Consider the following 57,671-nt stretch of genomic DNA (forward strand, 5'->3'; position numbering starts at 1 on the left):
GTGTTGAGGATGTTCGACGTGTACTCGTGGTTGTACTGCGACCAGTCGGTGACCGGCCGCAGCGCGGCGCCGGCCTTGAACACGCCCGGCTCGCGGAACAGCGCCATGAACGTCATGAAGCCGCCGTAGCTGCCGCCGTAGATGCCGGCGCGGTCGCGGTCTCCCTGCTTGTTGGCGACGACCCAGTCGAGGCCGTCGAGGTAGTCCTCGAGTTCGGGGTGGCCCATCTGCCGGTAGATCGCCGTGCGCCAGTCGCGGCCGTAGCCCTCGGACGCGCGGAAGTCGAGGTCGAGCACCACGTAGCCCTGCTGCACCAGCAGGTTGTGGAACATCTGCTCGCGGAAATAGTTCGGATAGCGGTCGCTGACGTTCTGCAGGTAGCCGGCGCCGTGCACGAACATCACCACCGGGTAGCGGCGGCCCGGCTCGTACGTCGCCGGCCCGTAGAACTTGCCCCAGATCGTGCCGGCGCCGTGCTTGCTCGGCACCTGCACGTACTCGGGCTCGATCCACGTGCGCGCCTTGAACGCCGCCGTGCGCGTGTCGGTCAGCGTGACCGCGTCGCCGCCGCGCGCATCGACCACCGCGGCCTGCGGCGGCAGGTAGCTGTCGGAGTGGCGGACCAGCACGCGCGCGCCGTCGGGCGACAGGCTGAAGTCCTCGACGCCGTCGAGCGCGGTGACCTCGCGCACGGCGCCGCCGTCGGCGTCGACCGCGCACACTTCGTAGTCGCCCGGCCACGCGCGGTTGCACAGGAAGTAGAAGCCGCGCCCGTCCGGCGCGGGCAACGGGGACGACACCTCCCAGCGGCCCGACGTCAGCGCGCGCGGCGCGCCGGTGGCGCCGGCCAGGTACAGGTGCGCGTAGCCGCTCTGTTCGGACAGCAGCCACAGGCGGCTGTTGCCGGACGCATCCTCGAGCCAGCCGAAGTCGTTGAAGCCCCAGTTGATCCAGGCCGGGTCGGTGAGCCGATGACGCAGCGTCAGCGCCGTGCCGGCGGCCGGCGCGAGCGTCGCGATCCAGCGGTCCTTGTTGTCGACCGCGCGCAGCAGCACCGCGGCGCTGCGGCCGTCGGACGTCCACTGGATCGACGGGCCGCTGCCGCCGGCGTCGGTTTCCAGCCGCACCGGGCGGTTGCCCTTCAGCGGCTCCTGCTTCGCGGCCTTGCGCAGCGCGGCCAGGGGGTCCTCGGCGATGCCGGGCAGGCCGTCGAAGCTCAGCTCGCTGACCTTGGCCGTCGCGTTCTCGACCAGCCACAGCCGGTGCGGCAGCGGCGCGTTGCGGCCGACCCGGGTGCGGACCTCCTCGAACTCCTCGTAGCCCGACTCGGTCACGTACTTGGGCATCTTTCCGGCCTGGCCCTCGTCGCCGGACTTGGGCTCAGTGACGACCAGCAGCCACTTCGCGTCGGGCGACAGCGCGCTGTCGACGATCTTCACCTCGTCGCCGAGGTACGCCGGCAGCGGCGCGCGGGTCGGGTCGGCGCGGCGCCACTCGGCGTCCTGCGCGCGCGCGGCCTCGCGGCGCGCGCGGTCGTCGCGCAGCGTCTCGAGCAGCGCCAGCTGGCGCTCGCGCAGGTCGTCCGCCTTCGGCGGCGCGGCCGGGTCCTTCTCGGCCTTGACCAGCGCCGCCTGGCGCACGCCGTCGCCGGCGCGCCACGCGAACCACTCGTTGCCGGCGCGGAACACCAGCCCGCCGTCGCGGCTCCACTGCGGGCGCGACTCGGTCGCGTCGGTGCGGGTGACCGCGGTCAGCGCGCCGCTGCGCAGGTCGCGCACGAAGATGTCGCCGTTGCGCGCGTACGCCATCCGCGTGCGCGCCGCGTCGTAGACCGGACGCGCGGCGTCGAGCGATGCGCGCGCGGCGCCGTCGACGCGCGTCGACGCGCCGCCGGCGACCGGCACCTCGAACGTGTCGCGGATCGTCGCGCCGTCGCGCTTGCGCGTGTACTGCACGCGCTGGCCGTCCCACGCCCACCACGCGCTCTCGACCGACGAACCGATCCAGTCCGGGTCGGCCATCGCCTGGTCGAGGGTGATCGGCGTCGACGCGGTGGCGCGCGGCGGCGTCGACGCAGCGCCCTGCGCGAAGGCGCCGGATGCGCAAAGCGAACCGGCAAGCACGGCCAGGCCGGCCAGGAAGAAGGGCGGAGCGGGACGGGTGGCGAAGGGCATGCGGACTTCCAGCGGACGAAAACCGGCGCAGCGTAGCAGCCGTCGGGGCGACGCCGGACGGCCCGTCGGTCATGCCTCCGCGGCGCCGCCGCGCGCGTATCTGCAGCCGTTACCACCGCGCTCCGCGCGGCCGCGCGCACGCCGGGCGTGGCGCCGGCCGGCGCGCGGGGCGACACTATGCGGCGCGGCGCTCCCCCCTCGCGCGTCGCGGAGGACGTGGCGTGGATGCACTGCTGCTGTCGCGGATCCAGTTCGGATTCGTCATTTCGTTCCACATCCTGTTCCCGGCGTTCACGATCGGGCTGGCCAGCTGGCTGGCGTTCCTCGAATGGCGCTGGCTGCGCACCCGCGACGCGCTGTGGCGCGACCTGTATTTCTTCTGGCTGAAGATCTTCGCCGTGTCGTTCGGCATGGGCGTGGTCAGCGGCATCGTCATGAGCTTCCAGTTCGGCACCAACTGGTCGGTGCTCAGCGAGAAGGCCGGCAACATCCTCGGCCCGCTGCTGAGCTACGAGGTGCTGACGGCGTTCTTCCTCGAGGCGACGTTCCTCGGCGTGATGCTGTTCGGCTGGAAACGGGTGTCGCCGAAGCTGCATTTCCTCTCGACCTGCATGGTCGCGCTCGGCACGCTGATCTCGACGTTCTGGATCATCTCGGCCAACAGCTGGATGCAGACGCCGCAGGGCTACACGCTCGACGCGGCCGGCGTGTTCTCGCCGGCGGACTGGTCGCAGATCATCTTCAACCCGTCGTTCCCGTACCGGCTGGCGCACATGGTGCTGGCGGCGTTCATCACCACGTGCTTCGTGATCGGCGGCGTCAGCGCGGCCTACCTGCGCCGCGGCGAGCACGTCGAGGCCGGCCGGCGCATGCTGAAGCTGGCGATCGCGTTCGCCGCGATCGCGGTGCCGCTGCAGATCGTGTCCGGCGACCTGCACGGGCTCAACGTCGGCCAGTACCAGCCGACCAAGCTGGCGGCGATGGAGGCGCACTGGCGCAGCCACGGCAAGGGCGAGGGCGTGCCGCTGGTGCTGTTCGCGGTGCCGAACGAGACGGCCGAGCGCAACGACTACGAGATCGCGATCCCGAAGCTCGGCAGCCTGATCCTGACCCACAGCCTCGACGGCGAGATCCAGCCGCTGACCGCGGTGCCGCGCGAGGAGCGGCCGCCGGTCGCGCCGGTGTTCTACGCCTTCCGGGTGATGGTCGGCATCGGCACGGCGATGCTGCTGCTGGTGCTGGCCTCGCTATGGGCGTGGCGGCGCGGCACGCTCGAGCGCAGCCGCTGGCTGCTGCAGGGCTGGCGGTTGATGCTGCCGTCGGGCTTCATCGCGCTGCTGGCCGGCTGGTACGTCGTCGAGATCGGCCGCCAGCCGTACGTGATCTACGGCCTGCTGCGCACCGCCGACGCGGTCAGCGCGGTCGACGCCGGCAGCGTGCTGGCGTCGCTGATCGCGTTCGTGGTGGCCTACGCGGGCGTGTTCGGCGCGGGCACCTGGTATCTGTTCAAGCTGGTGCGCAAGGGCCCGCAGCCGCACGAGCCGGCGCCCGACACCGAGCACGGCGACAAGACGCCGGCGCGCCCGCTGTCGCTGCCGGACGAGCCGGTCGAGGGCGCGCCGGAGAACGCGGCGCGCGCCACCGGAGGTGCGGCATGAGTCCGGAGACCTGGCTGCCGGTCGCGTGGTTCGCGGTGATCGGCTTCGGCGTGCTGATGTACGTGCTGCTCGACGGCTTCGTGCTCGGGCTCGGCATCCTCGCGCCGTTCGCCGAGGACGAGCACCAGCTCGACCACATGATGAACACCGCCGCGCCGATCTGGGACGGCAACGAGACCTGGCTGGTGCTCGGCGGCGCCGGCCTGCTGGCGGCGTTCCCGAAGGCCTACGCGCTGGTGCTGTCGGCGCTGTACCTGCCGGTGCTGCTGATGCTGATCGCGCTGGTGTTCCGCGGCGTGGCGTTCGAGTTCCGCTTCAAGGCGGTGCGCGCGAAACCGTTCTGGGGCGCGGCGTTCGCGCTGGGCTCGATGCTGGCCGCGTTCGCGCAGGGCGTGATCCTCGGCGCGCTCGTCGAGGGCATGCCGCTGCAGGAAGGCAAGTACGTCGGCGGCGCGTTCGGCTGGTTCAGCCCGTTCTCGATGCTGACCGGCGTGGCGGTGCTGTTCGGCTACGCGCTGCTCGGCGCGACCTGGCTGGTGCTCAAGACCGAGGGGCGCATGCAGCTGGTCGCGCGCACCCTGACCCGCCCGCTGGTGCTGGTCGTCGTCGCGTTCATGGGCCTGGTCAGCACCTGGCTGCCGTTCCTCGATTCGCGGCTGATGGCGCGCTGGTTCGACGGCGGCAATTTCTGGTGGCTGGCGCCGGTGCCGCTGCTGGCGCTGGCCAACGCGTTCGCGCTGTGGCGCGCGGTGATGCGCGAGGGCCGCGACGCGACGCCGTTCCTGCTGACGCTGTGCTTCTTCGCGCTCGGCTTCGCCGGGCTGGTGCTCGGCATCTGGCCGTACATCGTGCCGCCGTCGCTGACGATCTGGGAGGCGTCGTCGCCGCCGTCGTCGCAGGGCTTCGTGATGGTCGGGCTGGTCGTGCTGCTGCCGGCGATCCTCGGCTACACCGCGTGGTCGTACCGCGTGTTCAAGGGCAAGATCGCCGCCGACGCCGGTTACCACTGAGACCGGCCAGGGACGGATCGCAGCGGCGCTGGATCGCGGCCTGCGCGGGGCCGCGGCGGGCGGGTATGCTGTGCGCATCATCACGCTGCGCAGCGACCCGCCAGCCCCGCATGCAAGCCTACGTCTACAAGAGCCTGAAAAAGGCCGAGACCTACGTGTACCTGAGCGCACGCGATGCGTTCGCACGCCTGCCCGAACCGCTGCGCACGCAGCTGGGCACGCTGCAGTTCGTCATGGAGCTGGCGCTGACGCCCGAGCGCAGGCTGGCCCGCGAAGACGCCGCGGTAGTGCGCGAGAACCTCGCCGCGCGCGGCTTCCACGTGCAGTTCCCGCCGACGATGGTCGATCCGATGACCGAGGACTGGGGCACCGATGCCTGAGTCGCTGCCCGGGCGCCCGCGCGGCCCGCACGCGACGGGCGCGGGCTCGTCGCGCGTGCCGATGGCCGCGCTGCTCGGCGCGGGCGTCGCGCTGAGCCTGCTCGCCGGCGCCGGCGGCGTCGTCGCGGCGCTGGCGATGACCCTGGCGCAGCCGGCGTTCGCCGTCGGCGTCGCGGCGTGGCGCGGCCGTCCGCTGGTCGCGCGCGACCTGCCCGCACAGGCGCTCGCGCCGCTGCTGGCGTGGGCGCTCGCGTTCGCGATGATCGCCGCGGTCGTGGCGTGGCCGCTGGCGTCGCTGCGCGAAACCGGGTCGCTGTCGGCCGCGCTCGGCCTCAGCGTCGTCGCCGGCGGCGCGCTGCTCGCCCTGTGGCGGCTGTGGCCGCTGTGGCACGGCATCGAACGCGACGGCGGCAGCGTCGGCGACCACTGGCGCGCGGTCGGCGACAGCGACACCGGGACGTGGCGCGGGCTCGGCGTGGCCGCGGTCATCGCCGCGCTGGCGGCGCTGACGCTGGTGCTGGCGTGGCCGGGCCTGGTCTCGCCGACGGTGCGGTGGGTGCTCGCGGCCGCTGCCGCCCTGGGCGGCGCGCCGCTGCACCTGCTGCTGCAGCGCACCGCGCCGGCCGAGCGCAGCGCGCCGGTGCTGTTCGACGACGAGCCCGTCGACGAACCCGTCGCCGCCACGCTCGGCGGCGAGCCGCTCGAGCAGGCGCTGTACGCCGCCGCGCGCAGCGGACGCGTCGACCGCGCGCTCGAACTGCTCGAACTCGGCGCCGACGTACACGCGCCGCCGCCGGCCGACGACCGCGACCAGCGCAGCCTCGCCGTGCTCGCGTCGGTGCTGCCGGACCTGCGCCTGCTGCGGGGGCTGATCGCGCGCGGCATCGACCTCAACGGCTCGCACGCCGGCGTCACCCCGCTGCTGGCCGCGACCCGCGACAGCTGGCACGGCCGGCCGGACGCGGTGATGACGCTGCTGGCCAACGGCGCCGACCCGCGCGCGGTCGACGCCGACGGCAACACCGCGCTGCACCACGCCGCGCGCAGCTCCGACCCCGGCGTGGCCGCGCTTTTGCGCGACGCGGCGGCCGAGCTCGACGCGCTGAACGCCGACGGCCTGTCGCCGCTCGGGGTCGCGTGCGCATCGGGCAACTGGCGGCTGGCGAAGTTCCTGCTCGAGCGCGGCGCCCGACCCGAGCCCGCCGGCGGCCAGCCGGTGCTGCTCGCCGCGGCCGGCAGCGAGGAGGACGACCCCGCCGGCGTGCTGCTGCTGCTCAAGCACAAGGCCAAGGTCGACGCGCGCGACCCGGCCGGGCGCACCGCATTGCACGAGGCCGCGCTGGCCGGCCACGTCGAGATCGCCGCCGCGCTGCTGGCCGCCGGTGCCAACGCCGCCGCGGTCGACCGACTCGGCCGCACGCCGTTGCTCGAGGCCGCGCGCGGCGGGCGGCTCGGCGTGCTCGAACGCTTGCTCGAACACCTGCCGCGCGGCGGCGCCGCCGAGGCCTCAGCGCTCGACGCGCACGGCCGCAACGCGCTGGCGCTGGCGGCGATGGCCGATGCGACGACGCCGGCGCTGCTGCAGCGGCTGCTCGACCTCGGGCTCGACCCCGACCAGCGCGACTTCGACGACAAGCGCGCGATCGACCACGCCGCCGCCGCCGGGCGCTGGTCGCTGGTCGCCGCGCTCGACCGCGCCTACCCGCTGCCGTCGAGCGTGGTCCACGACGCCGGCGAGGCGTTCGAGGCGCCGCTGCCGACGCGCGCGCCGGCCGCGCTGCTGCGCGAGGCGCTGCACGACCGCCGCATCGACGGGCTCGACAACCTCGCCGGCCTGCTGACGCCGGCCGAACTCGGCGCGCTGTTGCACGACGAGCCGCCCGCGCCGTCGCCCGAACAGGTCGACTGGCTGCTGCAGCGCGGCGCCGATCCCGATGTGCGCGACGCGCACGGCGACACCCCGGTGTTCGCGCTGCTGTCGCGCGGACCGGCCGCGCTCGCGGCGCTGCAGGTGCTGCTGCGCCGCGGCGTTTCGCCCGCCGGTGCCGGCGGGCTGGCGCGCTTCCTCGCCGCCTGCGCCGCCGGCGAGCACGCCGCGCGCGGGCTTGAGCACCTCGCATTGGAGCTGCTCGACCGCGGCGCCGATCCGTTCGCGCCGTCGCGCAGCGGCGACCCGCCGCTGGCGCTGACCGTGCGCCTGGGCTGGACCCGCCTGCTGGCGCGGCTGCTGGCGATCGGCGTCGACCTCGACGCGCGCGACAGCCACGGCATGAGCCCGCTGCACCTGGCCGCCGCGCTGGGGCGCGAAGCGATGCTGAAGCAGCTGATCGCGCACGGCGCATCGCCCGACCTGCGCGCCGCCGACGGCCAGACGCCGCTCGGCGTGGCGCTGTCGGCCGGCCGCCGCGACCTCGCCGACTGGCTCGACTGGCGCGGCTGGCCGCTGCCGCGCCGGCCGCTGCACGCGCAGGACGTGCCCGGCGCGGCGATCGTCGGCGACGCCGACGCGGTGCGCCGCCTGCTCGACCTCGGCCTGCCGGTCGACGCGCTCGACAGCCAGGGCTGCACTGCGCTGCTGCGCGCCGCCGGCGGCGGCCATCGCGCCGTCGTCGACCTGCTGCTGGCGCGCGGCGCCGAGCCGCAGCGCGCGGCCAACTCCGGCGCGACGCCTCTGTCGGCCGCGGTCAGCATGCGCCACGTCGACATCGTCGACCGCCTGCTGGCGGCCGGCGCCTCGCTCGAGCAGCGCCTGCCCGGCGACCTCACCGTGCTGATGGTCGCGTGCGCTCTCGGCCTGCCCGACCTGGCCGCGCGCCTGCTCGCCGCCGGCGCCAACGTGCACGCCGCCGACACCCAGGACCGAACCGCGCTGCACTGCGCGGCGATGTACGGCTTCACCGCGCGCGAGCGCGCGCGCTTCGTCGCGCTGCTCGACACGCTGCTGCTGGCCGGCGCCGAGGCCGACCAGCCGGCCGCCGGCGCGACCCCGCTGCTGCTGCTGCTCGGCGCGCGCGCCGAGCCGGGCACTGCGGCCGACGAGGACGTGCTGATCGCCGGCATCGACCAGCTGCTCGACCACGACGCCGCGCTCGATGCCAAGGACCCCCGCGGCTTCGGCCCGCTGCACCTGGCCGCGCTGCACGGGCTGCCCCGCGTCGTGCAGAAGCTGCTGCGCGCCGGCGCCGACCCGGACCTGCGCGATGCGCTTAACCGCAGCCCGCGCGAGATCGCGGTGATGCGCGGCTTCGTCGACATCGCCGCCGAGTTCGCGCCGTCGTCGCCGACCGCCAACGTGTCGATGGCGCGGTTCCTGCGCGACCGCGCCGAGCCGCGCTGAGCTGGCCGTCAGACTCGGCGGTGCCGCACGCGCTTGCCGGCGCGCGGTGCTATGCGAGCGTCAGCCCGGGCCGGACGCAGCTGCGGCCACGCCCGAACGTGCAATCGCCCCGCGCGTGAACGCGAACGGCGGTGCCGTCAGCTCCTGCGTTCGTCCGCGCTGCCGGTGATGCCGCCGAGCACGCCTTCGCCGGCGTCGGCGCTGAACAGCTGCTCCAGCTCCAGGCGCGCGTCGCGCGTGGCCTGCATCAGCGCCGCCTCGTCGTCCTGCACCAGGTACTGCGCCGCCAGCAGCCGGTCGTCGTGCTCGGCGAACCGTTCGGCATGGTCGCGGGCCACGTCCGGCGCGACGCCAAGCTCGCGCAACACGTCTTCGCCCATGCGCAGGCTGGAGTGCAGCATCTCGCGGATCGCCTTCGCGCCCAGGTCCATCAGCTGCCACGCGTGGCGGCGGTCGCGGGCGCGCGCGTAGACGACCGCGTCCGGGTACAGCCGGCGGATCGTGCGCACGGTGTGCAGGCTGTCCTCGATACCGTCGATCGCGATCACGAACACCTTGACGTGCTGCGCGCCGGCCGATCGCAGCAGTTCGGGCTTGGCCGGGTCGCCGTAGTAGATGACGTTGCCGAACCGGCGCACGAAGTCGACCTGCTCGACATCGTGCTCGATCGCGATGAACGGCGTGCGGTGCGCCGCGAGCAGGCGCGCGACCACCTGGCCGAAGCGGCCGAAGCCAGCGATCAGCACCTGCGGGTGGCCGTCGGGCACCGAGTCGAACGCCCGCTTCGGCGCCGCAGCCGGTGCGCCCTTGGTGATGCGGTCGATCGCGATAACCAGCAGCGGCGTCAGCGCCATCGACACGCCGACGACCGCGACCAGCCGGTCGCGCAGCGCCGGGTCGATCAGTCCGGCCTTCAGCGCTTCGCCGAACACCACGAACGCGAATTCGCCGCCGAGCGCGAGCACCGCGCCCAGCCGCAGCGCTTCGTGGCGGTCGAGACCGCCGGGCATGCGGCCGACCGCCCACAGCAGCGCGAACTTGATCGACAGCAGGCCGACCACGAGCGCGGCGATGAGCAGCGGCTCGGCGGCGACGCGCTGCAGGTCGATGCTCATGCCGACCGCCATGAAGAACAGGCCGAGCAGCAGGCCCTTGAACGGCTCGATCTGCGCTTCGAGCTCGTGGCGGAACTCCGAATCGGCCAGCAGCACGCCGGCCAGGAACGCGCCGAGGCCGGCCGACAGCCCGGCGACCTGCATCAGCCACGCGGCGCCGAGCACGGTCAGCAGCGCGGCGCCGGTGAACACCTCGGGCATCTGCGAGCGCGCCACGATGCGGAACAGGTGGCGCAGCAGCAGCCGCCCGCCGAGCACCAGCGCGACGATCGCGCCGACCGCCTTGGCCACCGCCAGCACGCCCAGCTCGCCCTCCGGCGCCGCGGCGCGGCCGAGCAGCGGGATCGCCGCCAGCAGCGGGATCGCCGCGAGGTCCTGGAACAGCAGGATCGCGAAGCCGAGCCGCCCGTGGTCGGCGGTCAGCGCCTTGCGCTCGGCGAGCAGCTGCAGGCCGACCGCGGTCGACGACAGCGCCAGGCCGAGGCCGACCACGACCGCGCTCTTCCAGCCCAGGCCCGCCGCCATCGCCGCGCCGCCGAGCACCAGCCCGGTGACGGCGACCTGCGCGCCGCCGGCGCCGAACACCGGCTTGCGCATGACCTTGAGGCGCGACGGCGACAGCTCCAGCCCGATCACGAACAGCATCATCACCACGCCGATTTCGGACGCCGCCAGCACCGGCTCCGCGTCGCCGACCACGCGCAGGCCGAACGGCCCGAGCACCACGCCGGCGGCCAGGTAGCCCAGCACCGCGCCGAGGCCGAAGCGCCGGAACACCGGCACGGCGATCACCGCGGCCAACAGGAACACCAGGGCGAGATCGAGACCGCTGCCGTGCATGGACACCTCCGAGGCGCCGATTATGCGCCGCCGCCGACGGCGGCTCGCGGCCGTGCCGCGACCGGTCGCTGCGCTATGCTCGGCGGCACAACGGGGAACACAGGGAGGGTGTCATGGGGATCCGTGCATGGACGTGCGCCGCGGCGCTGGCGGTGGGCCTCGTCGCAACGGCGCCGGCAGCGGCGCAGGGCCCGGCGGCGGTCCGCAAGCAGGTCGAGTCGAGCGTACTGGTGACCGGCACGATCGACCTGCGACAGGACGGCACCGTGGCCGGGCATGCGATCGACCACCGCGACCGGCTGCCGAAAGGCGTCGCCGCGATGGTCGACCGCCACGCCGGCAGCTGGCGATTCGAGCCGATCGTCCTCGACCGGCCCGGCCAGGTCGGACGGGCGAAGATGAGCGTGCGCGTGGTCGCGCGCAGGCTCGACGACGGCAACTACCTGGTGCGGCTGGCCGGCGCGAACTTCGGCACGCCGCGCGACGGCGATCCGGCTGAGCGCGTGTCCGCCGCGGCGATGGCGCCGCCGCGCTACCCGCAGGACGCCGCGCGCGCGGGCGTGTCCGGCACGGTGTACACGGCGCTGAAGATCGGTCGCGACGGCCGCGTCGAGGACGCGATCGCCGAGCAGGTCAACCTGCGCTACATCGACAGCGAGAGCGGCATGCAGCGCTGGCGCGACCGCCTGGCTCGGGCCGCGCTGGCCCGGGCACAGGAGTGGACGTTCCGGCCGCCGACACGGGGCGAGGACGCCGACGACGCCTTCTGGTCCGTGCGCGTGCCGGTCGACTTCGAGCTCGCCGGCGACACCGCGAAGCGCGACGAACCCGGTCGCTGGCAGGCGTACGTCCCCGGCCCGCGGCAGGCGATCCCGTGGGCCACCGAACCCGACCACGGCGGCGACGCGCTGGTCGCCGGCGGCGTGTATCCGGTCGGCGGTGGTTTGCGCCTGCTGACCCCGCTCGGCGGCGGCTGAGCGGCAGCTGCCGGCCCTTTTCCCCGATCCGCTCGCGGCGAACACCCGCTGCTCGACCTGACGATCTCTGGAGAATTTCTATGGCACTGGACGTTTCCCTCGCCTGCGGAGCGTGCGCGGCAGTGCGATTGCGACATCCTCGGCGGGACGGCCGCGAAGCCAGGATCGGTGGGATGGCGACCCGCGCATGGATCTGTGCCGTGGCGATCGCCGTGACGGTGGGGGCGAGCCTCGTCGCGATCGCGCCGGCAGCCGCCCAAAGCGCGGCTACAGTGCGCAAGCAGGCAGAAGCGAGTCTGCTGGTGACCGGCACGATCGACCTGCGTGCCGACGGCACCGTCGTGCACCACGCCCTCGATGAGACGGCTGCGCTGACGCCGGCGCTGCGCGACATGATCGCCACTGCCGCTGCCGGATGGCGTTTCGAGCCGGTGACGCTGGACCCGGGCTCGCAGATCGGTCGGGCGCGCATGAGCCTGCGGCTGGTGGCCACCAAGCAGGGCGAGGACCAGGTCGCGGTGCGGATCGACAGCGCGAGCTTCGGCCGCCGGAGCGTGGGCGCCGATCGTCCCTGGAACGAGTTGGACGAGGCCGAACGCGCGCGCTGGAAGCGCGACATGGCACCGCCGCGCTATCCGCAGGCGGCGTTGCGCGCCGGCGCCGGCGCGACGGTGTACCTGGTCTTGAAAGTCGCACCGGATGGCGCCGTCCAGGACGCCGTCGCCGAACAGACGAACCTGCGCTTCGTGGCCAGCGAACCGGTGATGGCCAGATGGAGGCGGCAGTTCGAGCAGGCCAGCGTGGCCGCGGCCCGCGAGTGGAGGCTCGCGCCGCCGGACGCGGAAGAACTCAGGGAAGGCGCGTTCGCCTCGGTGCGCGTGCCGGTGAGCTACTTCCCACCCGGTGCAACCGATGTGTTGGGGCGGGGCGGCTGGGAGGTCTACGTCCCCGGCCCGCGCACGATCGCACCGTGGCTGCTCGGGGAGCCCGCCGGCAACGATGCGCTGGTTGCCGGCGAGACGTATGCCGTCGGCACCGGGCTGAAGCTGCTGACCCCGCTGCAGCCGCAGGGCTGACCGGGAATTCGCGTCGGCCGGTCCCGCCGGCCTGCCGCGCCGCAAAAACAAACGCCCCGCAGTGCGGGGCGTTTGCGTTGCAGCGGTCGACCGGACTCAGCGCTTCATCGAGCTGAAGAACTCGTCGTTCGACTTGGTGGTCTTCATCTTGTCGAGCAGGAACTCCATCGCGCCGATCTCGTCCATGCCGTGCAGCAAAAAGCCCTTGTTTTTTAAGGGTCTATAGCCCGCCATGATCCGGGTGGGGGTCAAGGTCGGGGGTCAAGAATCGCGCTCGTCACCTCCCCAGTCAACCCGTTCCCATGGGCTTCGGGACGGGGGAATGTCACCGGCTCCCGCCGGTCCCGCGTCCGCTTTCGTCGGCTTGTGTCGGCTCTTGCAATCAATTGCACGGTTGGTTCCCGCCGCCCCCAGCGTTGGGTGTTGTGAAATTGCAATCAATTGCAAATCCTCGCCGCTGTCACTCGTCGAGAGACCATTAGGAGCCGCCGCAGCTGGCGCCGCGCCGATATGATCCAGGTCAGGGGAAGGAGTAAAACGGCATGGGGATGGATGGCTTGACGTTGGGCGAAGTGGCCGGGCGGATTTCTCGCTACTTCGCGGATTTTCTGCAATCGGACTTCAAGAAGTCGCAGGCGCCGCGGCGGCGCCTTGTCCTGACCACCGAGTCTGGGTTTCGGGCCGGCATGCGCGCCTCACCCTATCCGAGTCTGGACCGCGACCTGTGGGCGCTGCTCGGCCGCCCCAGCGGCGAGGAGTTGACGCTGCAAGTGACGCCACGCAAGTACATGCGCCCGATCAGCGCGGTCCTGCGCAAGGTGATCGAGGAGCAGGTCCGGGCCATCCCCGATACCGCAATTACAACTGTCCGCCACCATCTCGTCGAGAAGGCGCGGGCTACGTACCCCAAAGCGGTGAACAACCCTGAGGCGTGGGTCGAGTCGACTCAGGCCGAGTTGGCCGCCGAGATCGGCACCCAGATCATCCGGCCGTTGATCGCCCACCTCGACGGCCCGCTGCGCCAGCAGGCGTACTGGATCATGGACTCCTTATATGCGGCTGAGATCGACCTGATCGCCCGCGTTGGCGGCGATTTGGACCGGGTCCTGCCCGAAGTGTTGGCGAAGCTGCTCGCCACTGAGGACGTGACTCCGCTGGCCCAGGCCAGCGAGCATTTCCTTACCGCGGATGGGACGCGCGAGGCCCTGCTCGGCTTCTTTGAGAATTTCGTCGCTGCCGATGCCTTTCTCGAGTTCCGCGATCTAGAGACCTACGTCACCACCGCGGACGACCTACAGCTGTATCTCTACGTCGGCTCGCTCAAGTTCCGCGGCGTCACTTTTCCGCTGTTTTACTTGCCAGTGCAGGTCGATCGCTCGACGGACGGCAGTGTCTACACCCTGCGCCTAGTGAATCACCTGTTTGCTAACCGCCGGGCGATCGATTTCGTCCTGCAGGAGCTGTCGGCCGGTCTGCAGCGCGAGTGGGTTAGTCCAATCACGGAGCGCATTACCTACCTGACCCCGGAGCAGTCGGTTTTTGAAGTGGCGCGCACCCTGTTCCGCCGGGTGGCCAACGCGGTCGACTTGGGAGGGCAGATCGACCTGTCCTCGACGGCGCCGGACGCCGCGACTGCCAGCGTGTCGCTGTCCAGTGCCCTCTATCTGGCCGCGTTCGAGAGCTCGGACGAAGCACTGATCAACGACTACGAGGAAATCATCGACCAGGCCCTCCGGGGAGGCTCCGCAGTGGTGGACCTGTTCAAGGGCATCGTCGGCGGTGTGCTGATGGAGAACCCCAAGTCCATCGCAGCCCAAGTTGAGCGCGATTGGGACGCGCTTCCCCTGGTCGACCGGATGGTGTTCGACTCGCCCATTCCCCTCAATGAGGAGCAGCGCAAGGTGCTGCTGGCTGTGCGCAATCCCGAGGGCATGATCGTGGTCGTGTCGGGCCCGCCGGGCACCGGCAAGAGCCACACGATCACCGCAATCGCGGCGGACTGCGCGTTCAACAAGCGCTCCTGCCTCATCCTGTCGGATAAGACCGAGGCGCTGGACGTGGTCTACGAAAAGCTATCGGAGGCCATGTCGCGGGTGCGGCATGACCGCGACTTCCCGAACCCGCTCTTACGTTTAGGCCGCGAAGCTACCAACTTTAAGCGCCTGACATCCAGCCAAGCGGTCACCCAGATCAGCTCCTACGCCAAGGCCATGAAGGCGAACCAGCAGAAGCTGGAGGACGAGCGGCAGGAAACAACGGCGAGTCTGAAGGCTCAGATCGCCAAGACGGTGGAGACCTTGGGGTCGGTGTCGCTCGCTGGTGTCCAGGCCATGCACCAGGACGAAGTCGCGATCGCTGCGCTGGCGCCGGCTGTGCTGGCCCCACTGGTGGCCGTGACGGACGCCAAATACTTGCCTGAGCTGGATCAGATCGCCCCGCAGCTTGACGGACTACAGGACTACTTCGTCGGCGTATTTGAGGAAGGCGATTTCACCCCGGCATCGCTGTGGGACCGGGTCCGCCGGGACGAAATGCTGCAGGACTTCGCGCTGACCACCGACACGGCGCATTGGGCACTGTTCGAGCGGTTGGATGCAGCGCAGGTGCGGTCGCTCGGCGCCACCCTCATGGCCTACGCGCAACTGAAGATGCCCGTCTTCGGCTACCTATTCAGGGGTGGCCGGGTTCGCGAGCTCGAGCGCCAGCTCAACCAGCTGCCGGCGACGCAGCCGCTGCTGCTGAAGACCCATGCCGAGACGCTGGGTCGCATCGTGCCGGACGCCAACAAGTTGAGGATCAAGCTGGAGGAAGTCGGGCTCCAGGCCGTGTTCCCCGAGTGTTACCGGCTCCTGTCGCGGCGTACAACGATCCCGGAGGCCGCCGCCGGCGCCGCTAAGACAATCGCTTTGCTCCGTCGGATCAATCCGACCATCTTGGACGCGCTGCTCGAGCAACCCAAGGATGACGCGCGCCTGTGGCCAATGTCTGTGCGGTTCCTGGCTAGCTGGCTGCGGACCCGGCAGGCCTTCGTCGAAGCGCCGGAGATCGACTATGTCGGCACGAAGACGCAGCTCGAGCGCCTGAACACTTCTGTGATGAACGCGCACGTCGACGGGCGCCTCATTCATTTCATGGACAATTATCGGTCCGATGCCAAGGCGTTGGCCGGTGTCATCACACACCGCCAGAAGTTCCCCGAGGAAAAGTTCGGTCAGGTGCGCGAGAGCTTTCCGGTGATCATCGCCAGCATCCGGGAATTCGGCGAGTTCATGCCGCTCGCACCGGACCTCTTCGACGTGGTGGTTATCGACGAAGCCTCGCAGGTCTCGGTGGCCCAGGCGCTGCCGGCGTTGCTGCGCGCCAAGAAGATCGTGGTGCTGGGCGACGAAAAGCAGTTCTCGAACGTCAAGTCATCGAACGCCAGCATCGAGCTGAACGAGAAATACCGGTCTGACCTAGTCCACTATTTCCGCAACCACGTCACCCAGCAGGCCGATGTGCTGCAACGGCTGGCGATGTTCGACGTCAAGCGCTCGATTCTGGAATTCTGCACGGCCGCAGCGTCGTACACAGTCATGTTGCGCAAGCACTTCCGCTCGTATGCCGAGCTCATCGGCTACTCGTCGCGGACCTTTTACAACGGCCAACTTCAGGCGATCAAAATCCGTTCGGTTCCGCTCGATGATGTGATCCGCTTCAACCAGGTTGAGGTCGGCCGACACAAGGTTACCCGCGTCACAAACGAGGCCGAAGGTCAGTTCATCCTCGAGCGCCTGCTGGAACTGCTCGAAGACGAAGACCCGCCCACAGTTGGCATCATTACCCCGTTTCGGGATCAGCAGGTCTATCTCACTAAACTGCTGCATGGGCACGCCAAGGGCTGCGAGTTCGAAAATCGGCTGCGCCTCAAGGTCATGACGTTCGACTCCTGTCAGGGCGAAGAACGCAACATCATCTTCTACTCAATGGTGGCCACGCCCGGCAACGACGCGCTGAACTACATCTTCCCCGTCGCGATCGACAACGCCCAGGAGGCGGTGGAGGAAAAGCTCAAGGTTCAGCGCCTCAATGTTGGCTTCAGCCGTGCGCAGGAGATGGTCTGGTTCGTGCATTCAATGCCACTGGACCAATACCGAGGCACGATCAGCCAAGCCCTGGCCTACTATGCCAACGTGCTGGCCCGCAAGCAGGCCAGCGCCGAGCAGACCGACCAGTCGAGCCCAATGGAAGCGCGCGTCCTCGAGTGGCTTTACAGCACCCCTTTCTACCAATCCAACGAAGAGCGCATCGAGGTAATTCCGCAGTTCCCGGTGGGGGAGTACCTGCGGCAGCTGGACCCCACCTATCAGCATCCGGCCTGGCGCTTGGACTTTCTGCTGACCTATCAGGGTGACAAGGGGCCGGTCCAGATCGTTATCGAGTACGACGGCTTCCAGCACCACTTCCAAAGGGGCAAGGCGGTTCACGTCGGCAATCACGAGCGCTACCTGGTCGAAGCCGACGTGGAGCGTCAGCTGACGCTGGAGAGCTATGGTTATCGGTTCCTCCGCATCAACCGGTTCAACCTCGGCACCGATCCGGTCGCGACCATGTCTGACCGCCTTTTCCGTCTGGTCGAGATGGCCGGTGGCGCGCCAGTGTCCGCCGCAGTGCTCGAGCTGCAAGCGCAGGCGGCGGGCTTGGCGAGCAAGGACCTCAAGCCCTGCACGCGCTGCGGCGAGATCCTGGAGCAGGCACAGTTCTTCGATCCGGCCCTTAAAGGTGGCGCTGGTGGTCACGGTCGCATCTGCATGCCGTGCAAGGCCACTAGCCAGCCGGAGCCGACGCTGACGCGTAGAGGTCGCCGCCCCGGCCGCTGGCGCTGACAAAGCAAATCGTGAGCTCATTCAGGTGATTGGCATGGCCCAACTAGCACGGCTTTAAATTAGGGGGCGCAGCATGGGGTTCTATCTTCGCAAGAGCATCAGCGTCGGTCCGTTCCGCTTCAATCTTTCCCAACATGGCGTCGGCGTGTCGGCGGGCATTAAAGGACTCCGCATCGGAACTAGCCCTCGCGGCAACTACGTCCACATGGGGCGCGGTGGCTTGTACTACCGAGCGACGCTGCCCGCCACGCCTCGGGTACGTCAGCCGCGCCCGGCTGTGCCCGGCTCGATGGATCCGCCCATTCCCGCCGGCACTCATGCGGCGCTCGAGGATATCGAGTCGGCGGATGCGTCCACCATTGTGGATTCCTCCTCGCGCGAGTTGCTGGAGGAGATGAATGCCAAGCAGCAAAAGGCTCGTCTATGGCCGACCACCGCTATCGGAACCGGTGCGCTGACGGTCCTGGGATTGTTGGGCTCCTGGCCGATAGGCGTTACCGGTGCGGCCCTGGGCCTCGGCCTCGCGCTGACGTATGCCGCCTCCATGCGGGATGCGCTGGCGAAAACGGTGGTCCTGTTCTATCACTTCGACTCCGAGATGGAGCGCGCCTATGCTCAGCTCCATGCGTCAGCCGAGAAGATGGCGAAGGTCGCGGCCGTTTGGCACATCGAAGCACAAGGCGCCGTCCACGATCCCAAGTACCACGCAGGCGCAAGTAGCCTCGTCCGTCGCAAGGCGACAACCGTGGCACGCGCATCGCCCCCGTACGTCAAGACAAATATTGAGACCGTCGCCGTGGCGGTTGGTCGCCAGACGCTACATTTCTTCCCAGACAGAGTCTTGGTGTACGACGCAAGCAGCGTGGGGGCAGTCGGCTATCGCGAACTCCGACTGGCAGTCCAATCCGCGCGCTTCATTGAGGACGGTACACCGCCTCACGATGCGACCGTGGTCGATCGGACATGGCGCTACGTCAACAAGTCGGGCGGGCCCGATCGACGCTTTAGCAACAACACCGAGTTGCCCATCTGCCTGTACGACGAAGTCGCGCTGTCCAGCACGTCCGGACTCAATGAGGTAGTGCAATTGTCACGGAATGGCGTCGCCGCTGACTTCGTCAGTGCGGTTGCCGCACTCGCCCGGGTCATGCCCGTCGAGCCTCGAAATTCCTAGGCCTCAGATCGGAGTCCGCCTTGGCGTCCGAAGAGATCCTGCGGTTTCACCAACTTCCCGTGAAGCAGCGTGTCCACGCTGCTTTGTAAGGTGGCTTCACCAGTGGCCTCACGTCGGTCCAGCGCACTAGCGCTGCAATCATCGGGCATTCGGTCGTGTTTGCGATTCTGTGGTCTACGCAGGAGTTACCACCCCCTGAACTTGCAATCAATTGCAAATTGGCCCTCCCCAAGTAGCAGGCCGCCGCAGTCCGCCGACCGCGTTGCCTGGACGGGACGCAACCGCTCGGATCCCGGATCCTCAGGGGAGGCCGAAGACGGACAGCTCAGCCGGGTTGAAGAGCACAGGATCTCGGCCCAACGCCACCTGCGAAGGCACGATCTGGCGGGCGAACACGCGAGCGAACGCTTCGAACTCGAACACTTGGTTGGGCTTGTTGTTCAATAACAGTAAGCGGGTCATTGTGACGTCACCCGCGTCGGATCCTTGTGCGAGCGCTTGCTCCCAATGCGAGCTGACCGCCTCCCGCATTGCGACGCTGTCACAGTAACCCCGCGATACAACGGACGCGCCGTTGGCGAACTCGACGTACAGCGGCGCCTTAAAGACCAACCCGGCCGCTTGTTCGTCCCATCGTGCGGCGCCGTCGACTTTCGCGTAGTACAGCTCGGCCAGCGTCCCGAGTGCGTACGCAAGGTCCTCGTCGCTCACGGGCAAGCAGCGCAGTCCGTTCCAGAGCGTCCGGCTTGCTTCTGACAGCGTCGCCATCAGGGCAGCGTGCGGCGACCCCGAAAAGCGCCAGTCGATGGCGCGGCCCCGTAGCCCGGATTCCTTGCGAAGCATAGAGGCGATCGCTACAGACACCTGCTTGCCTACTGTTGGCGTATTAGGGCCTGCACGCAAGTGGAGCGAAATCTGCGGTCCGACAGTGGTGTCGAATCGCTCGATCGCGTGCTGGGTCCACCGCGCGAGCAGTTCCTGCGGCCATTTCGCAGGCTGCTGCCCAGCGACAGGGGTGGTGTCTTCGGCTTCTTCCGTAACGGTAATCCATGCAACCGGGCTATCACGTAGTAGCTCGCGCGCGTGCATCAACCCCTCGCGTCGGCGCCGCACGGAAAGATACTCGTCGAGTCGACGCTCTAGCGGACTCTTGTGCGCCGGATAGATCTGGTCCCGCTGCGGATATGCCGGATATCCGGTCCACGGAAAGACGATGCGGTCCAGATCGTAAATCGTGTACCAGGGGTGGTTCGCGTAGATGAAGCAGCCATGCTGTGCCTGCAGCCGCCAGAGGTTCGACACGTCGATAGAAACCGCCTCCAGCTGGAGTTCGGGCTGGATCTCCTTCCAGTCCTCGTAGAACCTAAGGAGGTCTTGGGTCTGCAGGCAGTAGATCACCGATTCCGTGCCGGGCTGTGGGGCATCAAGCGCGTCGGCAGAGAAGAAGCCCGCGATGCTCGGCTCCGTCGTGAAATCGATGTACTGGGTCGGCGTGCCATGGTGCTGGAGGATGGCGCACGCCGCATCCTCCCCTCCGACCTGAGTGACATAAGCGAGCTCGGGCACGGTCGCGGCCCAGTCGATGAACGCCCCCAAATCGGCTATATACGAATCCTGGGTGATGGACCCCTCCCTCAACCTACGCTCGAGCGTCGACGCGGGAGGCCAGCATTGCACCTGTCCGCGGAACCAGTCGTACTCGCCTCGCGCCTTTAGATCGGCGGCGAGCTCGATGGCAGCCTCCACATTCTCAACTCGCATTACACGCATATATCGGTTGCCCTAGAAATGAGGAAATGAGGCACTCGTTCATCTCCGGCCACTACGCGCCCAATTGCCGACGCAACCCGAACAGGCGCAAGTAAGCGGGGTCCTGTGCAACCTCTGGATAAGCTGCTACGCAAGCCTGGAGCAATTCAGGTAAGTCGGGTGGAACCGGATGTAGTGCCGGATCGATTAGAGCGCTGACGAGCCGGATGAACGCCAAGGGATGCTGTGCGACCAGCGCATCGTGTCGAGTCTCCAGCCGAAAGGCGTGCGCGAGCTGATAGAGGCGATACGGCACGAGCACGTCAAGGATTGCTTCAACTGCTTCTGGGAACGCATCGCCGCATTCGAGCGCCATCAACGAGAGCTTCTGCGATACGTCTGGATCACGAGCCGCAGCATCCAACGGCCAAATTCCGGTGAAGATCGGACCGATGATCGTTCGCCAGCGCTTCGGTCGGTCATTGTTTTCTCGGTCATCCGCGGCCATCTCGCGCCAGAGCTGCCAGGCAACGTTTCCTCTAACCGCAGTAGTTGCCATTGTCAGCGCACGCTTCATTTCGCCGAACGTCAGTTCATAATCCGCACCTTGGTCCTGGAGATGCCAGAACGCGATCTGCAGCAGCTTTCCGAATAGCCCCTCGAGCTCGTCGTCTGATAGCCCCTTGTCACCAAATCCAGCTAGCAGGTGAGGCTTCAGTGCCATGAACAAGCGTGACGAGCCGATGTGACCTGAGCCATAGGCTTTCCACATCGAGCGCGCTTCTGGATGCGCCCAATCTAGAAGGGGAACCAACCGCTCCGCTGTCCACGCGGGCGCGATTGCATCGAGGTAGGCCAGATCGCGCATCAATTGAACTCGCCCCAGCAAGCCCGCCCGCTGCTCGGCGCCCACGATCAAGTTGAACCGAGGCGCGAAATCCGGTGGCAGGTCACCTCCTGTAGGCTTCGTGGCATCCATCGCTGAAAGCAGCGCAGAAGCCAAGTGGCCGCCGGGGCGGTTTAGAGCTTCTGATAGCAAATCGTCTGCAAACCCACCGTGTGCTTTAGCGGGTTCGCGCTGCGCGTAGGCGATGGCGGCAAGCCGATCCCACACTTGAAAGAAGGGGGAATGCCCGTTCTCTGTTTCCCACAGCTGAACCCGTCGGCGCTCGATCCAGGACGCAGCTGAATCCAAAAGGCAGGTGAGTGCGTCCTCTCGCATCCGCAGTATCTGCTCCGACACCGCGTGCTGAAGGGCAGTCCCTTCATGCTCGGCCGCAGCCCATAGCAAATACCGCCAAGCTTCAACAGGCCAGCGTCCCGCATCACCTTCGACAACCAAACCGCGCAGTGCTCGTTCCGGATCGGCAGCGCTGAACACGCGCCACAGATCGCCTTCTTCGAACCGACGTTCAACCTGGATACGGAACGCCTCCTGCACCAGTTGGTAATCAGGAATCCCTGCTAGCAATTCGGGATGCCCGTCCGGGCCGTGCCGTACTTCGTGCCAAGACGGGAAATCATCCCGGTCATCTGCGCCGGGCGCCCACGCCGGATGCCTGGCCTGAATGTCCGCAAGCAAGCCATGACTCTCAGGCGCCAACTCACCGCCGATCGAGACGATTCGGGATAGGCGCCTGTGAATCGACGCATCCGAGATCGTTTGCCACGTATCCGCGTCGGCGAGAGCCTCCTCATCGAACAGCGACCGCGGCACTCCCCTTTGCAGACGCTGCTCGAGGGACTGTCTATCCTCTCCACTAAATCGCGCCCAGTGACCGGTCACTAGGCGCATGATCTCGACCTGCGCACCGCTCACCCAGAGAGTGTGGTCGTCCAGCGCCCGTAGCGTTTGCGCCACCTCACTCGATGCAAACAGGTCGGAGGCCTGGGCAAACAGCGCCAGGCGGCGTACGAGAAGGTACGGGGAGGCTTGCCAGCTTTTCGTAAGGGCTCGGGCCTGATTGGGATCGTCCCGGGCGATGCGCGTCCACAGATCCGCCAGCATTCGGGTGATCGGATAGAACCCTCGGCGGTTCCGGTTCTGCGGATGCTCGGCCACGGACGGCACATCGCGGCTAGGGACATCCCATCCCTCGAGTAGCCCCAGGTCCGACGCACGCTCGAGCACGTCCACAAGCGCACGGTCCAAGGCACGCAACAGCGCAGCGTTCGTACCGACCTTGTCCGGCCATGCCGCAAGGAGTTCTCCCGGTTCGGAATGGTCGAACGGCTGGAACTCCAGACGAAGCAGGCGGTGCAATGATTCTTCATCTGCAGTTGTGTCGTCTGGCCAGCGAAAGGGTCTTTCGATGGTCAACTGGGGCCTCAGGCTGCCGACCACCTGGTCGCGCGTCTCAAAGTCGAAGTTGCCACGTTGAACTGCCTGCAATCCATCGAGCCATCGACCTTTGAGCGCGTGGAGCCCCGGCCGAGCGCGCTTCACGACCAGTAACAGGCGCCAAGCGCGTTCGCGTACCGGCGAGAGTGTCTCGCGCTGCCGATCAAGTGCGCGTTCGATGGACCAACCAGTGGCTAGGTCAAGCTGTGGAAGCGCGGCACACGCCCGGATCATGTCCGGGTCATCAAGACGGCTAGCTATCCATTCGGCTGGAAGCGCGTCAGGCTGGAAGACGCCACGCTGAATAAGTATTGGCAGCCAAGCTGACGGGGGCGAGAGATCGGCGAGGAGCTGCGCGGCATCGCCGCGATCTAGCCAAGGCAAGCAGATTTGCGCCTCAGCATCAGAGGGCGGCCCCCCGGCATGGTCGCCGAACAGGCCACGAAGGCGCTCGCGGCGCCATGCGGTGGGGTCATCGGCATATCGTCGCCACTCGCGAAGCGACGAATAGAGCGCGCCGTGGTCGTGGCCTCTGACGTAATAGAGAATCGGCTCGACGCCCTTGGCTAACCACCGTGCGCGCGCACGCGGCTCGTCGCCGATTTCGCATTCCCCAAAGGCGTAGACCCTGTTTAGATCTGGAAAGCGCTCTCGGTCTGCTTCCAGCGCTTCCAGTAGGTAACGCATAGGCGGATCGTCGGCCTGGTAGCCGACAAGGACGAGTGTCTCCGCGCGGGCCAAATCATAGACATAGCGCGATGCCCATCCAGTCCGGAGATAAGCATCACCGAACTCCGCACTGGTCAATACAACATCGGTTTGCACCAAGTCGAGCTGCTCATCGGCCTGCCGGCCATGTAGATGAAGTATCCCTGTAGCGTTTGCACTTCTCGGTTGGGGGAGGGCTACGCCTGCATGACTCGCGATCCGCGTGCGATGGGTTTGGTGCCATGCCCGCTCAAAGAGGGTGTCGAAGTTGGTGGTCAGAAGACGTACTTGTCCCTCAGCATCGCGCGAAAGCGCAAGTAGAGCGGCATGATTTGCCAGATCCAACTCTTCGGCTTGGGCCAGGGCGGTGCTGACCGCGCTGCGAACGCGTTCACGCATGCTGCGATTCCGCGGCGACCCCGATGCGGCCAGCCGTCGCTCGAGGCACCGCAGAACGCGGTCGTACTGGCGTGTATCCATCGCCTCCTTTTCGGCCGGGTGATGCTCCCAATCTTCCCCAAGATGCTGATAGACGGCCTCGACCAGTTCACCAAACAGCGGTAGGCCGATTGTGCGCGAGACGCCGGCGCCGCATACAAAGACGGTTTCGCCTCTCTCTTGCCTCACGATGAGTTCGCGAGGGACATCTGGTCCGTCATCTACAAAACGCATGCTTTGGCTCAGGTCTCGTTCGTAAGTCGACAGCAGAGTGCATTGGCGCTCGCTTCACCTCAACCTGTCTGTCGCTCACCAAGAGTGGGATGGCGGCCATAACCGCTTCGGAAACCGCAACCTGGCTCACAGTGTTTCCATCGATGCCAATTTGCAATTGTTTGCAAATGCTCCGCCGCTCCGCGGCAGTCAGTGAAGTCTGAGCCCTTGCATGCCAGGGCTCTTAAAGGTTTCATCCGCCTTCGAGGTGTGGAGCTCCGTCGTTGAAATGCTGCTCCAGATCAAGTCTTTGACTTTGCTAGGTAGGGCAACCCAAAGTGAGGCGATAGCGACCGTCACGGCAGTGACCGTCAGCCACTCCATCCGGCGCTGTGCTTTGATGCTTTCCTGGACACTCAGAATCGCAGATAGCTGTTCGAAATGAGAGCGTACGGCGCTCTCTTCCTCATCTAGCCGAGAAGCAAGGAAGTGAACGCGCCGCCGGATTTCATCGGCGAGCTCGAGTGGATTCTCCCCACGCCAAGCGGGCGTCACGAACGACTCGCAGACATGACGGTAGGCGTGGACGTTCTCCGAATCCTTCGCCAGTTCGCGCATCACGGGCGGCGAGCCGAGGGTGCGGTCGAAGAAGCGTCCGATCTCTCCTAGCGTTCTTTTGACGTGGCCGCGCACCGAGCGCGCACGCTTTAGTGTTTCCCTGGACAGGCCCAAGTAACGTGCGTGCTCCTTGAGGTATTCGACTGTGGCAAGGCGCACGAGAGCGCCGCCCAACAGATCGTTCCCAACATAGGCATAGGTTCCGGCTTTGTGGCCGCCGAACGCTGCGAGCGCCGACTCCGGGTACGCAGCCAAGTCCATCGCCGCAACGATGTGCAAGCCCTGGTATTCCCCGCCAAATCGGTCCATCGTTAATTGCAATGCCGGCTGGTCAGTGTAGGTCCACACGTAACGGTTGGAGACGTGCGCAAGGAGCTGGCGCCAGCTATGAATGCTGGGACGTGGCGAGCCAGACGGCTCCGTCAGGATCGATCCGCTTGCAAGGGTCAGTAGCTCCATTGTTGGGAACCGATCCGGCCGCGTCAGTCCTGAGAAATAGCCCGGGAGCTGTCCGGCGAACCACTGGCCAACCATATGTCGCAGCATTGTTCGCACCTGTTCGACAGATGCTGTCTTTTGGTGCGTCGGTCCTATTAGCGCTACGCCCCTGGCGCGCGGCTGACGCTCTCGATATGTCGCGCGATCACGATTGAGCTCAGCTTCGTAGAGCCGCGCGAGCGAATCTTCCAGCCGAAAGCCAATGAGCACGGCGGTGAGCGACGGCGTCAACTGATGAATCGTCACCATCAACGCTCTTACGCCGTCTGGGAGCGAAGCGACATTCCTTACGCCGAGGTAGCTTTCGCGTTGATCTCGCCGCACCACCGGACCGACGTTGAACCAACCGCGCCAGCCGTAGGCACGATGTTGTGTAACCCAAAAGAGCGCGCTGTCGCGTTCACGAGTTCTCGTGCCACTACACCAGCCGAGCTTGCGGAGTCCCGCGTACAGGCCTTCAATTTCAGCAGGACCGTAGAGCTCTGCGCCCCAGATGCAATTTGCCCGCAGCTCCAGTTCTAGGGGAATGCGTGAAGACGCATTGTCTTGGGCATCCTGCTCGCGTTGGTAGCTAGCGTCCCACTCGTAAGGAGGTGGGACGTGATTTGGAAGAAGCCAGTGGGCAAGCCAATGCAGACGCTTGTGCCAGGGCCGCTTCCTGAATGTTGGGGTGGCCGGCCCCGCTTCCGTCGGTTCCTGCGTAGCCGACGCGCTTGCGGATTCGGATTCGACTTTAGGTTCGCGTGTTGCCTCTGTCATCTCATTTCCCTGAGCCACCCTTGGCCGTTCTGAGCAGCCCATTGACGCTCGCTCCGGTCCATCCTTCTAGACCAGGTACTTATTGCCAGCCGAGGGTAGCCGCGCGACAAAGTACGGACAACGTCCCCTGCGGGCCGAGCCGAGACGTACCTAATTCTTCAGAAAGCGGTACAGTGAGGGCCACGAGAGGGCGCGTGGGTTGCTCTCAAGCCTCAGGGAGGGGCGCAGGTGCCCAAGGCCATTCCAGCGGTTGCCTACCTTCGCACCAGCTCTGCAGCCAACGTAGGTGAGGGGAAGGACTCCCAGACCCGCCAGTGGATTGCTATCCAGGGGTTCGCCCGTCGAGCGGGGTACTCAATTGAAGAGCCCGCCTACTACGATGCGGCTGTCTCCGGGGCAGACTCGATAGACGCCCGGCCGGGGTTCCGCATGCTGCTGTCCCACCTAGCGGAACATCCAGAAGTGCGGGTGATCCTCGTTGAGACGGCCAGCCGTTTTGCGCGTGACCTGATCGTGCAGGAAACTGGCTACCGCCTCCTGCAGGAGCGCGGTATTGAACTTGTGGCCGCTGACTCCCCAGGCAGCTTTTTGGACGACAGTCCCACCGCTCAGCTCGTGCGTCAGGTCATGGGGGCCATCTCGCAGTTTGAGAAGGCTACCGTCGTAGCGAAACTGAGAGGGGCGCGGGAGCGCAAGCGCGCCACTAGCGGGAAATGCGAGGGCCGGAAGTCGCACCAGGAGCTGCGCCCCGAGGCAGTCGCATTGGCCCGCAGGTTGCGGCGAAAGAGGGCGGGTGCCCGACTGAGCTACCGAGAGATCGCCGCCGAACTGGCGCGGCAAGGCTGGACCAACGGCCGTGGCAACCCATTCCATGCATCGGCCGTTCGATCGATGCTCTCCCGCTAGTTGCTCGCCGTGGCACTGTCACGGGCGCGAGTACGGCAGGCGGCACGCCTGTTGGAACATCGCTCGCTGCAAGTTACTCGTTGCTAGTTGCCCGTCGCTCGTCGCTAGTCGATGGGCAAGTGGGAGTTCTGAATAGAAACGGGAGAGCCGAGGCGAGTCACTGCGTAGGTTTTCGGGTCGATCGTGAGCACGCCGCACGTCTTCTCGGCATGACACCTTGGACAGAGCACCCACAAATTCCCGATTGCCTCGCCACCCGCGTCAGCCTTCTGGATGATGTGGTCGACTTGGATGATCCAGCGCTGGACCCCGGATTTGCCTACGTAGCCCTGGCAGTAGCCACACACTTGGCATGTGAAACCCTCGAGGCACGCCACTCGATACTTCTGCCTGGCGTTTTCTATTCGCACGCGAGCCTGCCGCTGCTTGTGTGATGGTCCCGGCGGGTCTTGATACTTTTGGGCTGCGGCAAGTAGCTCTTCACGATCCTGGGCAGCAATCTCTTCGCGCTCACCGTCAGTCAGCAGCTCGACCTCGAGCTCGGCGCTGGCCTGCTGTGCATCGACCTGCACCCACGTGAGATCTGAAATGATGGTCCGTCGATACACCTCCCGAACTCGGGATATGGACCCATTGACGGGGAAGCTCGGCACGTCTGGTTCGATCTCGCGCGCCTCCTTCTCGATGTCGCTCAACGGGTAGGCGCTCTCAACTAGCGCACGTACCTCCGCCCTCCTGCGCTCCTCCGTCTTCGTCTCGAGCGGCGTTCTCAGATCGAGCTTGGCCAAATCGACTGGCGCGAGGCAAACATCTTCAATAGCGAAGGCGTTGGGCCAAAGATTGCTGCCCTTCTGGATCTCCTCGACCCACCAGTGCTCTGTCTTTCGGAACTTCCGGGCGCCAACACGCGCAAACCCAAGGATGGCCGACGGCGGGTTAGCGAAATAAAGGGAACTGCGAACTGAGTGGAACACCACGATGTCGCCTTCCTTGATCGCCTCCCAAGAACCCACGTTGTTGTCGTTCAACGCCCAGTGCCCTCTCTGGACCGCGGTGATGAAGTTCTCGACGGGGCCGGTGATCCTCCACACCTGCTCGACGGGTCGGTACTTCGAGACGAGCCGGGGTGCCGTGGCGATCGTGGCTGCGTCAGAAGGCGGGGGCGGCTCGGGAGCAGTGTCAGCCTGCGAAGCGAGCTTGGGCACGTATCTAGCGTCCTGGAGACGCTTCTCAGCAACACGGAGTACGTCTTCGGGGAAGTGCCGGTACCAGTCGCTCTCGAGGATGAGCGCCTCCACGGAAAGATCGAGGCGCTTGTTCTCCCACAGCTTCACGAAACCATCAGAGGGCGGCCTATTGGCCGCGAGAAGATCGAGCACGGTGGCGTATCCGCCCTTGCTGTTCAGCGCGCTCAGAAAGTGGTTCGGTGGGTACCCAATTTCGCGCTTTGCCCTATTGGCCGCGTCGCGCAGGAACTGAGTCAGACGCTCATTCTCCGCAGGGGTCATCGACAGCCTCAAAGTTGGTCGTACTTGCGGGCATGGCCACGTGCCTTATCGACCGGGTACTTGGCTGCGTTCTGCGCCAACTTGCCCAGGGCCGCGTCATGCAAATTCACATTTAGCTTGTCGGCGAGTCGGACGAGATAGAGCAAAACATCGGCCATCTCTTCAGCGACGTCCGCACGCACCGACTCGTCGAGCGAAGCACTCTCTTCCGCGGTGAGCCACTGAAAGTGTTCGAGGAGCTCCGCCGCCTCCACTGTCATCGCGGCCGCGAGGTTCTTCGGCGTGTGGAACTGATCCCAATCACGGTCTGCAGCGAACAGACGTAGACGATCTCGAAGGTCTGTCAGGGCATCAGGCTGGCTCATGCCTGGTCACTCTCGCGGGGTTCGGTAGGCGAATGCAGTGGGCGATAAGTCGCAGTCATTAGGCAGCCAATCCTCAATCAGCTTCACGGTGCCGCGCGACAGCACAGGCCGCCCCAATTCACGCGCCACCGAGATCCCATACAAGATGTAGAGGTCGGTAGTCGAGCCAGGGTCACGTGCAGCATTCACCTCTCCAATGGTGAGCAGGACCGACTCGCCCGCTGATTGCGTGGCTTTGACCTCCACCCGCCGATAGACGCCCTCGCGACGGCATTCGAGGTCGTAGGGCCGATTAGCGGACGTGTCCTCAACTTCATATCCGGCTTCGAGGTAGTGCGCGGTGGCGTGCTGCATGGCGTAGAGCTCCAGCGCGCGACGCAGCTCCGTATCACTCTGGCGCCCCTGCCCACCGCCACCTCGGCGTCGCACGATGGCCTCGCGGCGCTCGTCCTCAGCTGCGGCAGGCGGGCTATCGGGATGCCAGGCGTAGACCTCCCCCAGTGCGCCGGTCGCACTCGGGACGTAGTTGACTACCTCGAACAAGGCCGTGACGGGAAGCTCCCCTTCCAACTCTGGAGCGGACAGTTGCCCGCAATAGACGAAGGGTTGTGTCTTGCCTCGAACCTTTTCACGCACGCGCACAAACAAGTGAGCTGGCAGCTCTCCCGATGCCAGCCGCCGGATGACCGGCGACTTCTGCGATTGCCTCGTCTGACTTTGCCACCAAAACAGAGGGCCATCGAAGTAATCGCGATAGGTCTGGGGCTTGACGAGGGTCACTAGGAGAAGGAGAGCATTGTCGAAGCGGACGATGCCGCTCGCCCAATGTGGATCTCGAGGCCCTACGGGGGCGGTGACACCCCCTACCAGGGCGATGCCCTCTCGCGAATACGTTCCCCCAACGACCATCTGATCTAGAGCGATGCGCTCGCCTTGCATCAGCGTTCCCCCGACTTGGCCAGACTGTCGCCGACCATGAGGACCATGGTCAAGCCGCCGACCGCGCGATTAGGTCGTCCGTCCAAGAGCTCCTAGAGGCAGACGCTCGCGCCGAAAGCGGAGCCTCGATCCATTCCACGGCGATGGCTTCCAGGTCCGTCGAATTCTGGGGGAAGAACGGCCCGCCAGGTTTGCCGAGAAACCAGTCGCCCTGGAGCTCACCGCACTCGCATACGTTGCCGAAGTAAACGAAGCCCGCGGTATCCGACTCCACTGCTCGTATCCCAGGCGCGCTGCTCAGCCACGCAGACCGGGCAACCTCGTCCATCGCTTCGACATACATCAGGAGGGCGCTATCCCCGACCTCGCTCCATTCGCCTTCCTCGCACTCTTCATACGACGGAACCATGAGCGCGGAAACGGTAATGCGCGCCTGGCAGCGGTGGCACTCTGTACACGATTTCAAGATTGCAAACTTGGGCGCACGCAGAGATGGGGTCATGCGTTTAGCCTATCAGCGGTAGGTCCTTGAGAGCACAGAGCCACACGAAGGTACCTGCTCAGCGTACTTGTGGCCTGGGGTTGCTGCCATGCCGCCTACGTGCGGCTGTCCTGCAGCCCCAAGGTTCTATCCGAAGAGGGAAGAGGGAAGAGGGATGAGCATTCACAAGGGCCGTCGCAGGCCCTCCATCTATGAGTCCAATCGCGTTGGGCCGCCGATCACTCCGGACGATTTCGTCAAGACCGCCGCTTCGTTGCGTGCAGTGCTGGCCATGGCACAGATGACATTCCAGGGTCATGAACAGGACATGCAAGAGGCCTGGAAGCGCCTGGGCCGCGAGCTCAGCGCGGAGATCGGCAGTCAATGGAGCTTGCTCACCGCGATGCAGTACCTCACGGGCCAGCGCGCTGATAAAGCCGTTCAACACTGGCTTCCCGCCTTCGAACGCTCTGGGTTGACGCGGGGTCGAATCGAGGCGCTCGTCGCGCTCGCCAACGAGTACTGCGCCAACGGGGTCCCCGGCAAGACATTGAGCTCTGGACTTCTGGTCGACGCGTATCGGCAGCGACCGATGTCTCCTGAGGCGATCTTGGACCTCTTCGACCTTCCTGCGGACGTTATCGACCGAGTCAAGAGGGACGTCGCACAAGGCTCTCTCAATTCGCTCTAGCCACCCGCCGACTGCGACGGCGTTGGTGGCGTGGCTAGGCTTCTCGCCTCGGCTTCCTGGTCCGGCATCGGCTTCTGCTGCTCTGGCGAAACGCTTCGATGCTCGTCTGCCGTAGCTAACGACGCCGGGTGAGCCGCCATTACCTCGTCCAGAAGCGGACGCAGGCTAAAGAAGCAAGTTGCGTAGTCCGAAAGTCCCAGTTGACACGACGGCCTGCCGGTGACGTTTTCGACCCATTCCACCGTCTCACTGGCAAGGGCGATCTGCTGCACGTGTGCTCTGCAGGCAGTGAGCAGTTGATGAAGGATGGGGCCGTACGCAAAGGCGCCTAATCGATGCATGTCTCGCGGGAGGGCGCTTCGCAGTATGGGCCCGGCCCTTCCGTGTTGCACGACATGCCCAATCTCTTCGTCAAGGAAAAAGCCGAAACATGTGTGTACCTCGTTCTCTCGCCGGGCATGATCCATCTCGATTCGCGCGACCACGTGGCTGAAGCGGTGGTTCCGTGCGTCTGCGACCGCTGCGTAAGCCCGTCCCACCTCCACGTCTAAGACCAGTCGGACACTCTGTCCTGAACGTTGTGCAATCAACCACGCATTCCGAAGGCAGTTGTGCCGAAGCTCGTTACAGAATTCCCAGTACGCCTGGCTGTCAAGCCTCGCAATTGCTCTCTGAGGGAGATGGAGCAGGGGTAGGTTTCCAATCACAGGGTGCAGGAAGCTCATTGGCTGCTCTCCCCAGTTTCGGCAGCGAAGGCGCGACTTTCTGCCAATCGCAGGATCATGACTTCCGTGGAAGTGAGCGGCGCCGCAGCTTCCGCCCGCACATCTCGCAGGTCGACCCTGTCGAGGAAGCACTGAATCGCCTTGAGTCGAGATTCGTGTGGACCCTCCGCAGTTAGCTTGACGAGTTGGCTCACCACGAATTGGTGTCGCATCGGTGCTGTCGAGCGCAGATCATCTTCCATCTCGCGGATCAACTCGTCGAGCTTCGCTCGAAAGAGGGTGTTCCGATTCTTCCACTCGCTGACCGTTTGCCTCGTTACGCCGAGCTCCTGGGCAACGTCGCTTAGATCCTTGCCTGCGACGATCATTTCGAGGGCCTTGAGTTGTATGGGCTTAAGTCTGGCGGGGCTCGCACGTCGCGTAGGGCCCGGGCTGATGGTGTTCGGCATGTCGTCTCCGAGTGCAATTAATTGCAATCTCCAGTGGTGCGCGGCAGGGCAGCCTGCCGCGCCTGGATGGGTCAGCGCGCGAGATCGCTGCGGCAGGCGAATCCGCCGTAAAGGCGAATTTCGTCCTCCGCTCTCACCGGCCCGCCCGCAGGGCCTTGCCGGGTTCGAACGCCCAGCGTGGAGTCCATTCGAAAGTCCTGCGACTCCGAATGGATGGCCGCAGCCGGAGTCGCCGGCTCGGTAAGGGCGCGGAGCCCCTCGTGGAGGCGTGCGTGCTGGCTTCGCTCATGCTCAAACTCGGCGGCCGCATCCGCCTCCTTCTGGCGAGCGAGCTCCTGAAGCTCAAAGCTGAGTTGGTCGAGGGTCCTGACGCGGCTCATGGGGTGGCCTGTCGTTTGCTTACCGAATAGGCCATCCGGAACGCATCAAGGTCAGCGAACTGGTAGCGAAATGTACGTGCCCCATACTTCTGGTAAACGGGTCCGAGCCCGTTCTGTCGCCAACGACGGAGTGTCGAGCAGCTGACCCCCAGATAGGCCGCAGCATGTTTGGATCTAAGGCCGTACGTCTCGATTGCGCTTTTCATTTTCTTGGTCTCGACTGTGCGCAAAAGAGCGCGGGAGACCCTAAGAGATCACCTCCAACATCACCTGCCAACACAAGACTCAGGGGTGTTGCGACCTAAGAAAGCTGCTCACCGCAGCTTCGACGCGCGGTGGGTACGTCACTGCGCGTGCCGTCGCCCTCTGGGTGGTCTCCGTGCTTCCGCCGGAGTAAAGGGTGAAGGCGAGCGTCGGTAGGGCGTGTCCCACATAACGCGCGAGGTGCACCTGGTCCACGCCCAAGTTCTCCATCCGCGTGATGAAGGTGCGGCGCAGCGAGTGAAAGTCTGTCTCGCCACAAAGCCCCACCTTATTCCGGTGGTACCTGAAGGCTTGTCCGACGTGCCAGGACAGCTTCTTGTCGTAGCCCCCACCCCTGAGCTCGGGAAAGAGCTGCGCCGATGCGGGAGCACTTCTACGGGTGCGCGACCTGAGGATCGCGACGGGGATGTGATGCGCCACCGCCAAGTTCCGAACCCCGGCGGTCGTTTTGGTCCTTGTGATCTGGACAATCGCGACCCCACGATCCCAGCGGACGTCGGCGTGCGTCAGTGAGCAAAGCTCGTTGATTCGGGCGCCAGTGAAGAGGCCTAGCGCCATCACTTCACGAAGTGCAGGGTAGGTCGGAGAACCCGAGAACAGACGGAGCAGCTCAGTCATGGTGTAAGGGCGCTTTTTGGCCCCTACGCGTGCGTTGCCCGAATTTCGAATGCGGAAGCCAGACCAAGGATTCACGCCGTTGGCCACGAACCTTCGTGTGGCCATCCATGCCCAGAAGGCGCCTAAGGCGCTGAGCTTGCGGCGACGCGTGCTGGGACTGTCTGCCGACTGCCGAAGGCGTTCATCAACATACTGCGCCGCCAAGGCGGGCGTGACGACAGTGGGACTGCGGTTGCCACCTAGGAAGTCTCGAAGTTCGGCATACGCCTGCCGCCGCTGAAAACTGGTGGTCTTGAGGCAACCGGTGCTGTCGATCCACTTGTCGAGTAGACCATCCAGGCTGTTTTCGGTCGGCAGTTGCGCGTGTGCAATTAATTGCACGGCGGCCGCTTCTGTCGAGAAGCAGTCGACTGCACTTTGGGGATGAGGGCCGGCAAGTGGGGGCATGGCAGGGCGGGGACCCGGCGAGGTCGAACGAAGGACCTCGAGATGCCCCCAGATCTGGGCCAACGCAGCCCATTTCCGCTGGGCCGCTTGATCCAGGTCACGGGTGCCTAGCGCCCGTCGGATATGGGTGTTCCCCACACGCCCTTGCAGCCCGCGGGGGACTTTCACCCTGACGTACCAGGACTGGCCCAACCGCTGGAGGTACTTCGTCTTGCTCACTTGCCCCCGCCTTCACGGTCAGGGGGCTTCTTGCTGCTCGGGGGTCAAACTTGGGGGTCAAATTTTGGCGTGACCCGCCTCGCTGCCCAGGCCCTGCCGCCGAAGCGGAGGGCCCCATACGCTTACCCCGAGGGACTCAGCGCTTCATCGAGCTGAAGAACTCGTCGTTCGACTTGGTGGTCTTCATCTTGTCGAGCAGGAACTCCATCGCGCCGATCTCGTCCATGCCGTGCAGCAGCTTGCGCAGGATCCAGATCTTCTGCAGCAGCTCCGGTTCGATCAGCAGGTCCTCGCGGCGGGTGCCGCTGCGGTTGATGTCGATGGCCGGGTACACGCGCTTCTCGGCGATGCGGCGGTTCAGGTGCACTTCCGAGTTGCCGGTGCCCTTGAACTCCTCGTAGATCACCTCGTCCATCTTCGAGCCGGTGTCGATCAGCGCGGTCGCGATGATGGTCAGCGAGCCGCCCTCCTCGACGTTGCGCGCGGCGCCGAAGAAGCGCTTCGGCCGGTGCAGGGCGTTGGCGTCGACGCCGCCGGTCAGCACCTTGCCCGAGCTCGGCACGACGTTGTTGTAGGCGCGGGCCAGGCGGGTGATCGAGTCGAGCAGGATCACCACGTCCTTCTTGTGTTCGACCAGACGCTTGGCGCGCTCGATCACCATCTCGGCGACCTGCACGTGGCGCGCGGCCGGCTCGTCGAAGGTCGAGGAGACCACTTCGCCGCGCACGGTGCGCTGCATCTCGGTCACTTCTTCCGGGCGCTCGTCGACCAGCAGCACGATCAGGTGCACGTCCGGGTGGTTCGACGTGATCGCCGTGGCGACCTGCTGCATCATCATCGTCTTGCCGGCCTTCGGCGGCGACACGATCAGCGCGCGCTGGCCTTTGCCCTGCGGCGCCATCAGGTCGAGGATGCGGCCGGTGATGTCCTCGGTCGAACCGTCGCCGCGCTCGAGCTTGAACTTGCGGCGCGGGAACAGCGGCGTCAGGTTCTCGAACAGGACCTTGTTCTTGCTCGCTTCCAGCGGCTCGCCGTTGATCGTGTCGACCACCGACAGCGCGAAGTAGCGCTCGCCGTCCTTCGGCCAGCGGATGCGGCCGGACAGGTGGTCGCCGGTGCGCAGGTTGAAGCGGCGGATCTGGCTCGGCGAGATGTAGGTGTCGTCCGGGCCGGCCAGGTAGCTGGCCTCGAGCGCGCGCAGGAAGCCGAAGCCGTCCGGCAGGATCTCGAGCACGCCGTCGGCGACGACGCCTTCGCCGTGGCGCGTCAGCACCTTCAGGACCGCGAAGATCACGTCCTGCTTGCGCGCGCGGGCGACGCCTTCCTGGATCTGCAGCTGCTCGGCGACCTCGAGCAGGCGCGGGGTCGGCATGCGCTTGAGGTCGGACAGGCTGTAGGTGGGGAAGCCCTCGGGCACCTGCGGGTGCGGGCGCGGCACGAACTGCTCGTTACCGGCGCCTTCGTCGCCCATCCCGCCGTCGCGGCCGGGCCGGTCGCGGTTGCGGTCACGGCGATTGCGGAAGCGGTCGCGGCGGTTGCCGCGGTTGCCGCCTTCGCCGTCCTGCCCCTGGCCGCCGTCGCTGCCGTCGTTGCGTCCACCCTGGCGAGGCTCGCCCTGGGCGTTCTGCGGGTTGTGCTGGTGCTGGCCCTGCGGGGACTGGCCCGGCTGCGGCTGGCCCTGGCCGGCGTTCTGCGGCGCGGCGGGCGGGGTGGACGCGGCGGGCGGCGGCGGGGCGGCCTGCGGCGCGCTGGGCGCTTCGCTGGCGGCCGGTGCGGCGTCGGCCTTGCTCACGCGCGGCTTGCGCACGCGCTTCTCGGCGTTATCGCCGGCGTCGGGGGTCTGGTCGGACAAGCGTGGAATCCTCGCTAAGCGGCGAGCGCCCGCGGTGCGCGAGCGGGACGTCAGGGACGTGGGTGATTGGGTGGTGTTGCGAGAGGGGCGCGGCGTCGGCCCACTGAGTCAGGACGCCGGGGTGAGGCGAAACTAGCACCGGCGCCGCGGGCCGCGCAAGCCGGCGCGGCGCTTTGTTCAGGTCGTCGGGGGCGGCCTGGCGCCCCGCGGGCCCGCGCCGGGCGGCGCGGGCGGGTCCGTGCGACCGGCGCTCAGAGCGCCTTGTCGATCATCTGGCTCAGCTGGGCCTTGCCGACCGCGCCGATCTGCTGCGAGTGGATCTGGCCGTCCTTGAACAGCAGCAGCATCGGGATCGAGCGCACGTGGTACTTCATCGCGCTGGCGCGGTTGTGGTCGACGTTGACCTTCACGATCTTGGCCTTGCCGGCATACGTGTCGGCCAGTTCGTCCAGCGCCGGGGCGATCATCTTGCACGGGCCGCACCACTCGGCCCAGAAGTCGACCAGCACGGGCTCGGCCGACTGCAGCACGACGGCGTCGAAATCGGCATCGCCGACATGCATCACTTTCTCGCTCACGGGGGTCTCCTGCGGTGGTGGTCCGGCCGCCGGGCCGGCGCCGGGCGGTCGATGGCGTTAAACTGGGGCGTTTCGCGGCGGCTTCAAGGGCGCTGCGCCCGCGGCGGGGAAGCCCCCGATCGCCCACGGCAGTCTGCTTCGCCGACGCCACCCACGCAAGCGCAGTCCGCGCGCATGCCCTACTCGAAGACGCCCCCAAGACGCATGAGCGACAAGCCTCTCACCGACATCACCTTCGATTCCTTCGACCTGCACCCGAGCCTGCTGGCGGGGCTGGAATCGGCCGGATTCACCCGCACCACGCCGATCCAGGCGCTGACCCTGCCGATCGCCCTGCCGGGGCGCGACGTCGCCGGCCAGGCCCAGACCGGCACCGGCAAGACGCTGGCGTTCCTGGTCGCGGTGATCAACCGGCTGATGACCCGCCCGGCGCTGGCCGACCGCAAGCCCGAGGACCCGCGCGCGCTGATCCTGGCGCCGACCCGCGAGCTGGCGATCCAGATCCACAAGGACGCGGTCAAGTTCGGCTCCGACCTCGGGCTGAAGTTCGCCCTGGTCTACGGCGGCGTCGACTACGACAAGCAGCGCGAGCTGCTGCAGAAGGGCGCCGACGTGATCATCGCCACGCCCGGGCGGCTGATCGACTACGTCAAGCAGCACAAGGTCGTCAGCCTGCACGCGTGCGAGGTCTGCGTGCTCGACGAGGCCGACCGCATGTTCGACCTGGGCTTCATCAAGGACATCCGCTTCCTGCTGCGGCGCATGCCCGAGCGCACCACCCGGCAGACGCTGCTGTTCTCGGCGACGCTGAGCCACCGCGTGCTCGAGCTGGCCTACGAGCACATGAACGAGCCGGAGAAGGTGGTCGTCGAGACCGAGTTCATCACCGCCGCGAAGGTCCGCCAGAAGGTGTACTTCCCGGCCGACGACGAGAAGATCCCGCTGCTGCTGGGCCTGCTGTCGCGCAGCGAGGGCGCGCGCACGATGGTGTTCGTCAACACCAAGGCGTTCGTCGAGCGCGTCGCGCGCGCGCTGGAGCGCGGCGGCTACCGCGTCGGCGTGCTCAGCGGCGACGTGCCGCAGAAGAAGCGCGAGTCGCTGCTGGCCAAGTTCCAGAAGGGCCAGCTGGAGATCCTGGTCGCTACCGACGTCGCCGCGCGCGGCCTGCACATCGATGGCGTGTCGCACGTCTACAACTACGACCTGCCGTTCGACGCCGAGGACTACGTGCACCGCATCGGCCGCACCGCGCGCCTCGGCGCCGAGGGCGACGCGATCAGCTTCGCGTGCGAGCGCTACGCGATGAGCCTGCCGGACATCGAGAGCTACATCGAGCAGAAGCTGCCGACCGAGCCGGTCACCCGCGAGCTGCTGGTTGCGCTGCCGCGCGCGCCGCGCGAGGTGCCGGAGGGCGTCGAAGGCGAGGACGCCAACGAGAGCATCGGCGCGATCTTCAAGGAGGTGCGCGAGGCGCGCGCCGCCGAGGACGAGCGCCGCGGCGGCGGTGCCGGTCGCGGCCGCAGCGGTCCCGGCGCGGGTCCGCGCGCGGGCGGCGGTCGTGGCGAGCGCAGCGGTCCGCGCGGCGAGGGCCGTCGCGACGGTGCGCCGCGCAGCGACCGTCCGCGCCGCGAGCCGAAGCCGGCCGAGGCGGGCGTCCCGGTCGATGCCGACGTCGCCGCGGCGGTTGCCGCGCCGGCGCGCGCCGCCGCGCCGACGGCCGTGCCGGGCGGTGCCGGCGACGCCGAGCGCGCGCCGCGCAAGCGCCGTCGCCGCCGCGGCGGCAAGCGCATCGACGGCGGCGACGCCGTGGCCGCGACTCCGGCACCGGCCGCACCGGCGTCCAAGCCGGCGCGCGCGCCGAAGTCCGCGCGCGAGGCCGCGCCGGCCGGCGGCGACAAGCCGTCGCTGCTGAGCCGTATCGGCACCGGGCTGCGCAAGCTGATCACCCGCGCGCCGAACTCGCAGCACTGACGCCACCGCCCGCCGGCGATCGCCGGCGATGCACGGATCGGCACCTCGGCGCCGCGTCGGCTTCCGGCGCGGCGTCGTCGTTCGTGCGGACCGGCATTGCGTGCGCCGGCGCGCATCGCCGATCGCGGGCGCTCGCGTCCGTCCCGACGCGTGCACCCTCCGTCGCAAACCCGATCCGCGTCACGCCGGTGCGCTGGCCTTCGCCGCGCGCGCCGCCGATACTTGCCGCCATCCTCGATCCCGGTGGCGCGATGGCCGTCCTGCGCTTCGACAACGTCAGCAAGCAGTACCCCGGTGGGCAGACCGCGCTCGCCGAGGTCAGCTTCGACGTGGGCGAAGGCGAGATGCTGTTCGTCACCGGCCACTCGGGCGCCGGCAAGAGCACGCTGCTGAAGCTGATCCACCTCAGCGAGCGGCCCAGCCGCGGCTCGGTGCTGTTCGCGGACCGCAACCTGCTGAAGGTGCGCGGCGCGCGCGTGGCCCACCACCGGCGCGACGTCGGCGTGGTCTACCAGGACCACCGCCTGCTGCACGACCGCACCGTCGCCGACAACGTCGCGCTGCCGCTGCTGCTGCGCGGCATGCGCCGCGGCGAGATCGCCAAGCGCGTGCGCGTGGTGCTCGAGAAGGTCGGCCTGGCCGCGCGCGAGCGCGCGCTGCCGTCGCAGCTGTCGGCCGGCGAGCAGCAGCGCGTCGGCATCGCCCGCGCGGTCGTCGCCGAGCCGCGCCTGCTGGTGGCCGACGAGCCGACCGGCAACCTCGACCCGACCCTGTCGGCCGAAATCATGGCCCTGTTCGCGTCGCTGCCCGAGCGCGGCACCAGCGTGCTGGTCGCCAGCCACGACCTGGCGCTGGTCAAGCGCATGAAGAAGCGCGTGCTGGTGTTGAACCAGGGCCGGCTGGCCGACGACATCGCCCCGGGCGACCTGGCCTCGTGAGCGCGACGCCGGAACCGGCCAGCACCGGGGCGCGCACGCGCGGGCGTTCGCCCGGCGGGCAGTCGCGGCTCGGCAGCTGGTTCGACCACCACGTCTACAGCATCGTGGCCAGCGTCGGCCGGATGCTGCGCAAGCCGTGGGCGACCGCGCTGACGGTCGGCGTGATGGCGGTGGCGATCGCGCTGCCGCTCGGACTGTGGATCGCGCTGGCGAACGTCGAGCGTTTCGCCGGCGATGTGCAGCGCTCGCGCCAGGTGCAGGTGTTCCTGGAGCCGGCCATCGACGTAGCCCGCGCGCGCGCGCTGGCCGACAGCCTTCGCGGCCGCGCCGACGTCGCCGCGGTCGAGCTGCGCACGCCCGAACAGGGCCTGGCCGAACTGCGCGAGCGCGCCGGGCTTGCCGACGCGGTCGCGGCCGTCGCTGCCGACGGGGACGCGGCCAACCCGCTGCCGAGCCTGCTGGTCGTGACCCCGCGCGGCGACGAGCTGCTGCTGGCGCAGTCGCTGCAGGCGCTGCCGGAGGCCGACGTGGTCCAGCACGACGCCGGCTGGCGCCAGCGGCTCGACGGCTGGCTGCGCTTCGGCGGGCGGCTCGCGCTGGTGCTCGCCGCGCTGCTCGGCCTCGGCGCGCTGCTGGTGGTCGGCAACACGGTGCGGCTCGACATCCAGTCGCGGCGCGAGGAGATCGGCGTGCTGCAGCTGCTCGGCGCGACCGACGGCTTCATCCGCCGCCCGTTCCTGTACCTCGGCGCCTGCTACGGGCTGGCCGCCGGCGCCCTGGCGCTCGGCCTGCTGACCGCCGCCGACCAGGCGCTGGGCCCGCCGCTGGCCGAGCTTGCCGGCAGCTACGGCAGCCGCTTCGCGCTGCGCGGCTTCGACCTGCGCCAGGCGCTGGCCATCGTCGCCGGCGCCGGCGTTCTGGGCTGGCTCGGCGCGGGGCTGGTCACCGGCCACTACCTGCGCCAGACGCGACCGACGACATGACCGGCGAATCGCAGGACCTGCGCCACCTCGGCACCGCCGCGCCGCGGATCATGGTCGTCGACGGCTCCAAGCTGGTGCGCCGGCTGATCGGCGACGTGCTGTCGCGCGAGCTGCCGGACGTGGTCGTGGTGCCGTGCGCCGGCGTCGCCGAGGCGCGCGCCGCGCTGGCCGACGGCGCGGTCGACCTGGTCACCACCTCGCTGGTGCTGCCCGACGGCGACGGCATCGCGCTGGCCCATGCGGTCCGCGAGGCCGCCGGGCAGGCGTACGTGCCGGTGATCGTGGTGTCCGGCGACGCCCAAGCGCACCTCGAGGACCGGCGCTTCACCGAGGACGTCACCGACTACTTCGACAAGTCGCTCGGCCACCAGGCCCTCGCCGCCTTCATCCGCGGCTACGTGCATCCGCAGCCGATTCCCGGCGCGCGCGTGCTGTACGTCGAGGACAGCAAGGTCGTCGCGCTGGCGACCAAGCGCATGCTCGAGCGCCACGGCATGCAGGTGATGCACTTCATCGGCGTCGAGGAGGCGCTCGAGTACCTCGAGCCGCTTCGCGGCGGCGACGACCCCGGCGCCGACCTGGTGCTGACCGACGTCTACCTGAAGGGCGCGCTGAGCGGCAACGACCTGCTGGACCGCCTGCGCAACGACTTCGGCTACGGCAAGCGCCGCCTGCCGGTGCTGGTCATGACCGGCGACGCCAACCCGCGCAACCAGAGCGAGCTGCTGCGGCAGGGCGCCAACGATCTGGTGCTCAAGCCGATCGAGGAGCGCCGGCTGGTGACCAAGGCGCTGTTCCAGCTGCGCCTGGCCCGGCTGCCGGAGCCGACCTCGCTCGACGCCGAGTGAGCGGCGCCGTGCCGCCCAGCGACGCCGACCGGATCCAGCTCGAGCCGTCGTGGAAGGCGCGGGTCGGCGACTACCTGCTGAGCGAGCCGATGCGGCAGCTGGCCGCGTTCCTGCGCGCGCGCAAGGCCGCCGGCGCGCGGATCTACCCGCCCGGCCCGGACATCTTCGCGGCGTTCGACGCCTGCCCGTTCGACGCGACCCGGGTGGTGATCCTCGGCCAGGACCCGTACCACGGCCCGGGCCAGGCGCACGGGCTGTGCTTCTCGGTGCGCCCGGGCGTGCCGGTGCCGCCGTCGCTGGACAACATCTTCAAGGAAATCGCGCGCGACGTCGGCGCGCCGCGGCCGAACCACGGCTGCCTGCTGCCGTGGGCGCGGCAGGGCGTGCTGCTGCTCAACGCGGTGCTGACGGTCGAGGACGGCCGCGCCGGCGCGCACCAGGGCAAGGGCTGGGAGGGCTTCACCGACCACGTCGTCGACGTGCTCAACCGCGAGCGCGAGGGCCTGGTGTTCCTGCTGTGGGGCAGCTACGCGCAGGCCAAGGGCAAGGTCATCGACACCGCCCGGCACCGGGTGCTGAAGGCCCCGCACCCGTCGCCGCTGTCGGCGCACCGCGGCTTCCTCGGCTGCGGCCACTTTTCCGCGGCCAACCAGTACCTGGCCCGGACCGGCCAGCGGCGCATCGACTGGACCCTGCCGCCCCGCGCCACGCTGCCGGCCTGACGCCGCCGAGGTCGGGTAGGCTGTCAGTCACGGCTTGACCGGCCGTCGACGCGGCCCCATGCAGGGTGGTGACCGGCCCCGCGGCCGAGCGCCGTTCCATGAATGCAACGCTGCGGGAACTTCCGGGGTCTTTAGCAGTCCCAGACCCCGACTGCTAAACTCGGACCCCATGAGCCAGACCTCCCCTACCGCGCTCGTTCCCCACAACCTGCCCATCCCGTCCGCGCTCGGCTCGCTCGACGCGTATATCAACGCCGTGCACCGCATCCCGGTGCTGACGGTCGAGGACGAGCAGGCCCTGGCACGCCGCTACCGCGACGAGGAAGACCTCGACGCGGCCCGCGAGCTCGTCCATTCGCACCTGCGCTTCGTCGTGCACGTGGCCCGCGGCTACAACGGCTACGGCCTGCCGATGGGCGACCTGGTGCAGGAGGGCAACATCGGCCTGATGAAGGCGGTCAAGCGCTTCGACCCCGACCAGGGCGTGCGGCTCGTGAGCTTCGCCGTGCACTGGATCCGCGCGGAGATGCACGAGTTCATCCTGAAGAACTGGCGCATCGTCAAGGTCGCCACGACCAAGGCGCAGCGCAAGCTGTTCTTCAACCTGCGCAAGAGCAAGACCCGACTGGGCTGGCTCAACGCCGCCGAGGTCAGCGCCGTGGCCAAGGACCTCAACGTGTCCGAGCGCGAGGTCATGGAGATGGAGTCGCGCCTGTCCGGCCGCGACATCGGCTTCGATGCGCCCGACGAGGACGACGACCACGCGCCGCCGTCGCCGGTCGCCTACCTGCGCGCCGACGGCGAGGACCCGTCGCAGATGTACGAGCGTCGCGACGAGGAGGACAGCACGCTCGCCGTGCTGCGCGAGGGTCTGGCGAACCTCGATGCGCGCTCGCGCGACATCATCAAGCGCCGCTGGCTCGACGACGAGAACAAGGTGACGCTGCAGGAGCTGGCCGACGAATACGGCGTCAGCGCCGAGCGCATCCGCCAGGTCGAGGCGAACGCGCTGAAGAAGATGAAGGCGCTGTTCGCGGCCTGACCTGCGCACGGCGGCAATACCAGCGGAGGCCCGGGAAACCGGGCCTTCGCCGTTGTGGCGGCTCAGTCGTCGTCGTCGGGCGGGTCGAGGATGATCCGCGCGTGGCGCTGGTAGCTCCAGTACGCCCACGCCCAGTTGACCAGCACGATGATCCGGTTGCGGAAGCCGATCAGGAAGAACACGTGCGCGGCCAGCCAGAACCACCACGCCAGCAGGCCCGACAGCTTGAACCCGTGCAGGTCGACGACCGCGGCCATGCGCCCGATCGTGGCGAGGTTGCCGAAGTCGCGGTAGCGGAACGCAGGCGCCGCGCGCCCGGCCAGCCGCGCGCGGATCGCGGCGGCGACGTGCGCGCCCATCTGCTTCGCGGCCGGCGCGACGCCGGGCACCGCGCGGCCGTCCAGCTGCACGCCGGCGAGGTCGCCGGCGACGAAGATCTCCGGGTGCCCGGGCACGCTCAGGTCCGCCGCGACCTGCACGCGGCCGGCGCGGTCGCGCGGCGCATCGAGCAGCGCGCCCAGCGGCGACGCGGCCACGCCGGCCGCCCACAGCACGGTACGCGCGTCGACGCGCGTGGTCGCGCCGTCGACGCCGCGCAGCACGTAGCCGGCCGCGTCGATGGACTCCACCGGCGCGCCGGTCACGACTTCGACGCCGAGGCGCTCCAGCTGCGCGCGCGCCTTCGCCGACAGCGACTCGGGGAAGCTCGCCAGCACCCGCGGGCCGGCCTCGATCAGGCGTACGCGCGCGTCGGCCGGGTCGATGCGGCGGAACTCGTCGCGCAGCGTGTGCCGGGCGATCTCGGCGAGCGTGCCGGCCAGTTCGACGCCGGTCGGGCCGCCGCCGACGACGGCGAAGTTCAGCCACGCGGCGCGCTCGGCCGGATCGTCGGTCGCCTCGGCGCGCTCGAATGCGAGCAGCAGCCGGCGCCGGATCGCCAGCGCGTCGTCGAGCGTCTTCAGGCCGGGCGCGTGCGCGGCCCAGTCGTCGTGCCCGAAGTACGCGTGGGTCGCGCCGCTGGCCAGCAGCAGCTGGTCGTAGTGCAGCGCATCGCCGTCGGCGAGCGCCACCGTGCGCGACGCGGCGTCGAGGCCGACGACCTCGCCCAGGCGCACTTCGACATTGCGCTGCCGGCGCAGGATGTGGCGCAGCGGCGCGGCGATGTCCGGCGCCGACAGCCCGGCGGTCGCGACCTGGTACAGCAGCGGCTGGAACAGGTGGTGGTTGCGGCGGTCGACGAGGGTGATGCGCACGTCCGCCGACGCCAGCGCGCGCGTGGCCCACAGCCCGGCGAAGCCGCCGCCGACGACGACCACGTGCGGGCGGTGACGTTGCGCGATCCCGCTCATCCCATCGCCCCGATGCGCTCGCGGTCGCCTGGCTGTTCGCGGTCGATGCGCGAGGTCCGCCGGGTGTCCGGCATCTGCAGGTACACCAGCAGCGAACACGCGATGCACGCGGTCACGTACCAGTAGAAGCCGCTCTCCATGCCGGCGCGCTTGAACCACAGCGCGACATACTCGGCCGTGCCGCCGAACACCGCCACCGTCAGCGCGTACGGCAGGCCGACGCCGAGGGCGCGCACCTCGACCGGGAACAGCTCGGCCTTCACCACCGCGTTGATCGCGGTGTAGCCGCTGACGATCGCCAGCGCGGCGAGGATCAGCCAGAACGCGTGGGTCACGGTCTGCACGTCCTGCAGCGCCGTCAGTATCGGCACCGTCAGCGCGGTGCCGAGCACGCCGAACGCGATCAGCACCGGACGCCGGCCGATGCGGTCCGACAGCGCGCCGACGACCGGCTGCATCAGCATGTAGACGAACAGCGTCGACGCGTTGAGCAGCGACGCGGTGCGGCCGTCGAGGCCGGCGCTGTTGACCAGGAACTTATGCATGTACGTGGTGTACGTGTAGAACGCGAGCGTGCCGCCCATCGTCAGCCCGACCACCGTCGCAACCGCGCGCGGGTGGCGCAGCAGCGCGCGCAGCGTGCCGCGCTCGGTCGGCACGGCGTCGGGGTCGGCCGCGTCGCCGGCGCGTTCGAACGCCTCGGTCTCCACCATCCCGCGGCGCAGCCACAGCACGCTGAGCGCGGCGACCGCCCCGATCACGAACGGGATGCGCCAGCCCCACGCGTGCAGCTGCGCGTCGGTCAGCAGCCACTGCTGCAGCGCGATCAGCACGCCGAGCGCGACCAGGTGGCCCATCACCAGCGTGACGTACTGGAAGCTCGACCAGAACCCGCGGTGCGCGCGGCTGGCCATCTCACTGAGGTAGGTCGCCGAGGTGCCGTACTCGCCACCGACGCTGAGCCCCTGCATCAGCCGCGCGACCACCAGCAGGACCGGCGCGGCGATGCCGATCGTCGCGTGGCCCGGCGTGACCGCGATCAGCAGCGAGCCGGCGCACATCAGCAGCACCGAGCGCATCAGCGCGGCCTTGCGGCCGTGGCGGTCGGCGTAGCGGCCGAACAGCCAGCTGCCGAGCGGGCGCATCAGGAAGCCGACGGCGAAGATCGCCGACGTGCTCAGCAGCTGCGAGGTGCGGTCGCCGGCCGGGAAGAACGCCTTGGCGAAGTACAGCGAGAACGCCGCGTACGCGTACCAGTCGTACCACTCGACCAGGTTGCCGAGCGAGCCGCTGACGATGCTGCGCAGCCGCCGCGCCGGGGTCATCGCCGACGCGGCCACCGACGCCATCGGCGGAACGGCGGTCGGCGCGTCGGCCGGGCTCATCGCGCGGTCAGCCCAGCCGCGCCGCGAGCAGCGCTTCGAGCTTGCGCTGGTCGGCGGCGAAGCGGCGGATGCCGTCGGCGAGCTTGTCGGCGGCCATCGCGTCCTCGTTGTGCTGCCAGCGGAACCCGGCCTCGTCGAGCGCGGCCGGCGGGGCGGCGCGCGCGCCGTCGTGGTCGAGCGCGCGCGGCACCGGCGCGTCGGTCGCCGCCAGTTCGCCGAGCAGGTCCGGCGAGATCGTCAGCCGGTCGCAGCCGGCCAGCGCCAGCACCTGCCCGGTGTTGCGGAAGCTCGCGCCCATCACCACGGTGTCGAAGCCGTGGCGCTTGTAGTGCTGCCAGATCCGCGTCACCGACTGCACCCCCGGGTCGTCCTGCGGCGTCACCGGCGCCGGCGCGCCGTTGGCGAGGTGCCAGTCGAGGATGCGCCCGACGAACGGCGAGATCAGATACACACCGGCCTCGGCGCATGCGACCGCCTGCGCGAACGAGAACAGCAGGGTCAGGTTGCAGTGGATGCCCTCGCGCTCGAGCCGCTTGGCGGCGCGGATGCCTTCCCAGGTCGCGGCGATCTTGATCAGCAGCCGCTCGCGGCCGATGCCCGCGGCGTCGTACAGCGCGACCAGCCGTCGCGCCTGCGCCAGCGTGGCTTCGGTGTCGAAGCTCAGCCGCGCGTCGACCTCGGTCGACACGAGGCCGGGGATCAGCTTGAGGATCTCGCCGCCGATCGCCACCGCGAGCCGGTCGCCGGCGTCGGCGACGCGCGCGTCGAGGGCGTCGCCGCGGCTCTCGGCCAGCGCCGCGTCGATCAGCGGGGCGTACGCCGGCAGCGCGGCGGCCTTGAGCAGCAGCGACGGGTTGGTGGTGGCGTCGAGCGGCTGGTAGCGCGCGATCGCGTCGATGTCGCCGGTGTCGGCGACGACCGCCGAGTGCGCGCGCAGGTGGTCGAGCTGGCTGGTCATGGGGCGTCGTTCCTGGACTGGCGGGCATTGTCGGCGATCGCCGCGCGCGCGTCATGGGCGCGCGCACGCGGTTCGGCGTAGGCTCGCCCGCAGTCCTCCCGCACCGGAACCGCCATGGCCGAGCCCGAACGCCGCATTGCCCTGCTGATCGACGCCGACAACGCGCCGGCGGCGAAGATCGACGTGATCCTGGCCGAGGTCGCGCGCCACGGCGCGGCCAACGTGCGCCGCGCGTACGGCAACTGGAAGAGCCCGCACCTGAAGGGCTGGGAAGCGGTGCTGCACGAGTACGCGATCAGGCCGATCCAGCAGTTCGCGTACTCGACCGGCAAGAACGCGTCCGACATGGCGATGGTCATCGACGCGATGGACCTGCTGTACGCGCGCAACCTCGACGGCTTCGCGATCGTGTCGTCGGACGCCGACTTCACCCCGCTGGTGATGCGGCTGCTGACCGACGGGGTCAAGGTCTACGGCTTCGGCGAGAAGAAGACGCCGGCGCCGTTCGTCAATGCCTGCTCGAAGTTCACATACGTCGAGGCGCTGGGCCAGCCGGCGACGACGGAAGCGGCGGCGGCCACGCAGCCGCGCGCGCTGAGCGCGAGCGAGCTGCGCGGCGACACGCGGCTGGTGCAGATGCTGCGCAGCGCGGTCGACTCGGTCGCCGGCGAGGACGGCTGGGCGCACCTGGGCGGCATCGGCAGCCAGGTCAGCAACCAGGCCTCGTTCGACTCGCGCAACTACGGCTACCGCAAGCTCAGCGACCTGATCGAGGCGACCGGGCTGTTCGAGGTCAAGCGCGACAACAAGATGGTGCTGGTGCGCGACAAGCCGCGCGCGGCCGGTGCCGGCGCCGCCGCGAAGAAGGCGCCGGCGCGCAAGCCCGCGGTGCCGGCGAAGACCTAGCCGGGCGCGCCGCGAGGGTGCCGCGGCAGCGCCAGCGACACCAGCGCCGCCGCGGCGACCAGCGCGGCCGAGATCCACAGGCACGCGCCCAGGCCCGCGCGCTGGTACACCCAGCCCGACAGCAGGGTGCCGAGCAGCCGGCCGAGCGCGTTGGCCATGTAGTAGAAGCCGACGTCGAGCGAGACGCCGTCCTCGGCCGCGACGCTGACGATCAGGTAGCTGTGCAGCGCCGAATTGACCGCGAACAGCACGCCGAACACCGTCAACCCCGCCACCAGCGCAAGCGACGGCGACATGCCGTTCGCCAGCGCCAGCGCGATCGCCGCCGGCGCCGCCGCCAGCGGCAGCGCCCACGCGACCGCGCTGCGGCCGTCGGGCATGGCGCCGCGGCGCAGCCCGGTGATCCACGGCGCCGCCGCCTGCACCGCGCCGTAGCCGACCACCCACGCGGCGAGGAAGCCGCCGACCTGCCAGAAATCCCAGCCGAGCGTCTGCGCGAGGAACACCGGCAGGGCGACGACGAACCACACGTCGCGCGCGCCGAACAGGAACAGCCGCGCCGCCGACAGCACGTTGACCGCGCGGCTCTTCGACAGCACGTCGCGGAACTTCGGCTTCGCCTTCGCCTTGCCGAGGTCGCGCCGCAGCAGCGCCAGGCTGGCCAGCCACACCAGCGCCAGCGCGCCGGCCATCGCCGCGACCGCGGGGCGGAAGCCGACCGCGCCCAGCAGCGCGCCGCCGAGGAAGAACCCGACGCCCTTGAGCGCGTTCTTCGAGCCGGTCAGCGCCGCGACCCAGCGGTAGAGCGTGCCCTGCGCATCGCCGGGCAGCAGCAGCTTGATGCTGCTCTTGGCGCTCATCTTGTTGAGGTCCTTGGCCACGCCCGACATGGCCTGGGCGGCCATCACCCACGGCACCGTCAGCGCCGCCGCCGGCACCAGCAGCATCGACAGCGCGGCGACCTGCAGCGCCAGGCCGACGTTCATCGTGCGATTCAGGCCGATGCGCGCGCCGAGCCAGCCGCCGACGAGGTTGGTGACCACGCCGAACACTTCGTAGAACACGAACAGCATCGCGATCTGCAGCGGCGTGTAGCCGAGCCGGTGGAAGTGCAGCACCACCAGCATCCGCAGCGCGCCGTCGGTGAGGGTGAACGCCCAGTAGTTCGCGGTGACCAGCGCATACTGGCGCACCGCCGGGTTGCCGAACGCGCTGGCCAGCGGCGTGCGCATGCGCCTCAGCGCCCGGCCGCGCCGACCAGCCGGACCAGCTCGGCGGTGCGGTTCACGTAGCCCCACTCGTTGTCGTACCACGCGTAGATCTTCACCTGGGTGCCGTTGACGACCAGCGTCGACGGCGCATCCACCACCGCCGAGCGCGGGTCGTGGACGAAGTCGATCGACACCAGCGGCCGCGTCTCGAAGCCGAGGATGCCGCGCAGCGGCCCCTCGGCGGCCGCGCGCAGCAGCGCGTTGACCTCGTCGACGCTCGTGGCGCGCTCGACTTCGAACACGCAGTCGGTCAGCGACGCGTTGGTCAGCGGCACGCGCACGGCGTGGCCGTCGAGCCGACCGCGCAGCTCGGGGAAGATCTCCGCGATCGCGGTCGCCGAGCCGGTCGACGTCGGGATCAGGCTGCTGCCGCACGAGCGCGCGCGGCGCAGGTCCTTGTGCGGCGCGTCGACGATCGTCTGGGTGTTGGTCAGGCTGTGGATCGTGGTCAGGCTGCCGTGGCGGATGCCGAGGCCCTCGTGGATCACCTTGACCACCGGCGCCAGGCAGTTGGTCGTGCACGACGCGGCCGAGACGATGCGGTGCACCGCCGGGTCGAAGCGTGCGTGGTTGACGCCCATCACCACGTCGAGCGCGCCGGCGGCCTTGACCGGCGCGGTCACGACCACGCGCGGCACGCCCTGGGCGAGGTACGGCTGCAGCACGTCGGGCTTGCGGAACTTGCCGGAGGCTTCGATGACCACGTCGCAGCCGGACCAGTCGGTGGCCGCGATCTCCCTGTTGCGGGTCACCGGGATCCGCACGCCGTCGATCACCAGCGCGTCGCCGTCGGCGATCGCCTCGCGCTCCCAGCGCCCGTGCACCGAATCGAAGTTCAGCAGGTGCGCGAGCGTCGCCGCGTCGCCGGCGGGATCGTTGACGTGGACGAAGCGCAGTGCCGGGTCGCCCCACGCCGCGCGCAGGGTCAGGCGGCCCATGCGGCCGAATCCGTTGATGCCGACGCGAAGGGTCATGCGGGTCGTGTCCGTGGCAGGGGAAAGGGACGAGCGGTCATGCGCGCCGCCGCGCGCGCGTGCGGGGCGGCGCGGGCGCGCATGCGGCCGGCGCGCAGCGTGCCGGATCGCCGCCGCAGCAGTGGTCGGTGAGAAACCCGACCAGCGCCTGCATGCGCGCGAAGTTGGCGCGGTAGCGGATGTGCCGGCCGCTGGGCTCGGCGTCGACCAGCCCGGCGTGGCTCAGCGCCTTCAGGTGGAACGACAGCGTGTTCGGCGGGATCGCCAGCGCGGCGGCGATGTCGCCGGGGTGCGCACCGTCGGGGCCGAGTTCGACCAGGTGGCGGAACACCGCCAGCCGCGACGCCTGCGCGAGCGCGGCCAGCGCGGTGACGGCGGCGGGGCTGTCGATGGCGGGGTGTGCGTCCATGGTTCCAGCATCATGGAAGCATTGGGCGATGACAAGGGCGTGTCAGCGCGCCCAGTTCGTGGTCGTGGTGGCCCTGGACGGTGCGACGGCCGGCGCGGTGGGCGAATGCGACCGGGGCGCTGCGATCGCGAGCGGCGGCCAGCCTTCGTTCTCGGCCGACTGCAGCGACGCGGTGGCAGCGCGCGCTTCGAGGTGCCGGGCCCAGGCCGGGTGGACGATGCGGTGGCGCTTGGCGCTCGACATGGCTCTCCGGCACGCAAAGCGGCGGGGCACGAGGCCCCGCCGCGGTCGGTACGTGTCAGGTCAATGCTTGGTGGGCAGGTTGACCTTGTCGATCGCGTGGATCACGCCGTTGCTCGAGCCGATGTCGGCCGTGGTCACGTGCGCGCCATCGATCGTCAGGTCCTTGCCGTTGAGCTTGACCGGCGCCATCTGGCCGTTGACGGTCTTGGCCGACTCCCACTTGCCGACGTCGGCCGCGAGCTTGCGGCCGCTGACGACGTGGTAGTTCAGCAGCGCGCGGAGTTCTTCCTTGTTTTCCGGCTTGAACAGCGTCTCGAGGCGGCCCGCCGGCAGCTTCTCGAATGCGGCGTCGGTCGGGGCGAACACGGTGAACGGGCCGGCGCCGCGCAGCGTGTCGGTCATGCCGGCCTGCTCGAGGGCCTTGCCGAAGGTCTTGAACGAGCCGTTGGCGGCAACGGTGTCGACCAGGTTCTGGGCGTTCGGGGTCTGGGTCTGGATGCTCATGGGAATACCTTTTGTGCGATCCGCATTGCGCGTGATCGTGGATGGCCTTGGCCGTGACGCGCGCCGGTGGCGAGCGTTCGAGGCTCAGTGCGGTCGGCGAATGGGAGGTGCTGCGCGACTGAGTGGCCGTTACGACGTTGCGTCGTAGTGCCGGTGGAGCATGCGCGCCGCGCCGTTAGCTGCCTGTAATCCGCACGACCGTTGGTCCGAAGTCGCGCGAAGGCGTGCGTGCGGTTCAGACGCGCCGCGCGCGTCGCTCAGTAGAGGTCGACCGGATCGACGTCGAGCGACCAGCGCACGCGGCGCGCGTCGGGCAGGGCGTTGATCGCCGGCAGCGCCGCGTCGAGCGCGGCGTGCAGCGCCCGGCGGTCGGCCGACGACAGCAGCAGCTGTTCGCGCAGGTAGCCGGCGCGGCGCGGCATCGGCGCCGGCAGCGGACCGTTGAGCGCCAGGCCGCCGCCCGGCACCGCGACCTGCGCCAGCGCCTCGCGCGCGGCGCGCAGGAATGCGCGCGCGTGCTCGACGTCCTTGGCCTCGGCCCGGATCAGCGCCAGGTGCGCGAACGGCGGCAGCTCGGCGGCCTCGCGCAGCGCGAGCTCCTGCTCGGCGAACGCCCCGTAGCCGCCCGCCAGCAGCGTCGCCAGCAGCGGGTGCTCCGGGTGGTGCGTCTGCAGCAGCACCTCGCCGGCGCGCGCGGCGCGGCCGGCGCGGCCGGCGACCTGCACCAGCAGCTGCGAGAGCTTCTCCGGCGCGCGGAAGTCGGCGCTGAACAGTCCTTCGTCGATGCCGACCACGGCGACCAGCGTCAGGTTCGGCAGGTCGTGGCCCTTGGCCAGCATCTGCGTGCCGACGAGGATCCCGCGCTGCGTGCCGAACCCGGCCAGCGCCTGTTCGAGCGCATCGCGCCTGGCGGTGGTGCCGCGGTCGATGCGCAGCACCGGCACGTCGGCGAAGCGCTGCGCCAGCACCTCCTCGATCCGCTCGGTGCCGGCGCCCTGCGGCTGCAGCGCCAGGCCGCCGCAGTCCGGGCACGCGTCCGGCACCGGCCGGCGCGTGCCGCAGTGGTGGCACTGCAGGCGCCGCCCGCCGCCGTGCACCGTCATCGCCGTGCCGTGCTCGGGCGTGCTGCAGCGCGGGCAGTGCGCGGTCCAGCCGCAGTCGTGGCACAGCAGCGCCGGCGCGTAGCCGCGGCGGTTCTTGAACACGAGCACCTGGCCGTCGGCGGCCAGCGCCGCGCCGATCGCGGCCAGCAGCTCCGGCGACAGCCCGGCCTCGAGCGGGCGCTTGCGCACGTCGACCACGCGCACGCGCGGCGGCTGCGCGACGCCGGCGCGCGCCGGCAGCCGCAGGTGCGCGTGGCGGCCGTCGTGGGCGTGGCGGAGCGATTCGAGCGACGGCGTCGCGCTGCCGAGCAGCACCGGCACGCGCAGCGCCTTGCCGCGCACCAGCACGAAGTCGCGCGCGTGGTAGCGGATGCCGTCGAGCTGCTTGAAGCTGCCGTCGTGCTCCTCGTCGACGACGATCAGGCCGGCTTCGGGCAGCGGCACGAACGCCGCCGAGCGGGTGCCGACGACGACCCGCGCGTCGCCGCGCAGCGCCGCCGCCCACGTGCGCGCGCGCTCGCCATCGGACAGGCCCGAATGGAGCGCGTGCACCGGCACGCCGAGCCGCGCGCGGAAGCGCGCCAGCGTCTGCGGGGTCAGGCCGATCTCCGGCACCAGCACCAGCGCCTGGCGGCCGCGCGCGAGGCAGTCGGAGATCGCGTGCAGGTAGACCTCGGTCTTGCCGCTGCCGGTCACGCCGTTGAGCAGCAGCGACGCGAAGCCGCCGGCGGCGCCGACGACCGCATCGACGGCCGCCTGCTGGTCGGGGTTGAGCGCCGGGCCCGCCGACGCGGGGAGCGGCGCCGCGGCGGGCAGCTCGATGCGCTCGGCCAGCCCGCGCTCGGCCAGCGTCCGGGCCGCGGCGCGCCAGCCGTCGACGGCGGCGTCGAGCTGGCCCTCGTCCTCGGCCCCGCCCGCGGCCCCGGCAAGGCGCTCGGCCAGCCGACGCGGGCGGCCCGCGCGCAGCGACGGCAGCGCCGTCGCCCCGGCCTCGGTCAGCCGCCAGCCCCAGCGCCGGGTGTCCGGCAGCGCCTCGCCGCGGCGCAGCTCGGCCGGCAGCGCGGTCGCCAGCACCTCGCCCAGCGGCGCGTGGGTGTAGCGGGCCAGCCAGCGCAGCGAGTCGAGCAGCTCGCCGGACAGCAGCGGCGCGTCGTCGATGGCCGCCAGGGCCGGCTTCGGGGCCGGGGCGTCGGGGTCGGCCGCGCCGACGTCGGCGACCACCCCGACCAGTTCGCGCGGGCCGAACGCGACCCGGACCCGGCGCCCGACGTCGCCCGGCGCCGCCGCGGCGCCGTCGGCCGGCCGGTAGTCGAACAGCCGCGGCAGCGGCACCGGCACGGCCACGCGCCACACCGCGTCGGGCTCGGGGCGCGGGGCGGGCGGCGGGGTCGGCGGGGTCGGTGAATCCGGCATCGCTGCAGTCTAGCCAGCGGCCCGCGGATCGCGACGGCCCTGCGCCGGTCCATGCGGCGGCCGGCAATCGGGTCGATCAGTTGCACGGCGCTTGCCCCAAGGTTCGTGACAAACATCACGCAAGTGGCCGTGGCAAAAGCGTTTTCGTCCTTATCCACATCGACTGTGGATAAATCTGTGCATGCCGGGTCCGGAGGCGGTCACGATGACGCTGCAACAAGCCCGGCCGGTGGATTGGCGAAAAAAGTGCCAAAAGCAAAAAATCCATACGAATCATTGGCTTGTCTGTGAAACATCGCTGTCATGCGGGGCCGCGGTCAGCCACCGTTCGGCAAGGTGACGGTTCCTTTACCGCTGTGCACAACCGCTTTTTTCACGAAAGCCTCACCACGCCTTGCGGAGCACCGGCTGCGCGGAAGTCAAGCCCGTTTTTCGGCCGGGCCGGCCCGGTCGGCGTCGGTATGATTTGGCCCCATGCCGATGTCGAACCGATGAGCCCCGCCGCCCCGGCGACCCCTCCCGCCCCGGCCGCGCTGGCGGCCTTCCTGCGCGGCGTCGAGCGGCGCGGCGCGGTGCTGGCCGAGCTGCAGGGCGGCGATGCGGCCGCCGGCGACGCCGCCCTGGCCGCCGCGATGGCGGCGTTCCGGATCGAAGCCGCCGACCGGTCGATGAGCGAGTGGCCGGCCGCGTTCTGGGCGCGGCTGCTGGCCGAGCCGCGGCTCCACCAGCGCACCGCCGTCGCGATCGCGATCGACGCCACCGACCGCCTTGGCGCGGTCGGCAGCGGGCCGCGCGCTGCCCTGCTGCTGCGGCTGGCCGGCGGCCTTGGCGACGACGAGGCCGCCGCGGCGCTCGGCATCGCGCCGGGCAGCTACCGGCTGGCGCTGCGGCGAGCACTCGAGCAGGTCGCCGACGGCAGCGACCCCGCCGCGGCCTGGGCCCAGCTGCGCGAGCAGATCCACCGCCGGATCAAGGGCCTGTCGCCCGAGCGCCTGACCCGGCTCGCCGACGCGCGCGAGCGCGCCCTGCGCGGGGACGCGGCGCGCACGTCGCCGGCGCTCCCCGCCGCGACCGCGGCGCCGGCGCCGCGACGCCGCGCGCTGCTGGCGCTGCTGTGGCTGCTGCTGGTGCTGTGCGTGCTCGGCCTGCTGGCCACGTTCTGGTGGCCGCCGGGGATGCCCCAGCCCGGCTGGCTGGCCGCGTCCGGCGACGCGCGCGTCACGATCGCGCCGCTGCCGCCCGCCGAGCCGCCGCGCGCCCGACTCGGGCCGGACGGCGCGCTGCTCGGCCACCCCGACTTCGACCTGCTCGCCGACCCGGACGGCGAGGCGCAGGCGCGCGAGCTGGGGTTCCACAGCTGGCTGGCCGCGCAGGCGGCGAGCACCGAAACCGATCCCCTGGTCGAGGGCGTCACGGCGGCCGACGCGGCCTGGCCCGCCGGCGCGCCGGGCCTCGCGCTGCCGCCGGTCGCGTCGGAAACGCGCGATGCGCCGCGCTGACGCCATGCGCTCGCCGCGGGCGTGGCGGGCGGGCGCTGCTGCCGTGCTGGCGTCGATCGCCCTGGTGGCGATCGCGCAGGAGGCCCCCGCGCCGCTGCCCGCGGCGGTGCGCGAGCGGGTCGCCGAGCGCACGGCGCGCTGGGCGGCGATGGACGCGCCGGCGCGCGACGCGATGCGCGCGCGCGCCGCGGCGTGGGACGCGCTGCCGGCGGCCGAGCGCGGCGCGCGGCGCGAGGCGTACCGCGCATGGCAGGCGCTCAGCGGGCCCGAGCGCGCGGCGGTGCGCGCCGCGGCCGCGCGCCTGGCGACGCTTGGTCCTGACGAGCAGGCCGCGCTGCGGGCGCAGTTCGATGCGCTCGACGGCGCCGAGCGGCGCGGGTGGCGGCTGGGGCCGTGGCTCGGCGTCGACTACGCGGCGCTGCAGCCGCTGCTGGCGCAGGTGCCTCCGCACGACCACGTGCGCCTGCTGCGCGCGCTGCGCGCGATGTCGCCGGCGCAGCGGCGCCAGCTTGCGGTGCTGGTGCAGCGCACGCCGCCGCAGGACCGCGACCGCCTGCGGCGTGAGCTCGCGTCGGTGTCGCCGATCGAACGCGACGACTGGCTGCAGCGGCGGCTGGCCGAGTAGGGCCGCCGCGCCGACCGCTCGGGCCGAGATTTCAGTCGTTCGCGACGGCCGCGCTCAAGCGCCGAGGTCGGCCGGCCGCAGCACCCGGCGCGCGGCGCGCATGCGCTCGCCGAAGCGCGCCATGCCGTCGGCGCGCAGGCGCGGGGCGTGGTCGCGCAGGTAGGCGTCGAGCGCGGCGCCATCGCGCAGGCGGTACTGCACGCACAGGCCGACGCAGCCGGCGGTCGCCGGCGGGTCGACGACCTCGAACAGCTGCGCGCCGGTGAAGCCGTCGATCGCCAGGATCTCGGCCACGTGCGCGCGCAGCCACACGCGGTACTCGTCGGCGGCCGAGCCGTCGACCTCGATGTTCACTTCGTAGACGATCGCGTCGTGCATCCGTTGCTCCCGTGGCCGCGCGCCGCGCGCCTCACATCCGGACCAGGCTGGCCAGGGCGAACATCACCGCCACCACGCCGAGCAGCATGAAATAGCAGATGCCGATGATGAGATAGCGCAGGCCGGTCACCCACCAGCCGTCGCCGTAGACGCGCTTCTGCATCAGCAGCAGGTAGATCGGCAGCCACAGCCACAGCGCCAGCTGCAGCGCGCCGACGATCAACGCCATCGGCGACCACGACGGCGCGACGGCCCGGTCCACGGCCGACAGCGCCAGCAGCACCAGGATCGCCATCACCAGCCACGCGTGGCTGTACAGCGCGACGACGACGTGCTCGAGGTACTTCCGGCCCGAGCCCAGGTAGGCCACCTTCAGCAGCAGCGCGAACACCGGCACCAGCAGGAACAGGGCCGACGGCACCGCAGCCAGCAGCGCGCGCACGTACAGGCTCGGTTCCTTCTGCATGCGGCCGACGTTCTCGCGGCCGTGCGCGATCTGGCGGTTCACCCAGCGCTCGACGAACGCCGGCGCGCGCGGCAGCCGCACCGGGTTGGTTTCCTCGTCCCAAGGCTCGGCGTCGCCGCCGCCCAGCCGCACCTCGACCACGCATTCGGGATCGCCGTAGATCGCCGCGTCCTCGGCCGGCTTGCGGCGGCGGGGCCCCTCGGTCGTGCGCGCCTGCGCGATCTGCAGCTGGGCGACGCGGCACGCGGCTTCCTCGTTGGTCCGGCGCATGTCGCGCAGCGCGCGCTTGCGTTCGAGCGTGTCCGCCGCGGGGATCGCGTCGAGCCGGGCCTGCTGCGACGCCAGCCGGGCGGTGCGCAGCTGCTCGACGTCGGCCAGCGTCCCGACCTTCGCCAGCGCGTCCTCGAACGAATCGCGCGCGTCCGCGCGGGGATTGCGCGCGGCCGGGACCGAGGCGGCGGCCTGCGCGCGGGCCGCCGTGACGTCGGCCTCGCTGAGCTTCTGCGCCGCGCGCAGTTCCGCGATGCGCGCGTCGGCGCCCCGGTCCAGCGCTTCGATCTCGCGCTCGATGCCGCGGCGCGCAACCACGATCATCGGCGGCACCGCGTCGAGCGCGCGCTGCAGTTCGGCCCGCTCGCGCAGGCGCAGGCGCTCGACCTCGAGCACGCTGTCGGCGGCGACGAAGCGCTTGCTGCCGGTGGCGGCGCCGTCGGCGCGGGCCGGCGGCTCGACCTGGATGAACTCCGCCGCCTGCTCCGGCGTGGCGTCGACGCGGATCACCAGCTGGGCGAAGAAGAACGTCAGCACGCTCAGCACCACGAACAGCCGCAGCGGCGCGATGTAGCGCACGCGGTGGCCGGCCAGGTAGTTCAGCGCGACGCGGCCGGGCACCCACAGGTCGCGCAGCGTGCGGAACACGCGGCCGTCGAGGTGCCAGAACGATTCGAACACCTCCTCGACCGCGTGGCCGAAGCTGCGCACCGGGCTGTGCGTGCTCTGCCCGCAGGCGTGGCAATACTCGCCGTGCAGCGGCGCGGCGCAGTTCTCGCACGCGCCCGCGCCGTGCCCGGCCGGCGCCGGCAGCGCCGCGCCTTCGCCGGCCTGCGGCGGATCGGTTCCCTCGACGCCCATCCCGTCCTCCTCTCGTCCGCGCGCATGGTCGCATCCCGCGCGCGGCCCGCGCGAGCGCCGGCGTCGCGCGCGAAGCGGTCATGCGCGCCGCGTACACTGTGCGGCCGCCGACCCGGCGCCAGCGCCCGCCAGCCGCCGCGATGCGCGGCCGCAGTCGCGCACCGCCCCCGCCGATGTCCTCCGCCTCCCCGTCCGAAGCCC

Annotated in this window: 46 protein-coding genes and 2 pseudogenes (2 of these 48 running past the window's edge); 20 read left to right on the forward strand and 28 right to left on the reverse strand. The window is 69.2% G+C overall.

Annotated elements, in window-relative coordinates:
* Nucleotides 1-2,174 carry the 5' portion of an alpha/beta hydrolase family protein gene (locus D3A60_RS01720; RefSeq protein WP_119716979.1) on the reverse strand. 271 nt of this gene lie to the left of the window's left edge, so only the first 2,174 of its 2,445 coding nucleotides appear in the window; the start codon lies at nt 2,172-2,174; its stop codon lies beyond the left edge, outside the window.
* Between the two features lie 221 nt (nt 2,175-2,395).
* On the opposite strand from D3A60_RS01720, the gene D3A60_RS01725 reads away from it, so the two are divergent.
* From D3A60_RS01725 to D3A60_RS01740, 4 genes are all read left to right on the forward strand, one after another.
* Nucleotides 2,396-3,832: a cytochrome ubiquinol oxidase subunit I gene (locus D3A60_RS01725; protein ID WP_119716980.1), complete on the forward strand. Its 1,437-nt coding sequence runs from the start codon at nt 2,396-2,398 to the stop codon at nt 3,830-3,832.
* Nucleotides 3,829-4,842, forward strand: coding sequence for a cytochrome d ubiquinol oxidase subunit II (gene cydB / locus D3A60_RS01730; RefSeq protein WP_119716981.1), 1,014 nt, complete (start codon nt 3,829-3,831; stop codon nt 4,840-4,842). Before D3A60_RS01725 ends, cydB begins: the two co-directional genes overlap by 4 nt.
* A 110-nt stretch (nt 4,843-4,952) precedes the next feature.
* Nucleotides 4,953-5,222, forward strand: a complete 270-nt coding sequence (locus D3A60_RS01735; RefSeq protein ID WP_119716982.1) for a YcgL domain-containing protein — start codon at nt 4,953-4,955, stop codon at nt 5,220-5,222.
* A gap of 61 nt (nt 5,223-5,283) precedes the next feature.
* Entirely contained in the window at nt 5,284-8,559 is a 3,276-nt protein-coding gene (locus tag D3A60_RS01740; protein WP_231120397.1) for an ankyrin repeat domain-containing protein, read from the forward strand.
* Between the two features lie 137 nt (nt 8,560-8,696).
* Here the strand turns inward: D3A60_RS01740 and D3A60_RS01745 are convergent, their stop codons facing one another.
* Nucleotides 8,697-10,514 (reverse strand): monovalent cation:proton antiporter-2 (CPA2) family protein, encoded by a 1,818-nt coding sequence (locus D3A60_RS01745; RefSeq protein ID WP_119716984.1) that lies wholly within the window; start codon nt 10,512-10,514, stop codon nt 8,697-8,699.
* 113 nt (nt 10,515-10,627) lie between these two features.
* Between D3A60_RS01745 and D3A60_RS01750 the strand changes: the two genes are divergently transcribed.
* Together D3A60_RS01750 and D3A60_RS01755 are read left to right on the forward strand one after the other, a co-directional pair.
* Nucleotides 10,628-11,491, forward strand: coding sequence for an energy transducer TonB (locus D3A60_RS01750; protein WP_119716985.1), 864 nt, complete (start codon nt 10,628-10,630; stop codon nt 11,489-11,491).
* 173 nt (nt 11,492-11,664) lie between these two features.
* Nucleotides 11,665-12,567: an energy transducer TonB gene (locus tag D3A60_RS01755; RefSeq protein WP_119716986.1), complete on the forward strand. Its 903-nt coding sequence runs from the start codon at nt 11,665-11,667 to the stop codon at nt 12,565-12,567.
* Between the two features lie 96 nt (nt 12,568-12,663).
* Here the strand turns inward: D3A60_RS01755 and D3A60_RS14430 are convergent, their stop codons facing one another.
* Nucleotides 12,664-12,819, reverse strand: coding sequence for a hypothetical protein (locus tag D3A60_RS14430; RefSeq protein WP_157981370.1), 156 nt, complete (start codon nt 12,817-12,819; stop codon nt 12,664-12,666).
* A gap of 290 nt (nt 12,820-13,109) precedes the next feature.
* Here D3A60_RS14430 and D3A60_RS01760 point away from each other — a divergent pair, with 290 nt between their 5' ends.
* Nucleotides 13,110-17,432 (forward strand): AAA domain-containing protein, encoded by a 4,323-nt coding sequence (locus D3A60_RS01760; RefSeq protein ID WP_119716987.1) that lies wholly within the window; start codon nt 13,110-13,112, stop codon nt 17,430-17,432.
* 73 nt (nt 17,433-17,505) lie between these two features.
* A complete protein-coding gene (locus D3A60_RS01765; protein WP_119716988.1) occupies nt 17,506-18,606 on the forward strand; it encodes a DUF4236 domain-containing protein in 1,101 nt (366 codons plus the stop codon).
* Nucleotides 18,607-18,906: 300 nt separating this feature from the next.
* Here D3A60_RS01765 and D3A60_RS01770 read toward each other — a convergent pair whose 3' ends face one another.
* From D3A60_RS01770 to D3A60_RS14435, 3 genes are all read right to left on the reverse strand, one after another.
* Entirely contained in the window at nt 18,907-20,367 is a 1,461-nt protein-coding gene (locus D3A60_RS01770) for an FRG domain-containing protein (protein ID WP_157981371.1), read from the reverse strand.
* A 61-nt stretch (nt 20,368-20,428) separates the two neighbouring features.
* Nucleotides 20,429-24,076 (reverse strand): SIR2 family protein, encoded by a 3,648-nt coding sequence (locus D3A60_RS01775; protein WP_119716990.1) that lies wholly within the window; start codon nt 24,074-24,076, stop codon nt 20,429-20,431.
* A gap of 189 nt (nt 24,077-24,265) precedes the next feature.
* Nucleotides 24,266-25,930, reverse strand: coding sequence for a hypothetical protein (locus D3A60_RS14435; protein WP_157981372.1), 1,665 nt, complete (start codon nt 25,928-25,930; stop codon nt 24,266-24,268).
* A gap of 228 nt (nt 25,931-26,158) precedes the next feature.
* Between D3A60_RS14435 and D3A60_RS01785 the strand changes: the two genes are divergently transcribed.
* On the forward strand, nt 26,159-26,836 hold the full coding sequence (locus D3A60_RS01785; RefSeq protein WP_119716992.1) for a recombinase family protein: 678 nt from the start codon (nt 26,159-26,161) through the stop codon (nt 26,834-26,836).
* 104 nt (nt 26,837-26,940) lie between these two features.
* Here the strand turns inward: D3A60_RS01785 and D3A60_RS01790 are convergent, their stop codons facing one another.
* From D3A60_RS01790 to D3A60_RS14615, 4 genes are all read right to left on the reverse strand, one after another.
* Nucleotides 26,941-28,344 (reverse strand): HNH endonuclease signature motif containing protein, encoded by a 1,404-nt coding sequence (locus D3A60_RS01790; protein ID WP_119716993.1) that lies wholly within the window; start codon nt 28,342-28,344, stop codon nt 26,941-26,943.
* An 8-nt stretch (nt 28,345-28,352) separates the two neighbouring features.
* The gene (locus D3A60_RS01795) at nt 28,353-28,709 is read right to left on the reverse strand and encodes a nucleotide pyrophosphohydrolase (RefSeq protein ID WP_119716994.1); all 357 of its coding nucleotides are present in this window, start codon (nt 28,707-28,709) and stop codon (nt 28,353-28,355) included.
* 6 nt (nt 28,710-28,715) lie between these two features.
* On the reverse strand, nt 28,716-29,489 hold the full coding sequence (locus tag D3A60_RS01800; RefSeq protein ID WP_331250538.1) for a protein NO VEIN domain-containing protein: 774 nt from the start codon (nt 29,487-29,489) through the stop codon (nt 28,716-28,718).
* Nucleotides 29,490-29,697: 208 nt separating this feature from the next.
* Entirely contained in the window at nt 29,698-30,150 is a 453-nt protein-coding gene (locus tag D3A60_RS14615) for a hypothetical protein (RefSeq protein WP_196778610.1), read from the reverse strand.
* Nucleotides 30,151-30,304: 154 nt separating this feature from the next.
* Here D3A60_RS14615 and D3A60_RS01810 point away from each other — a divergent pair, with 154 nt between their 5' ends.
* Nucleotides 30,305-30,820: a hypothetical protein gene (locus D3A60_RS01810; RefSeq protein WP_157981373.1), complete on the forward strand. Its 516-nt coding sequence runs from the start codon at nt 30,305-30,307 to the stop codon at nt 30,818-30,820.
* A gap of 721 nt (nt 30,821-31,541) precedes the next feature.
* Here D3A60_RS01810 and D3A60_RS01820 read toward each other — a convergent pair.
* The 7 genes and pseudogenes from D3A60_RS01820 to trxA all read right to left on the reverse strand — a co-directional run bounded on the left by D3A60_RS01820 (nt 31,542) and on the right by trxA (nt 36,352).
* Nucleotides 31,542-31,994: a phBC6A51 family helix-turn-helix protein gene (locus D3A60_RS01820; RefSeq protein ID WP_196778611.1), complete on the reverse strand. Its 453-nt coding sequence runs from the start codon at nt 31,992-31,994 to the stop codon at nt 31,542-31,544.
* A 71-nt stretch (nt 31,995-32,065) separates the two neighbouring features.
* Nucleotides 32,066-32,374, reverse strand: coding sequence for a hypothetical protein (locus D3A60_RS01825; protein WP_119717000.1), 309 nt, complete (start codon nt 32,372-32,374; stop codon nt 32,066-32,068).
* A complete protein-coding gene (locus D3A60_RS14790) occupies nt 32,371-32,604 on the reverse strand; it encodes a helix-turn-helix transcriptional regulator (RefSeq protein ID WP_407062746.1) in 234 nt (77 codons plus the stop codon). Before D3A60_RS14790 ends, D3A60_RS01825 begins: the two co-directional genes overlap by 4 nt.
* Nucleotides 32,605-32,659: 55 nt before the next feature.
* Nucleotides 32,660-33,637 carry a tyrosine-type recombinase/integrase gene (locus D3A60_RS01835; RefSeq protein ID WP_157981374.1) on the reverse strand — a complete coding sequence of 326 codons (978 nt, stop codon included), beginning with the start codon at nt 33,635-33,637 and terminating at the stop codon, nt 32,660-32,662.
* 126 nt (nt 33,638-33,763) lie between these two features.
* Nucleotides 33,764-33,922: pseudogene (locus D3A60_RS14795) on the reverse strand (DUF6538 domain-containing protein); the annotation flags it as partial.
* Between the two features lie 136 nt (nt 33,923-34,058).
* Nucleotides 34,059-35,774: a transcription termination factor Rho gene (rho, locus tag D3A60_RS01840; RefSeq protein WP_119717003.1), complete on the reverse strand. Its 1,716-nt coding sequence runs from the start codon at nt 35,772-35,774 to the stop codon at nt 34,059-34,061.
* A gap of 251 nt (nt 35,775-36,025) precedes the next feature.
* Nucleotides 36,026-36,352, reverse strand: coding sequence for a thioredoxin (trxA, locus tag D3A60_RS01845; protein ID WP_119717004.1), 327 nt, complete (start codon nt 36,350-36,352; stop codon nt 36,026-36,028).
* A 204-nt stretch (nt 36,353-36,556) separates the two neighbouring features.
* On the opposite strand from trxA, the gene rhlB reads away from it, so the two are divergent.
* From rhlB to rpoH, 6 genes are all read left to right on the forward strand, one after another.
* Complete coding sequence (gene rhlB, locus D3A60_RS01850; protein WP_119717005.1) at nt 36,557-38,323, forward strand: ATP-dependent RNA helicase RhlB; 1,767 nt, start codon at nt 36,557-36,559, stop codon at nt 38,321-38,323.
* Nucleotides 38,324-38,574: 251 nt separating this feature from the next.
* Nucleotides 38,575-39,261 carry a cell division ATP-binding protein FtsE gene (ftsE, locus tag D3A60_RS01855; RefSeq protein ID WP_119717006.1) on the forward strand — a complete coding sequence of 229 codons (687 nt, stop codon included), beginning with the start codon at nt 38,575-38,577 and terminating at the stop codon, nt 39,259-39,261.
* Nucleotides 39,258-40,244 (forward strand): permease-like cell division protein FtsX, encoded by a 987-nt coding sequence (gene ftsX / locus D3A60_RS01860; protein ID WP_231120359.1) that lies wholly within the window; start codon nt 39,258-39,260, stop codon nt 40,242-40,244. The genes ftsE and ftsX overlap by 4 nt, the downstream gene beginning before the upstream one ends.
* A complete protein-coding gene (locus tag D3A60_RS01865; RefSeq protein ID WP_119717007.1) occupies nt 40,241-41,092 on the forward strand; it encodes a response regulator in 852 nt (283 codons plus the stop codon). Before ftsX ends, D3A60_RS01865 begins: the two co-directional genes overlap by 4 nt.
* An 8-nt stretch (nt 41,093-41,100) precedes the next feature.
* On the forward strand, nt 41,101-41,814 hold the full coding sequence (ung, locus tag D3A60_RS01870; RefSeq protein WP_119717503.1) for a uracil-DNA glycosylase: 714 nt from the start codon (nt 41,101-41,103) through the stop codon (nt 41,812-41,814).
* A gap of 169 nt (nt 41,815-41,983) precedes the next feature.
* Nucleotides 41,984-42,856 (forward strand): RNA polymerase sigma factor RpoH, encoded by an 873-nt coding sequence (gene rpoH, locus D3A60_RS01875; RefSeq protein WP_119717008.1) that lies wholly within the window; start codon nt 41,984-41,986, stop codon nt 42,854-42,856.
* Nucleotides 42,857-42,918: 62 nt separating this feature from the next.
* Here rpoH and D3A60_RS01880 read toward each other — a convergent pair whose 3' ends face one another.
* From D3A60_RS01880 to tal, 3 genes are read right to left on the reverse strand one after another with little or no spacing between them, the layout of a single operon-like run.
* On the reverse strand, nt 42,919-44,205 hold the full coding sequence (locus tag D3A60_RS01880) for an NAD(P)/FAD-dependent oxidoreductase (protein ID WP_119717009.1): 1,287 nt from the start codon (nt 44,203-44,205) through the stop codon (nt 42,919-42,921).
* Nucleotides 44,202-45,590 carry an MFS transporter gene (locus tag D3A60_RS01885; protein ID WP_119717010.1) on the reverse strand — a complete coding sequence of 463 codons (1,389 nt, stop codon included), beginning with the start codon at nt 45,588-45,590 and terminating at the stop codon, nt 44,202-44,204. The genes D3A60_RS01880 and D3A60_RS01885 overlap by 4 nt, the downstream gene beginning before the upstream one ends.
* Before the next feature lie 7 nt (nt 45,591-45,597).
* Nucleotides 45,598-46,548 (reverse strand): transaldolase, encoded by a 951-nt coding sequence (gene tal / locus D3A60_RS01890; protein ID WP_119717011.1) that lies wholly within the window; start codon nt 46,546-46,548, stop codon nt 45,598-45,600.
* Between the two features lie 114 nt (nt 46,549-46,662).
* On the opposite strand from tal, the gene D3A60_RS01895 reads away from it, so the two are divergent.
* Nucleotides 46,663-47,454: an NYN domain-containing protein gene (locus D3A60_RS01895; RefSeq protein ID WP_119717012.1), complete on the forward strand. Its 792-nt coding sequence runs from the start codon at nt 46,663-46,665 to the stop codon at nt 47,452-47,454.
* On the opposite strand, the gene arsJ is transcribed toward D3A60_RS01895, so the two are convergent.
* The 6 genes from arsJ to D3A60_RS01925 form a co-directional block, all read right to left on the reverse strand.
* Nucleotides 47,451-48,686, reverse strand: a complete 1,236-nt coding sequence (gene arsJ / locus D3A60_RS01900; protein WP_119717013.1) for an organoarsenical effux MFS transporter ArsJ — start codon at nt 48,684-48,686, stop codon at nt 47,451-47,453. The genes D3A60_RS01895 and arsJ overlap by 4 nt on opposite strands.
* A gap of 5 nt (nt 48,687-48,691) precedes the next feature.
* The gene (locus D3A60_RS01905) at nt 48,692-49,699 is read right to left on the reverse strand and encodes an ArsJ-associated glyceraldehyde-3-phosphate dehydrogenase (RefSeq protein ID WP_119717014.1); all 1,008 of its coding nucleotides are present in this window, start codon (nt 49,697-49,699) and stop codon (nt 48,692-48,694) included.
* A 37-nt stretch (nt 49,700-49,736) separates the two neighbouring features.
* The gene (locus D3A60_RS01910) at nt 49,737-50,090 is read right to left on the reverse strand and encodes an ArsR/SmtB family transcription factor (protein WP_119717504.1); all 354 of its coding nucleotides are present in this window, start codon (nt 50,088-50,090) and stop codon (nt 49,737-49,739) included.
* Nucleotides 50,091-50,150: 60 nt separating this feature from the next.
* Nucleotides 50,151-50,351, reverse strand: a complete 201-nt coding sequence (locus D3A60_RS01915; protein ID WP_119717015.1) for a hypothetical protein — start codon at nt 50,349-50,351, stop codon at nt 50,151-50,153.
* A 60-nt stretch (nt 50,352-50,411) separates the two neighbouring features.
* Nucleotides 50,412-50,855 carry a fasciclin domain-containing protein gene (locus D3A60_RS01920; protein WP_119717016.1) on the reverse strand — a complete coding sequence of 148 codons (444 nt, stop codon included), beginning with the start codon at nt 50,853-50,855 and terminating at the stop codon, nt 50,412-50,414.
* Between the two features lie 257 nt (nt 50,856-51,112).
* The gene (locus D3A60_RS01925; RefSeq protein ID WP_119717017.1) at nt 51,113-53,371 is read right to left on the reverse strand and encodes a primosomal protein N'; all 2,259 of its coding nucleotides are present in this window, start codon (nt 53,369-53,371) and stop codon (nt 51,113-51,115) included.
* Nucleotides 53,372-53,862: 491 nt separating this feature from the next.
* On the opposite strand from D3A60_RS01925, the gene D3A60_RS01930 reads away from it, so the two are divergent.
* Both D3A60_RS01930 and D3A60_RS01935 read left to right on the forward strand, forming a co-directional pair.
* The gene (locus tag D3A60_RS01930; protein ID WP_119717018.1) at nt 53,863-54,870 is read left to right on the forward strand and encodes a hypothetical protein; all 1,008 of its coding nucleotides are present in this window, start codon (nt 53,863-53,865) and stop codon (nt 54,868-54,870) included.
* The gene (locus D3A60_RS01935) at nt 54,857-55,495 is read left to right on the forward strand and encodes a DUF3106 domain-containing protein (RefSeq protein ID WP_119717019.1); all 639 of its coding nucleotides are present in this window, start codon (nt 54,857-54,859) and stop codon (nt 55,493-55,495) included. Before D3A60_RS01930 ends, D3A60_RS01935 begins: the two co-directional genes overlap by 14 nt.
* A 54-nt stretch (nt 55,496-55,549) precedes the next feature.
* Here D3A60_RS01935 and D3A60_RS01940 read toward each other — a convergent pair whose 3' ends face one another.
* The gene (locus D3A60_RS01940; RefSeq protein WP_119717020.1) at nt 55,550-55,873 is read right to left on the reverse strand and encodes a DUF4286 family protein; all 324 of its coding nucleotides are present in this window, start codon (nt 55,871-55,873) and stop codon (nt 55,550-55,552) included.
* Nucleotides 55,874-57,083: 1,210 nt separating this feature from the next.
* A pseudogene (locus tag D3A60_RS14800) lies at nt 57,084-57,470 on the reverse strand (DUF3667 domain-containing protein); the annotation flags it as partial.
* Between the two features lie 173 nt (nt 57,471-57,643).
* On the opposite strand from D3A60_RS14800, the gene D3A60_RS01950 reads away from it, so the two are divergent.
* Nucleotides 57,644-57,671 carry the start of an MATE family efflux transporter gene (locus D3A60_RS01950; RefSeq protein ID WP_119717021.1) on the forward strand. Its footprint extends 1,415 nt past the window's final position, so only the first 28 of its 1,443 coding nucleotides appear in the window; its start codon is at nt 57,644-57,646; its stop codon lies off the right edge, out of view.

This window comes from Cognatilysobacter tabacisoli (assembly GCF_003586305.1).
Lineage (GTDB): Bacteria > Pseudomonadota > Gammaproteobacteria > Xanthomonadales > Xanthomonadaceae > Cognatilysobacter_A > Cognatilysobacter_A tabacisoli.

Bases quoted from the DNA above. Each gene is read 5' to 3' on its own strand.
- cydB (WP_119716981.1), top strand. From the start codon at position 3,829: ATGAGTCCGGAGACCTGGCTGCCGGTCGCGTGGTTCGCGGTGATCGGC.
- D3A60_RS01735 (WP_119716982.1), top strand. From the start codon at position 4,953: ATGCAAGCCTACGTCTACAAGAGCCTGAAAAAGGCCGAGACCTACGTG.
- D3A60_RS01740 (WP_231120397.1), top strand. From the start codon at position 5,284: ATGGCCGCGCTGCTCGGCGCGGGCGTCGCGCTGAGCCTGCTCGCCGGC.
- D3A60_RS01745 (WP_119716984.1), bottom strand. From the start codon at position 10,514: ATGCACGGCAGCGGTCTCGATCTCGCCCTGGTGTTCCTGTTGGCCGCG.
- D3A60_RS01750 (WP_119716985.1), top strand. From the start codon at position 10,628: ATGGGGATCCGTGCATGGACGTGCGCCGCGGCGCTGGCGGTGGGCCTC.
- D3A60_RS01755 (WP_119716986.1), top strand. From the start codon at position 11,665: ATGGCGACCCGCGCATGGATCTGTGCCGTGGCGATCGCCGTGACGGTG.
- D3A60_RS01760 (WP_119716987.1), top strand. From the start codon at position 13,110: ATGGGGATGGATGGCTTGACGTTGGGCGAAGTGGCCGGGCGGATTTCT.
- D3A60_RS01765 (WP_119716988.1), top strand. From the start codon at position 17,506: ATGGGGTTCTATCTTCGCAAGAGCATCAGCGTCGGTCCGTTCCGCTTC.
- D3A60_RS01770 (WP_157981371.1), bottom strand. From the start codon at position 20,367: ATGCGAGTTGAGAATGTGGAGGCTGCCATCGAGCTCGCCGCCGATCTA.
- D3A60_RS01775 (WP_119716990.1), bottom strand. From the start codon at position 24,076: ATGCGTTTTGTAGATGACGGACCAGATGTCCCTCGCGAACTCATCGTG.
- D3A60_RS14435 (WP_157981372.1), bottom strand. From the start codon at position 25,930: ATGACAGAGGCAACACGCGAACCTAAAGTCGAATCCGAATCCGCAAGC.
- D3A60_RS01790 (WP_119716993.1), bottom strand. From the start codon at position 28,344: ATGACCCCTGCGGAGAATGAGCGTCTGACTCAGTTCCTGCGCGACGCG.
- D3A60_RS01795 (WP_119716994.1), bottom strand. From the start codon at position 28,709: ATGAGCCAGCCTGATGCCCTGACAGACCTTCGAGATCGTCTACGTCTG.
- D3A60_RS14615 (WP_196778610.1), bottom strand. From the start codon at position 30,150: ATGACCCCATCTCTGCGTGCGCCCAAGTTTGCAATCTTGAAATCGTGT.
- D3A60_RS01810 (WP_157981373.1), top strand. From the start codon at position 30,305: ATGAGCATTCACAAGGGCCGTCGCAGGCCCTCCATCTATGAGTCCAAT.
- D3A60_RS01820 (WP_196778611.1), bottom strand. From the start codon at position 31,994: ATGCCGAACACCATCAGCCCGGGCCCTACGCGACGTGCGAGCCCCGCC.
- D3A60_RS01825 (WP_119717000.1), bottom strand. From the start codon at position 32,374: ATGAGCCGCGTCAGGACCCTCGACCAACTCAGCTTTGAGCTTCAGGAG.
- rhlB (WP_119717005.1), top strand. From the start codon at position 36,557: ATGAGCGACAAGCCTCTCACCGACATCACCTTCGATTCCTTCGACCTG.
- ftsE (WP_119717006.1), top strand. From the start codon at position 38,575: ATGGCCGTCCTGCGCTTCGACAACGTCAGCAAGCAGTACCCCGGTGGG.
- D3A60_RS01865 (WP_119717007.1), top strand. From the start codon at position 40,241: ATGACCGGCGAATCGCAGGACCTGCGCCACCTCGGCACCGCCGCGCCG.
- rpoH (WP_119717008.1), top strand. From the start codon at position 41,984: ATGAGCCAGACCTCCCCTACCGCGCTCGTTCCCCACAACCTGCCCATC.
- D3A60_RS01880 (WP_119717009.1), bottom strand. From the start codon at position 44,205: ATGAGCGGGATCGCGCAACGTCACCGCCCGCACGTGGTCGTCGTCGGC.
- D3A60_RS01885 (WP_119717010.1), bottom strand. From the start codon at position 45,590: ATGAGCCCGGCCGACGCGCCGACCGCCGTTCCGCCGATGGCGTCGGTG.
- tal (WP_119717011.1), bottom strand. From the start codon at position 46,548: ATGACCAGCCAGCTCGACCACCTGCGCGCGCACTCGGCGGTCGTCGCC.
- D3A60_RS01895 (WP_119717012.1), top strand. From the start codon at position 46,663: ATGGCCGAGCCCGAACGCCGCATTGCCCTGCTGATCGACGCCGACAAC.
- arsJ (WP_119717013.1), bottom strand. From the start codon at position 48,686: ATGCGCACGCCGCTGGCCAGCGCGTTCGGCAACCCGGCGGTGCGCCAG.
- D3A60_RS01905 (WP_119717014.1), bottom strand. From the start codon at position 49,699: ATGACCCTTCGCGTCGGCATCAACGGATTCGGCCGCATGGGCCGCCTG.
- D3A60_RS01915 (WP_119717015.1), bottom strand. From the start codon at position 50,351: ATGTCGAGCGCCAAGCGCCACCGCATCGTCCACCCGGCCTGGGCCCGG.
- D3A60_RS01920 (WP_119717016.1), bottom strand. From the start codon at position 50,855: ATGAGCATCCAGACCCAGACCCCGAACGCCCAGAACCTGGTCGACACC.
- D3A60_RS01925 (WP_119717017.1), bottom strand. From the start codon at position 53,371: ATGCCGGATTCACCGACCCCGCCGACCCCGCCGCCCGCCCCGCGCCCC.
- D3A60_RS01930 (WP_119717018.1), top strand. From the start codon at position 53,863: ATGAGCCCCGCCGCCCCGGCGACCCCTCCCGCCCCGGCCGCGCTGGCG.
- D3A60_RS01935 (WP_119717019.1), top strand. From the start codon at position 54,857: ATGCGCCGCGCTGACGCCATGCGCTCGCCGCGGGCGTGGCGGGCGGGC.
- D3A60_RS01940 (WP_119717020.1), bottom strand. From the start codon at position 55,873: ATGCACGACGCGATCGTCTACGAAGTGAACATCGAGGTCGACGGCTCG.